Annotated in this window: 32 protein-coding genes and 2 pseudogenes; 19 read left to right on the plus strand and 15 right to left on the minus strand. The window is 41.5% G+C overall.

The window, feature by feature from the left end; all coding sequences use genetic code 11:
• Positions 1-165 precede the first annotated feature (165 nt).
• From AC5JM2_RS10050 to AC5JM2_RS10065, 4 genes are all read right to left on the minus strand, one after another.
• Positions 166-537 carry a hypothetical protein gene (locus tag AC5JM2_RS10050; protein ID WP_495834748.1) on the minus strand — a complete coding sequence of 124 codons (372 nt, stop codon included), beginning with the start codon at positions 535-537 and terminating at the stop codon, positions 166-168.
• 64 nt (positions 538-601) lie between these two features.
• Positions 602-970, minus strand: a complete 369-nt coding sequence (locus AC5JM2_RS10055; RefSeq protein ID WP_495834749.1) for a pentapeptide repeat-containing protein — start codon at positions 968-970, stop codon at positions 602-604.
• Complete coding sequence (locus AC5JM2_RS10060; protein WP_495834750.1) at positions 952-1278, minus strand: hypothetical protein; 327 nt, start codon at positions 1276-1278, stop codon at positions 952-954. Before AC5JM2_RS10060 ends, AC5JM2_RS10055 begins: the two co-directional genes overlap by 19 nt.
• Positions 1279-1479: 201 nt before the next feature.
• The gene (locus tag AC5JM2_RS10065) at positions 1480-1677 is read right to left on the minus strand and encodes a hypothetical protein (protein WP_169263872.1); all 198 of its coding nucleotides are present in this window, start codon (positions 1675-1677) and stop codon (positions 1480-1482) included.
• Between the two features lie 867 nt (positions 1678-2544).
• Between AC5JM2_RS10065 and AC5JM2_RS10070 the strand changes: the two genes are divergently transcribed.
• From AC5JM2_RS10070 to AC5JM2_RS10130, 13 genes are all read left to right on the plus strand, one after another.
• A complete protein-coding gene (locus AC5JM2_RS10070) occupies positions 2545-3780 on the plus strand; it encodes a sedoheptulose 7-phosphate cyclase (RefSeq protein ID WP_495834751.1) in 1236 nt (411 codons plus the stop codon).
• Positions 3780-4610, plus strand: coding sequence for an O-methyltransferase (locus tag AC5JM2_RS10075; protein WP_495834752.1), 831 nt, complete (start codon positions 3780-3782; stop codon positions 4608-4610). Before AC5JM2_RS10070 ends, AC5JM2_RS10075 begins: the two co-directional genes overlap by 1 nt.
• A gap of 489 nt (positions 4611-5099) precedes the next feature.
• The gene (locus tag AC5JM2_RS10080) at positions 5100-6440 is read left to right on the plus strand and encodes an ATP-grasp domain-containing protein (RefSeq protein ID WP_495834753.1); all 1341 of its coding nucleotides are present in this window, start codon (positions 5100-5102) and stop codon (positions 6438-6440) included.
• Between the two features lie 510 nt (positions 6441-6950).
• Complete coding sequence (locus AC5JM2_RS10085; RefSeq protein WP_495834754.1) at positions 6951-7991, plus strand: methyltransferase; 1041 nt, start codon at positions 6951-6953, stop codon at positions 7989-7991.
• 301 nt (positions 7992-8292) lie between these two features.
• Complete coding sequence (locus AC5JM2_RS10090) at positions 8293-9264, plus strand: DMT family transporter (RefSeq protein ID WP_495834755.1); 972 nt, start codon at positions 8293-8295, stop codon at positions 9262-9264.
• A 109-nt stretch (positions 9265-9373) separates the two neighbouring features.
• Complete coding sequence (locus AC5JM2_RS10095; protein WP_495834756.1) at positions 9374-10486, plus strand: TauD/TfdA family dioxygenase; 1113 nt, start codon at positions 9374-9376, stop codon at positions 10484-10486.
• Positions 10487-10547: 61 nt separating this feature from the next.
• A complete protein-coding gene (locus AC5JM2_RS10100) occupies positions 10548-14552 on the plus strand; it encodes an amino acid adenylation domain-containing protein (RefSeq protein ID WP_495834757.1) in 4005 nt (1334 codons plus the stop codon).
• Positions 14553-15096: 544 nt separating this feature from the next.
• On the plus strand, positions 15097-16011 hold the full coding sequence (locus AC5JM2_RS10105) for a beta-1,6-N-acetylglucosaminyltransferase (protein ID WP_495834758.1): 915 nt from the start codon (positions 15097-15099) through the stop codon (positions 16009-16011).
• A 245-nt stretch (positions 16012-16256) separates the two neighbouring features.
• Positions 16257-17165, plus strand: coding sequence for a beta-1,6-N-acetylglucosaminyltransferase (locus AC5JM2_RS10110; RefSeq protein ID WP_495834759.1), 909 nt, complete (start codon positions 16257-16259; stop codon positions 17163-17165).
• Between the two features lie 184 nt (positions 17166-17349).
• Positions 17350-18264: a beta-1,6-N-acetylglucosaminyltransferase gene (locus AC5JM2_RS10115; RefSeq protein ID WP_495834760.1), complete on the plus strand. Its 915-nt coding sequence runs from the start codon at positions 17350-17352 to the stop codon at positions 18262-18264.
• Between the two features lie 196 nt (positions 18265-18460).
• On the plus strand, positions 18461-19543 hold the full coding sequence (locus AC5JM2_RS10120) for a class I fructose-bisphosphate aldolase (protein WP_495834761.1): 1083 nt from the start codon (positions 18461-18463) through the stop codon (positions 19541-19543).
• 520 nt (positions 19544-20063) lie between these two features.
• Positions 20064-21230 (plus strand): pyridoxal phosphate-dependent aminotransferase, encoded by a 1167-nt coding sequence (locus tag AC5JM2_RS10125; protein WP_495834762.1) that lies wholly within the window; start codon positions 20064-20066, stop codon positions 21228-21230.
• 424 nt (positions 21231-21654) lie between these two features.
• Entirely contained in the window at positions 21655-22368 is a 714-nt protein-coding gene (locus tag AC5JM2_RS10130; RefSeq protein ID WP_495834763.1) for a patatin-like phospholipase family protein, read from the plus strand.
• A gap of 186 nt (positions 22369-22554) precedes the next feature.
• Here AC5JM2_RS10130 and AC5JM2_RS10135 read toward each other — a convergent pair whose 3' ends face one another.
• Complete coding sequence (locus AC5JM2_RS10135) at positions 22555-23730, minus strand: glycosyltransferase (RefSeq protein WP_495834778.1); 1176 nt, start codon at positions 23728-23730, stop codon at positions 22555-22557.
• A 513-nt stretch (positions 23731-24243) separates the two neighbouring features.
• Here AC5JM2_RS10135 and AC5JM2_RS10140 point away from each other — a divergent pair.
• Positions 24244-25050 carry an SDR family NAD(P)-dependent oxidoreductase gene (locus tag AC5JM2_RS10140; protein WP_495834764.1) on the plus strand — a complete coding sequence of 269 codons (807 nt, stop codon included), beginning with the start codon at positions 24244-24246 and terminating at the stop codon, positions 25048-25050.
• A 388-nt stretch (positions 25051-25438) separates the two neighbouring features.
• Positions 25439-26677: a damage-control phosphatase ARMT1 family protein gene (locus AC5JM2_RS10145; RefSeq protein ID WP_495834765.1), complete on the plus strand. Its 1239-nt coding sequence runs from the start codon at positions 25439-25441 to the stop codon at positions 26675-26677.
• A gap of 235 nt (positions 26678-26912) precedes the next feature.
• Here the strand turns inward: AC5JM2_RS10145 and AC5JM2_RS10150 are convergent, their stop codons facing one another.
• From AC5JM2_RS10150 to AC5JM2_RS10175, 6 genes and pseudogenes are all read right to left on the minus strand, one after another.
• Entirely contained in the window at positions 26913-27299 is a 387-nt protein-coding gene (locus tag AC5JM2_RS10150) for a PIN domain-containing protein (protein WP_495834766.1), read from the minus strand.
• The gene (locus AC5JM2_RS10155) at positions 27296-27562 is read right to left on the minus strand and encodes a UPF0175 family protein (protein ID WP_495834767.1); all 267 of its coding nucleotides are present in this window, start codon (positions 27560-27562) and stop codon (positions 27296-27298) included. The genes AC5JM2_RS10150 and AC5JM2_RS10155 overlap by 4 nt, the downstream gene beginning before the upstream one ends.
• Before the next feature lie 85 nt (positions 27563-27647).
• A complete protein-coding gene (locus tag AC5JM2_RS10160) occupies positions 27648-29390 on the minus strand; it encodes a purple acid phosphatase family protein (RefSeq protein WP_495834768.1) in 1743 nt (580 codons plus the stop codon).
• 109 nt (positions 29391-29499) lie between these two features.
• Positions 29500-29874: pseudogene (locus AC5JM2_RS10165) on the minus strand (RNA-guided endonuclease InsQ/TnpB family protein); the annotation flags it as partial.
• A gap of 13 nt (positions 29875-29887) precedes the next feature.
• Complete coding sequence (locus AC5JM2_RS10170) at positions 29888-30412, minus strand: hypothetical protein (protein WP_495834769.1); 525 nt, start codon at positions 30410-30412, stop codon at positions 29888-29890.
• Positions 30413-30907: 495 nt separating this feature from the next.
• Positions 30908-31786 (minus strand): aspartoacylase, encoded by an 879-nt coding sequence (locus tag AC5JM2_RS10175; protein ID WP_495834770.1) that lies wholly within the window; start codon positions 31784-31786, stop codon positions 30908-30910.
• A 662-nt stretch (positions 31787-32448) separates the two neighbouring features.
• Between AC5JM2_RS10175 and AC5JM2_RS10180 the strand changes: the two genes are divergently transcribed.
• On the plus strand, positions 32449-33810 hold the full coding sequence (locus tag AC5JM2_RS10180) for an NAD(P)/FAD-dependent oxidoreductase (RefSeq protein ID WP_495834771.1): 1362 nt from the start codon (positions 32449-32451) through the stop codon (positions 33808-33810).
• Between the two features lie 387 nt (positions 33811-34197).
• On the opposite strand, the gene AC5JM2_RS10185 is transcribed toward AC5JM2_RS10180, so the two are convergent.
• The 4 genes and pseudogenes from AC5JM2_RS10185 to AC5JM2_RS10200 all read right to left on the minus strand — a co-directional run.
• A complete protein-coding gene (locus tag AC5JM2_RS10185) occupies positions 34198-34773 on the minus strand; it encodes a hypothetical protein (protein ID WP_495834772.1) in 576 nt (191 codons plus the stop codon).
• A 297-nt stretch (positions 34774-35070) separates the two neighbouring features.
• Positions 35071-35484, minus strand: coding sequence for a GlcG/HbpS family heme-binding protein (locus AC5JM2_RS10190; RefSeq protein WP_495834773.1), 414 nt, complete (start codon positions 35482-35484; stop codon positions 35071-35073).
• Positions 35485-35578: 94 nt separating this feature from the next.
• Positions 35579-36886 (minus strand): FAD-dependent oxidoreductase, encoded by a 1308-nt coding sequence (locus tag AC5JM2_RS10195; RefSeq protein ID WP_495834774.1) that lies wholly within the window; start codon positions 36884-36886, stop codon positions 35579-35581.
• A 21-nt stretch (positions 36887-36907) separates the two neighbouring features.
• A pseudogene (locus AC5JM2_RS10200) lies at positions 36908-37012 on the minus strand (pentapeptide repeat-containing protein); the annotation flags it as partial.
• Between the two features lie 206 nt (positions 37013-37218).
• Here AC5JM2_RS10200 and AC5JM2_RS10205 point away from each other — a divergent pair.
• The 3 genes from AC5JM2_RS10205 to AC5JM2_RS10215 all read left to right on the plus strand — a co-directional run bounded on the left by AC5JM2_RS10205 (position 37219) and on the right by AC5JM2_RS10215 (position 42856).
• Positions 37219-38511, plus strand: a complete 1293-nt coding sequence (locus tag AC5JM2_RS10205) for an FAD-binding oxidoreductase (RefSeq protein WP_495834775.1) — start codon at positions 37219-37221, stop codon at positions 38509-38511.
• Between the two features lie 79 nt (positions 38512-38590).
• Positions 38591-39946: a (Fe-S)-binding protein gene (locus AC5JM2_RS10210; RefSeq protein WP_495834776.1), complete on the plus strand. Its 1356-nt coding sequence runs from the start codon at positions 38591-38593 to the stop codon at positions 39944-39946.
• 2094 nt (positions 39947-42040) lie between these two features.
• Positions 42041-42856 carry a hypothetical protein gene (locus AC5JM2_RS10215; RefSeq protein ID WP_495834777.1) on the plus strand — a complete coding sequence of 272 codons (816 nt, stop codon included), beginning with the start codon at positions 42041-42043 and terminating at the stop codon, positions 42854-42856.
• Positions 42857-43786: the final 930 nt, after the last annotated feature.

The following is a 43786-nucleotide window of genomic DNA, read 5'->3' on the forward strand; positions in this document are numbered from 1 at the left end:
CGCTACGCGCTTGCTGTATTGGCTCCCCAATTTCAAATCTAAAATTTCAAATCTATAGCAGTGGACAGAAATCTTAGGACATATGGGAAAAGCTATCGCAAAGGATAAGCCAACAACCTTCGTCCTAATCAACTTGGCTACTGCTATAAAATAGTTTCGGTCAGGTTATACACCCGTTAAGGAAACCTTTTTTTGTATACGAGTTTGTAAATCTGCCAAAAGTGTTTCTCCACTGCGTCGGGCTTCCCAAGGACCAGAGTCCCAAAGTTTAAAACTCCACTGTCCTTGCATATAATCTTCATTTTCTGAGATTGTGCCAACGTAGGTAATTGGATCAGGTGCAGTTGTGAAGTAGCGCTTGATAAAGCTGATACGACGCCCAACTACCTCACCGGCAAGCTGGGCTTCTCCCAAATTGCTGTCATCCAAAATCCTACCAGTCAATGTGTTACCACTTTGAATCAATGTCACTTCAAAACGGGTAGGAATTCCTTGTTGCCAGTAAGTTCCAAGCCAAGTGCCATTTACATCAGCCATAGCGGGTATTTCGCAACTTAAATCTTGATTTATGCTAAAACTACAGGCAATGAATATATGTTGGTCAAAGTTTTCGCATATTTCTACTGACAGGGTCAAAACCTCTAGAAAAACGGGTACTATCGTCATACCAAGCCCCACTCAAATTTGCTCCATAGAGCTTGGCAAAGTTTAGCTTCGCTCCCCTGAGATTAGCTTCATGCAAGTTGGCACCGCTTAGGTTAGCTCGTGTCAAATTAGCTTGGGCTAAGTTAGCAGCTCCAAGGTTTGCTCCCCACAGTTTAGCTTTAGCTAGGTTTGCTCCGCTTAAATCCGCTGCAAATAAGTTGACTCCAGCGAGCATTGCTCGAATTAACTTGGCTTTAACAAGCTTCAGTGCTGGAAAATTTCTCTCTCCTGCTACATAACGCTGCTTCAGTTCATTTGCATCCATGCTTGGTTCACCTTGCTCAGCAAACTGGAAGCTATCTGCTCCCATTCCTGGTCTAATTCTACTTTTGACTCTGACTGACCGCTACGTCTATACCAATAACGAGCATTGATCAAATCACCCTCTTTGCGGTGCAGGTAGGCGTGAACCCAAGCACTATCAGCATCGTTAGCGTCTTCTTGTACTATTTCGTGTGCAGTATCCCACTCACCTTTTTTATCATACCAAAGACCCTGCAACGCTTTTGGCAGTGACTCAAGACATTTTGGATTTTTTTCTATTAATTGCTTGAATGTTACCGCTGTCGTCATAAATCCACCTAGAAAGTATCAAGCCTCTATTTCTAGGATACAAATTCTAGGCTACAAATAAGTTCTGACTTGTGAAAGAATTTTCATCTGTAGCACAGTACCTATCTACCCTTTTAAGTAGATGTTCCCTAGCAAAGCTAGGGAACGAGACAACTAGCTTATGTGTGAGCAACGATATCTAGCTTGAGCACCACAACTCTATTAGACTTGAGTGACATTTTCCTGATTTAATTGCTGCTCAACACTACTGATAGCAGCGTTTAGACCAGCAAGTCTAGTGTCTAAATCATCTCGCATAGTTTTGAGGAATTTCAGCTTACGCTCTAAGCGAGTTTTGCGAGACACGGGTTCGCTACCGTAGCAGTTGTTGTCCCAAAAAGGAAAAGGAAACGGAAACATAGTTTGCTTTTATAGAAACGACCTTTCTTAAATTGTGGCTAAATCCTAGGCGAGATAACGGATAAGAGAGTGGGGGATAACCGACTATCGTGAGTGCGGGTTGGGCTTCCGGTAGAGTTGGGTTAGTCATGTGACCGCATATAATTAACAGTTTGTCTACTGTTAATTATATGCAATTTTTGTTAATCTAAATACCATATAAAGCTCTTATAGCACTTATTTTTCTTGCTTTACTAAGGTCAGCTATTTTATTTCATTCTTTAGATAGAAGCTTTACTAAACTGAGGCATTATAAAAAGTTATTGTACTTAGTCCAGTGAAAAGCTTATTGCTCTGTAGTGGCAAGGAAAAACTACCGAACTTAAAAGCGTAAATCAGTTGCTAGTAATCACAGCTTGTATTCTTTTATCAAAGACTTCGATTTGATTTAGGCAATGTGTTGTCGGTGTTCCAGACTCAAATTCTAAAAGGAAGAAGAAAATATAATAAAATAATAAAATTTCAATTTTTTTTACAAAATGTGATAATTTGAGAATATAGGTCAAAATACGGTGACCATTCGATAGCTATCAACACCGCCAGACGTTAGGATTTTTCTGCAACAAGTGGAACTTTAACCTGATGTCAGTAACCTTGGCTCAACAGTGAGCTAATCAAATTCAAATTCCTTACTAAAGTATGCTCAAAACCTTTATAGACGGGGGGATTATTTGTTTTTTTTAGTTTGTTTGCCTCCAGTCTTCTTGTCCATTGGGCATTTTGCTTATGGATAGTGGTGTAGTTCTTGGGTGTACTGAAGTAAATACTGTCTAGCGAATAGTCCCCCATTTTTTTTGGGGGATATTGTCAACTTGTAGGCCAAAAATAATGAGTACAATCCAAGCAAAGTTTTCAGCGACTGAAGATGCTTTTCATGTAGAAGCTTACGAAAAAATTGAGTACAGCCTCATTTATGTTGATGGGGTTTTTGCAATCGAAAATCCACAACTGGCAGAAGCCTATAAAAAATTTGGACGCTGCTTGGTTGTTGTAGATGCTAATCTCAATAAGCATTACGGCAGTCAAATCGAGCAGTACTTCAAATATTACGACATTGACCTGACGGTTTTTCCGATCACGATTACTGAGCCAAACAAGACTATTGAGTCTTTTGAGAAGATCATCGATGCTTTGGCCCAATTCAAGCTGGTTCGCAAGGAACCTGTGTTAGTGGTTGGTGGTGGACTGATTACAGATGTTGCAGGTTTTGCCTGTTCTGCTTACCAGCGCAGCAGCAACTACATTCGCATTCCTACCAGTCTCATTGGTTTGATTGATGCGAGTGTTGCTATCAAAGTAGCAGTGAACCACAAGAAGCTGAAAAATCGCCTTGGTGCTTATCACGCTTCGCAAAAGGTTTTCCTGGATTTCTCGTTCCTGGGTACTTTGCCAACAGCGCAAGTCCGCAATGGGATGTCAGAACTTGTGAAAATTGCAGTGGTTAACAACAAAGAGGTTTTTGATTTGTTGGATAAGTATGGGGAAGAACTGCTTTCCACACACTTTGGCAACATTAACGCAACACCAGAAATCAAAGAAGTGGCGCATCGGGTCACTTACGAGTCTATTAAAAGTATGCTGGAGTTGGAAGTTCCCAACTTACACGAGTTAGACCTAGACCGTGTTATTGCTTTTGGTCATACTTGGAGTCCGACTCTAGAACTTGCACCTCGTGTGCCTATTTTCCACGGTCATGCAGTCAACATCGACATGGCTTTTTCTGTCACCCTTGCAGCACGACGAGGCTATATTACCAAAGAAGAACGCGATCGCATTCTCAGTCTGATGAGCCGTCTCGGTCTTGCTCTCGACCATCCCCTCTTAGACGAAGAACTTGCATGGCGTGGAAGCGAATCCATCACCTGCACACGAGGCGGTCTGCTACGAGCCGCTATGCCCAGACCAATTGGCGATTGCTTCTTTGTCAATGATTTAACTCGCGAGGAACTGGCTGCAGCATTATCAGAACATAAGCATCTGTGCGAAAGCTACCCTCGTGGTGGCGATGGCGTAGAACTCTACCCAGATGCTTACAACCCAGAACTTGTTGGGAGTGAAGCCTAATGTCGCAAGTTGTCGAAAAGCCAACAGCTAGACCTGTTACACCATTGGGGATTTTAGCTAAGCAGCTAGAAACCATTTTGCAGACACTTGATAAGATGTCTGCTGATGAGCTACAAGCTAACCTCAATCAAGCATGGCTTTTGGCAGCAGGTTTAGACCCCTATCTAGAAGAATGTACCACCCGTGAATCACCAGCCTTAGCAGCGCTAGCTCAAAAAACGGCTCAAGAAGCTTGGAATCAAAGGTTCCACGAGGGAGCGACAGTACGAGAACTAGAACAGGAAATGCTTTCTGGACATGTGGAAGGGCAAACGCTCAAGATGTTTACCCACATGATGAAAGCTAAGAAAGTGTTGGAAGTTGGTATGTTCACTGGCTATTCTGCACTCGCGATCGCAGAAGCTTTACCGCCTGATGGAGAGCTGGTCGCTTGTGAAGTTGACCCTTACACCGCAGAGTTCGCGCAAGCTGCTTTCCGGGAGTCTCCCCACGGTGCAAAAATTCGTGTGGAAGTGGGTCCAGCACTCTCAACTTTGCAGAAACTGGCAGATGCAAGGCAGTCATTTGATTTTGTGTTTATTGACGCAGATAAACGGGAGTATGTCAAGTACTTTCAAACCTTGTTGGAGAGAGATTTGCTCGTTCCTGGAGGGTTTATCTGTGTAGACAACACTCTACTTCAAGGACAAGTCTATCTTCCAGAAAAAAATCGCACTCCCAACGGTGAGGCTATTGCTCAGTTTAACCACGTTGTCGCCGCCGATTCGCGTGTGGAACAGGTATTGTTGCCACTGCGAGATGGCTTGACCATTATCCGACGGTTACCGTAGTTGTCATCCATTGAGCCTGCACTCTTGTTGTGCATACAGAACTCAGAATTCACAAATCACGAAAACCGCACTTATCCTGTTCCCTTTTTCTTAGTTCTTAGCTGTTGTGAGTTCTGAGTTCCTCAATGACTGTTGTCTATCATGGCACTAAGTAGGTCAACATTGAAAAACATAAAATAGAGTCTTTGCGATTGCGGCAGATTGCGGGAAGCCTCCTTGGGGGTCTACGGTTCACCCTAGTGGGAACGCCCGTCGCGCCTGATCGCACCGAAACAAGGACTGCGCCGTGCTGGTCTCACTGCGTTTCATTCGCTGCGGACATTTTACGTTTAATTAGGTTGAGCTACTTACTAGACAATTCCAGATAGTTGAATTCGTAGTTTCACAGTTTTTCTCAATTGCGAAACTACGAATCACAAATCACGAGTTATTATGGCACGATCTCTTCCCCTATAATCTAATACAGAAGCAACATCACCAAGTTCTTTTGTGCCACAAGTAAAAGCTTTATTCCAGAACCTTGCGACCTTGACAATACTTTTTTTAGTGTTGCCTATTAATGCTGCTATAGTTCTGGGATCTCTATTTTGGAATCGCTTAAGCCGTCTTGTTCGTCCTCAGACAGTTGTCGCTGCAAACCGCAAAAATATCTTGATTAGCGGTGCCAAAATGACGAAGGCGCTACAGCTTGCCCGTTCTTTTCACGCTGCGGGACATAGAGTTGTTTTAATAGAAACCCACAAATACTGGTTATCGGGACATCGGTTTTCTGGTGCGGTTTCTCGCTTTTATACAACTCCTATCCCACAGTATGACCCAGAAGCTTATATCCAAGCTTTACTAGACATTGTTAAGAAAGAAAACATTGATGTCTATGTTCCTGTCACGAGTCCAGTTGCGAGTTACTATGAGTCTTTAGCAAAGCCTGCGCTCTCACCCTACTGCGAAGTTTTCCATTTCGACGCTGATATCACCCAAATGCAGGATGATAAGTTTGCTTTCAGTGAAAAAGCAAGAGCGTTTGGCTTATCGGTTCCCAAGTCCTTCAAAATCACCAACCCTGAACAAGTTCTGAATTTTGATTTTTCTGGGGAAACTCGCAAATATATTCTCAAAAGCATTCCTTACGACTCAGTATGGCGCTTAGATTTAACTAAGCTACCTTGCGATACCCCTGAGGAAACAGCAGCATTTGTCAGGAGTTTGCCAATCAGTCCAGAAAAACCCTGGATTATGCAAGAGTTTATTCCTGGCAAGGAATTTTGCACTCATAGCACAGTCAAAAATGGAGAGTTACGGCTGCACTGCTGTGCAGAATCTTCAGCTTTTCAAGTCAATTACGAAAATGTAGAAAACCCCAAAATTCTAGAATGGGTAAGGGATTTTGTTGGAAAACTGGGAATTACTGGACAAGTTTCTTTTGATTTCATTCAAGCTGAAGATGGGACAGTTTACGCCATTGAATGTAATCCCCGAGCGCATTCGGCAATTACAATGTTTTACAACCATCCACAAGTGGCAGATGCTTATTTGAGCGAAGAATCTTTTACAAAACCTCTCAAACCACTGCCAAACAGCAAGCCGACATACTGGACATATCACGAAGTCTGGCGGTTAACTGGTATTCGTTCCTTTCCTCAACTGCAAACTTGGATACGCAATTTTTTCCGAGGTACTGATGCCGTTTACAAACTGGATGATCCACTGCCGTTTCTGATGCTACACCACTGGCAAATTCCCTTGCTTTTGCTCAACAATCTACGGCAATTCAAAGGTTGGACAAAGATTGATTTTAATATTGGTAAACTTGTGGAATCAGGTGGCGATTGAATGAAGGGGAGAAAGTTAATGTAAGCGAAGGTAACTTAAATACAAGGGTGTTTTAACAAAAACTTTGTTCATATAGTTCATATAATTGACCAACGCAACACATCAAAAACTTGTCACTATTGTCGTCAGAGGCAAGATATGTTACTTGAAAAATATGCTTGTTTCTGTAGTGTGTGCACTGTTATCGACCGAGATGCTAATAATATCTAGTCGTAATACCGTTTCACTTTAAGGTTGATACAAATGGGGGGGCTCTTACCAGGGGGAAAGAACTAGAAACCAATCATTTGTATCAGGGATTTTGTGAATGGTATAATATATTACTGTAGTTCCTTGCGCAGCTCGTGCCACACAAACTAGTTTCAGTTTGCAGTGTGCTTGGAGTTGTCCAAGAAATCGACACGTTTATACACGTTTAGAAAAGCAGGTGAGTGACATAATTTTAGCTTGGTAATTTTGGACTGGACTAGATAAAAAGTAATTAGCGTCTACTATTTCGAGAAATAGAATATGTTGGGAACGACTTCGGCATCCAAAAAGCTTGCTCAGATGATCTATGGCTACTGGCAAAGCCAATGCCTTTATATAGCAACAAACTTAGGTATACCTAACCTTTTACAGTCGGAACCAATGACTGTAGAAGCAATAGCAAAAGCAACTTCTACGAAAGTAGAAACTCTCTATGTTCTTCTGCGTGCTTTAGCTCATTTAGGTGTGTTCGTAGAAAAGCCCGGACGTGTATTTGCAGCAACAGAACTCTCCCAACTGCTGATTACAAATGCGGGGCCTTCTGTTGGACATTTCCTGATGCACATTACAGAACCCTGTATGTGGGATGCTTGGAGGGAACTAGGGGATTCCTTGAAAACAGGGGAAGTAGCTTTTGAGAGGGCACATGGCAAGAAATTCTACGAATTTTTCATGACGGAAAACGCCGATAGTAGAAATCTGTTCAACAATGCCATGAGCTTTTTAACGAATCAAGCAATTGATTCGTTGTTTGAAGTGTATGATTTCGGTCAATTTGATACAGTTATGGACGTTGGAGGCAATCAAGGGGCACTGATTGCCTATATTGTCAAAAAATTCGGCTGTAAAGGTGTATTGTTTGACTTACCGCATGAGGTGGAAACAGCTCCTGCTTTCCTAGCAAAGCAAGGACTTGATGAAAATGCAGTGCAAGTCATTGGTGGTAATGCCTTGGAGGAGATACCAAAGGGTGCAGATGCGATCGTGATGAAGTATTTCCTTTCCGTATTCAGTTCGCAAGACACGATCAAGGTACTAAGTGGGTGTAAAAAAGCTCTCCCAAAACAAGGTAAGGTTGTACTTCTACAGACACTAGTTCCACCTCGTGGTGCACCAGTAGAATATCCAGATGGCACAATCCCAGCTCTTGCCGCAGTTCAGATGATGGTGACAAATCCTGGGGGTTACTGGCGCACGGAACAAGAGTATAAAGAGTTGTTTGAAAAGAGTGGCTTTGAACTGGAAAAAGTCATTTACACTGGAACTAGCCTGACGGTGATGGAATTTAGCACAGTGTTTTGAGCCTCGCACAAATACGAACAAAGTTTTACATCCACCGCCTAAATTATGGATATGTCTTTCGGCTTGTTACAAGACATATCCCAGCATAATTTGGATTTGCGCATCTTTTATAGTAGCAATTTTATCCAAATAATTGTATACCCAATTAAGTATTTATATTGATGTTTTTTCAGTTTAGTATTTTGACATAACAGCTAGATGTGCTCATACTTAGTATATATGTATTATTTGGCTTGAACAAAAAAGGCAACAAAGTAGCCAGAAAGATAAGTACACTTATTAACATTACTGGAAAACATTGATGCTTAAAGCTAAACTGAAACTCCCACACGAGCACTTATTCGCAACACCAACTACTACAGCAGTTGCTTCATTGGTAGTCAGCTTAGTAGCCTTATCTTTCTCACCAATTCTGATCCGCTTGAGTGAAGGCGAACTCGGTCCAAATGCTACAATCTTTAATCGCTTTTGGATCTCTACTGTCGCCTTTGTGCTGTGGAATGGATTCGCAGCAGCGCGGCGGCGACTATCTGATAGCCAACCTGAAAAACTACAGCTTTACCAAATCCGGATATTTTTGCTCTTACTCGCAGGAGGTTTTGTAATATTTGCTACTCTTGGTTTGTGGGCTTTGTCACTAACTCAGACCAACGTCGCTAACGCTACGCTCATGCACTATTTGGCTCCACTGTTCACCGTCTTAGGAGGATGGCTGATTTTTGGGAAGCGCTTTGATGGTAAATTCCTTATCGGTATGTTTGTAGCTATTGTTGGTGCTGGTATTATAGTATATGATGACATTTCCTTGACAAGTGACAAACTCCAAGGAGATCTCATGGCATTACTATCAGCTGTGTTTCTTGGTTTCTATCCACTCATCGTCGAACAACTACGAAGTAAATTGAGTCCGACAATAATCATGACGTGGTGTTCTGCGATCGGCTCGGTGTTACTTTTGCCTATTGCTCTACTCACTGAAGATAGGCTTTTCCCCTATTCGTTGGGTGGGTGGCTTTACGCGATTTTGCTAGCCCTGATATGCCAAATACTAGGCTTGGGACTTTATGCCTATAGCCTCAACAAGTTATCTTCAGGATTTGTCTCCTTATGCGATCTGTTTGTTCCTGTCTTTAGCTCCCTGGAAGCTTGGGTTATCTTTTCGGAAAGCCTCAACTGGTCTACATTGATAAGTTTTGTTGTGATTATTTTAGGGGTATATCTAACTTCATCTAGTGAATTTGCTATCAAGGAAGAGGTAGAATCAGCTATGTAGAGAGATTGGAGACTGGGGGAAGAAGAAGGTTATTGGTCGATTGTTAAGTATATCATTTTTTCACTCTATGAATACTATCCATAATCTCCCAATTTCAATTTCTTCAGATATGAGATTACGGTTTTTGCAGGATGATGAGAAAACTGTTGCCAGTACTGAAAAAGAACTACCTCTAGTTATTGAGCCAGTCAAAGAAAAATCTTTTGCAGTTCTCAAAGCATTGCTGAAGGAAAGTGGCGACTGGTTCAATAAACAACTAGATACATACGGAGCGATTTTGTTTCGGGGATTTGAGGTTGAGGGTGCAGAGCAATTTCAAAAAGCCCTAGAGCTATTGAATATCCAACTGGAGTCAGTTTATCATTTTGGCAGCGCTCATCGTGTACAAATAACTGAGAAAGTCTTCACCTCTTCTGAAGCTCCACCAGATGTGATTATAGCTCCTCACAATGAACTCAATATGGTGCCGGTGCGACCGAGTGTACTTGCTTTCTTTTGTCAAGTTCAGCCCGAGTTGTATGGGGAGACTCCCATCATCAATACAGAAAAGCTATTTTATGACTTATCTCCCAGCTTACAGCACAAAATTGTAAACTATCCTCAGCAGTTTGTGCGATATGTTCCCAACCATCTATTAGAAATGGTCTTCGAGGATCTCTCGCCAGACGAGATTACCAAACTTCTCCAGGAACAAGGATTTGATTTTAACTGGGAAGAGGATGGCTCTATTTCTTTTGAATGTTCTTATATTCCCTTATTCAGTCACCCAAGAACGAGTAAACTCTGCTTTTGCCTTAGTATTGTTGATTGTTTAGTTAGTAGAGAATGGTATCGAAATATTGGGCAACGGTATTCATTTAAACAAAGGCTCTATTACAACTTGCTGCCAGCCAAATTGTACAAAAATATTCAACAAAGAGCAACAACAGCAGCAACTGTTGTTGATGGTTCGCAAAAACGAACTAGTACTTTGAACGCATATTTTTTGAACAAAGATGGTCAAAGCACCAATATGACGGAAGCAGAAGCGAAAGAGTTGGGGCAAGCTGAATGGAAAAATGCAGTCATATTTCAGTGGAAGCAAGGCGATATTCTCGTAATCGATAACCTACAAGTTGCTCATAGTAGACTCAATACTAAACTGAAGCGAAAAATACTGACTGCTTTTGGGAATATGTGCAACATTCGCGATATGAAACCAGCTTTATTAACAACTTTTTGAAATATATAAACATAATAAAGAATCGTTTGATTTGCAGCTAGCCATGAATCAATCATTGAATATGAAAGCGTCATTTCCTCTCTCGGAAGTTCAGCATAAAATTTGGTTGAGCCATCATTTCATGCCAGAAGGGCTAAACGATAAAGTTTGTTTTGCTTTCAAAATTAATTCACCTGTCAGTATTTCTGCTCTAAAAAAAACATTTCAAGCAATAATTGATCGTCACGATATCTTGCGCACGACTTATCATGAGTCGGAAAAGAAAAATTTTCAAGAAATACATGATAACGTTGAAGCTAATTTAGAAGAGATAAACGCTTCAAGTTGGGATTTTAATGAGTTAACTAAGTATTTACTACAGTCCGCTAAACATCCATTCAATTTAGAAAAAGCTCCGATGATTCGGCTAAGCTTGTTTAGTCGTTCTGCTACGGAGCATATTCTTTTGCTAACCGTTCATAGTTTGGTAAGTGATTGGGGTTCTTTATTACTACTGGTGGATGAGTTTTTGCAACTCTATTTATCAAAAAATAATTTTTTAGATTCAAACAAGAATATTAAGACTTTAGAGTTTTCACAATATTTATATAAAGAATATGTAAAAAAAGAAGTTAATCTACTAGAAAGTTCTGAAGGGGAAAGACTTAAAGATTATTGGGAAAAACAGTTGTCGGGAGAATTACCTTTACTAGAGTTACCGACTAGATTACCTCAATCTCCTCTCAAAACTGACAATGGCTTATCTTATGCTTTTGTCATCAACAATAGACTAACTGGATTACTAAAAAAACTGGCAAATGATGAAAATGTCAGCCTAGCTAACCTTCTTTTAGCAGCATTTAAAATTCTGCTTTACCGTTATACAAGTGAAAAAGATATTCTTGTTGGTTTGGTAGTAAATCAGCAAGATAGACCAGAATTTGAAAGAGTTGTTGGCAACTTTGCTAACGTAGTTATTTCACGGGATTTGATTTGGGAAAGTATTTCATTTAAAAAGTTTATCCATCAAGTTAGTAATAATTGTTTAGAAATAAGGGAGTATCAAGATTATCCGTTTGCTTTATTGGTAAGACAATTACAGTCAAAGTCTAATTCAAGTCATTCACCTATTTGTCAAGCTTCCTTTAGTTACCAGAATGTCAATCAACTGGAAAATATATCAAAGTTATTCGAGGCTACAGCTAAGAAACAGCCGACAAATTGTGGCGATCTAGAACTAGAATACTGGGAACTACCCCAGCAAAAAGTAGAATTTGATTTAAGCTTGGAAGTGATCCAGCTTTCGGAATCTAGCTTAGGTTACTTTAAGTACAACAGCAATCTGTTAGATGAAGCGGCGATCGCTCATCTAAGCGAACATTTCCAGAATTTATTAGAAAGTATTGTATCAAATCCAGAACAGCCAGTAGCTCAGTTACCATTGCTGAGTCAGAAGGAACAAGAGAAAATACTGGTTGAGTGGAATGCGACTGGGACTGATTATGATTTGAGTGTATGTCTCCACCAATTAATAGAAGCACAGGTAAAGCGAAACAGTAATACTATTGCAGTCTCTTTTCTAGAAGAACAGCTTACCTATGGTGAACTCAATCAGCGTGCAAATCAACTCGCGCACTACTTACAAACACTGGGAGTTAAACCAGAGGTTTTAGTAGGTATCTGCGTTGAGCGTTCTTTAGATATGCTGGTGGGACTTTTGGGTATCTTGAAAGCTGGCGCAGCTTACTTACCTTTAGATCCAGGTTTTCCACAAGAACGCTTGGAATTAATCTTATCTGATTCTCAGGTGCCAGTGTTATTAACTGATAATCAAAAATTATTTGCTGATGATGAACATAGGAAAGTCATCTGTTTACGTACAGATAAGGAAAAGATTGCCAGTCATAGTAAAGATAATCCTGCACCATGTGCAACTGCTAAAAATCTGGCTTATGTTATCTATACCTCCGGTTCAACTGGTAAGCCTAAGGGAGTAGAAATTCCTCACGCTGCTGTGGTCAATTTCTTAAAATCTATGCAGCATGAACCCGGAATTGCAGAGTCAGATGTCCTTTTGGCAGTTACTACAATATCATTTGATATTGCTGCCCTAGAGCTGTATCTGCCTTTAATTACGGGTGCTAGGTTAATATTAGCAAGTCGAGAAGTCGCTAGCGATGGCAGGCAACTCAGAGAACTAATTCATTCTTCTGGTGCTACGATTATGCAAGCCACCCCAGCTAGTTGGCGGATGTTGCTTGCGGCTGGATGGACTAGTTCTCCTCAATTGAAAATTCTCTGCGGTGGCGAAGGCTTAAATAGTGACTTGGCAAAGCATTTATTAGAAAAAGGTGATACTGTATGGAATTTGTATGGACCGACTGAAACGACTATTTGGTCAACTGTTTGTCAAGTAGAAGCTGCGAAACTATCTCATGCTTTAGTCCCCATCGGTTGTCCTATCGCTAACACACAAACTTACATATTGGATTCCAATCTCCAACCAGTTCCTATCGGAGTTTTGGGCGAATTGTATATAGGTGGTGCTGGGGTTGCACGCGGTTATTTCAATCGTCCTGAACTCACTGCTGAACGGTTTATTGCTAATCCTTTCTCGCAAGGTTCCTGTTTTTACAGAACAGGAGATTTAGCTCGTTACCTGGATAATGGCAATATTGAATACGTTAGTCGAATAGATAATCAAGTAAAAATTCGAGGTTTTAGGATCGAACTTGGGGATATAGAAAACGCTTTATCTGCTCATCCACAAGTACGAGAAGCGGTTGTCATTACCCGTAGTGATCAACCAGGAGAAAAACAAATAGTAGCTTATATCACTACTAAACAGGAAGAACCAACTCCTGACACCCTGCGCGATTTCCTCAAACAGAAGCTACCAGATTACATGGTGCCAATAGCTTTTGTAATCTTAGAAGCATTACCCTTAACTCCTAGTGGAAAAGTCAACCGTCGCGCTTTGCCAAAGCCAACACTTTCTAGCTTCAGCCAACACAATGAATTTGTCGCACCGCGCAATGATACCGAAGGGAAACTGGCAAAAATCTGGTCAGAAATATTAAACATTCAGCCAATAGGTGTTAAAGATAACTTCTTTGAAATTGGCGGAAATTCTCTTTCAGCAATCTACTTAATAGCTTCAATTGGGCAGCACTTTGGTAAGGAATTACCCTTATCAGCAGTCCTCACCAATCCCACCATTGAAAAGTTTGCAAATCTTCTTAATACCAGTTCCAATACTTTTGAAAACTCCCTCCTAGTTCCCATCCAGCCAAAAGGTAACAAGCCACCATTTTTCTGCGTACATCCTGCAGGAGGTCATGTTTTGTGTTACTTCAAATTGGCGCATTCTCTCAGTGACGATCAACCGTTTTATGGCTTGCAAGCGCAAGGGTTTCATGGGGAAGAAGAACCACTCACACGAGTCGAGGATATGGCAAGCTTGTATATCCAAGCAATTAGGAAGTTTCAGCCCAATGGTCCTTACTCTATTGGTGGTTGGTCATTTGGGGGAGTTGTGGCGTATGAAATGGCACAACAATTACACAAACAGGGACAGGAAGTCTCTTTAGTAATACTTGATTCTTATGTTCCAATTCTCTTGGATAAAAACAAGAAAATTGACGCCCCCTATTTGGTTGGTGTTCTTTCCAGATATTTTGGCGGAATAGCAGGGCAAGATAATCTGGTAACACCTGATGAAATTAAGCACTTGAGTATTAACGAACAAATTAACTACATCCTTGACAAGGCAATAGAAGTCAAGATATTACCGCCATCAAATCAAAGCCAACAAAACCGACGCATTCTTGATGTGTTAGTTGGAACGCTAAAAGCAACTTATTCTTATCTGCCACAGCCATATCCAGGAAAAGTCACTGTCTTGAGAGCCAAAGAAAAGCATATCATGGCTTCCGACCCAACTCTTGTGTGGGTGGAATTATTCTCTATCATGGATGCGGAAGATATAAAAATCATTGATGTTTCTGGTAATCACTACACATGCATTTTGGAACCTCATTTACAAGTCTTAGCAGAACGCTTGAAATCATCTCTGGCGGAATTTTAGCCAGAAGGTCACTTTAGGGATTTCCAAAAAAATAATTTCCCAAAAACAATTCGATAAAACGAATCATATTGAGCCAATCTTAAAAAAGCAAATAAATTTTTAATTTTGGTCGTAGAACCGTTATTTCTTTTATATAGCAATCCTAAATCATTTATAAACAATTCCTGTTAAGCGTTCCCTGTTCCCTGTTAAGAGCCCTCATTAGACAATTTACAACTAAAATAGGACTGCTATAGTACCTTAAAAGGGCTGGTTCTAATGCTTACCCTAACCTCTAAACCCGCTTGTCAATAGCGTTTGAGACGCGATCAGAAAAATTGTTGATAACTTGTGAACGGTTTGCCCAAGACAGCGCCACAACAGAAAGAAATAGGAGACAGTAATGATAAATGCGGCCAGATGCACCACACTCTATTTCCATTCTTGAGAACAACGCTTATTTTACCTGACTTAGGGGCTTAACTGAACCGTATTGAGATATAGTTAGCAGTACAACGCCAGTTGTAGAGGATGAAAAGTTGATTTACCTAATCAGGCAGTTTTGATGAGAATAGCATATATAATTTTGGCACATAAATATCCGGAACAATTAGTACGCCTGATTTCTAAACTAAACACAGATGATGTTTCCTTTTTTCTACATATAGATAAAAAGTCTGATGATAAAATTTATCATCAGATAGTGACTCAACTCAAGGATTTTCCAAATGTTTGTTTCATCAAGAGATACCATTTAGCATGGGGAAGTTTTGATATTGTCAGAGCCAGTCTTGAAGGAATAAAATCAATAGTTGAAACGGGTAAGTACTTCGATTATGTTATACACTTATCGGGTCAAGACTATTTGACCAAGTCAAATGAACAGATTAAGAACTTTCTCCAAGAGAATAAAGGTAGAGAATTTCTAGAGCATTTGCCACTACCTTGTAGTAAATGGGGATGGAAAAATGGCGGCTTAACAAGAGTAGAAGATTGGCACATCACTTGGAAAGGGGAGTATTTCTGTATTCCCGCTTTTCGGGAATTTAAATCTCCTATTAACTCTTTATTATATTCATTATTTATTTTCCTTTTACCGAAAAGACGTAAATTTCCGCAAGGCTTTGCTCTTTATGGAGGCTCGCAATTTTGGTGCTTAACAGGAGAATGCATAAAATGGATAAATGATTTTGTCAAGCAAAACCCGAAGTTTATTAATCGGTTTAATTACACTTACTGTACAGATGAATTGTTTTACCAGACCCTGATTGTCAATTCACCTTTTAAGGAAAAAATTATTAATGCTTGCTTGACATATGTAGAGTGGTCTAATGTTAACGCCTTTCACCCCAACATTTTATCAAAAAATGATTTTGATAAAATTAGTGAATCCGAAAAATTATTTGCCAGGAAGTTTGATATGACGAGAGATTCGGATATATTAGATATGATTGATAAAATGATATTAAGCAAATCTTAAAAATGCATTTTTTTTGACTTCAAGGCTTAACTGAACCGTATTGAAATATATTTAGCAGTACAACGCCAGTTGTAAAGGATGAAAAGTTGATTTGCCTAGTAAAGCAATTTTTTAGGAAGCATCCCAAGTTTACACAAAAGATGGTAGTGAGAGCATCTTGCTCCCTACTTTATTACTGAAGCGGACTGTCCGATTTGCACTACAAAATAAAATACATTTACACATTTGGGATACTCCCGTTTTTTATGAGAATAGCATATATAATTTTGGCGCATAAATATCCTGAACAATTAGTACGTCTTATTTCTAAACTAAACACAGATGATGTTTCATTTTTTATACATATAGATAAAAAAACAGAGCAGAAAATTTATCATCAGATAGTGACTCAACTCAAGAATTTTCCACATGTCTCTTTTATAAAGAGATACAATTTAGCATGGGGAAGTTGTGATATTGTCAGAGCTAGTCTTGAGGGAATAAAATCAATCGTTGAAACGGGTAAGTACTTCGATTATGTTATATACTTCTCAGGTCAAGACTATTTGATCAAGTCAAATGAACAGATTAAGAAGTTTTTGCAAGAGAATAATGGTAAAGAATTTATAGAGTATTTTCCATTACCTTGTAATAAATGGTACAAGGGAGGCTTAACAAGATTAGAATCTTGGTATATTCGTTGGAAAGATAAGGAATTTTTTATTCCGCAAAAGCGTGAGTTTAAATCTCCTATTAACTCTTTGTTATATTCATTGTTGATTTTGCTTTTACCGAAAAGACCTAAATTGCCTGAAGGATTTGCTCTTTATGGAGGTTCAGCATTTTGGTGCTTAACAGGAGAATCTACAAAATGGATAAATAATTTTGTTAAGCAAAACCCCAAGTTTGTTAATAGTTTTAATTACACTTATTGTCCAGATGAATTGTTTTACCAGATTTTAATTGCAAATTCCCCTTTTAAGGAAAAAATTATTAACACTCGCTTGACCTATCTAGAGTGGCCTAAGGATGATTCCCTTCACCCCAAAATTTTATCAAAAAATGATTTTGATAAAATTAGGGAATCAGAGAAGTTATTTGCTAGGAAGTTTGACATGAGTATAGATGCGGATATATTAGATATGATTGATAAAATGATATTGACCAAATCTTAAAAAGCAAATATATTTTGAATTTTGGTTCTAGAACCGTTATTTCTTTCATAGTACCTTGAAAGGGCTGGTACTAATGCTTACCCTAACCTCTAAACCCCCTTGGCAATAGCGTTTGAGACGTGCTTACCCGTACAACGCCAGTTGTAGAGGATGAAAAGTTGATTTACCTAATCAGGCAGTTTTGATGAGAATAGCATATATAATTTTGGCACATAAATATCCGGAACAACTAGTACGTCTGATTTCTAAACTAAACACAGATGATGTTTCATTTTTTATACATATAGATAAAAAAACAGATAAAAAAATTTATCATCAGGTACTGACTCAGCTTAAGGATTTTCCAAATGTCTCTTTCATAAAGAGATACAATTCAGAATGGGGAAGTTTTGATATTGTCAGAGCTAGTCTTGAAGGGATAAAGTCAATAGTTGAAACAGGTACTTACTTCGATTATGTTATACACTTATCGGGTCAAGACTATTTGATAAAATCAAATGAACAGATTAAGAAGTTTTTCCAAGAAAATAAAGGTAGAGAATGGATAGAGTATTTTCCACTACCTTGTAGTAAATGGGAAGACGAAGATGGCGGCTTAGCAAGAGTTGAAAATTGGTACATTCCTTGGTGGAAAGAGGAGTATTTCTTGATTCCCAAAAAGCGTGACTTTGAATCTCCTATTAACTCTTTATTAAATTCATTGTTGATTTTGCTTTTACCGAAAAGGCCTAAATTGCCTGAAGGCTTTGATCTTTATGGAGGTTCGCAATTTTGGTGCTTAACAGGAGAATCCATAAAATGGATAAATGATTTTATCAAGCAAAACCCTAAGTTTGTTAATCGGTTTAATTACACTTATTGTACAGATGAATTGTTTTACCAAACCCTCCTTTTAAATTCACCTTTTCAGGGAAAAATTATTAACGCTAGCTTGACATATCTAGAGTGGCCCATAAACGCCTGGCACCCCAAAATTTTCTCAAAAAATGATTTTGAGAAAATTAGGGAATCAGAAAAGTTATTTGCCAGGAAGTTTGATATGACGAAAGACCCGGATATACTAGACATGATTGATAAAATGATATTGAGCGAATCTTAAAAAAGCAAATAAATTTATAATTATGGTCGCATCAGGAGAAATGATTAATGTTCCCGACCAGCATGACACATTTGTTCTAGAAGCCCCATATCCAAATTTTGGGAAAAGAGCTTTCATGCTTTTAGAAGCGGGTGAAAAATAGTGCGAATGCTATATTAAAGGCAAAGCTATGTGCTGACGTTTTGAGGAAAAGGCAATGACGACAACACTATCTGCGCCTCATTCTATTGAGTCCTTGCTAGGCAAAGAAGCAGAAGACTTGCTCACCTATAAGGCAAAAGTTTCTAAGGATTTACTACATTTGCCAGGACCAGATTTTGTGGATCGAGTTTGGTTGAACAGCGATCGCAACCCCCAAGTTTTGCGTAATCTTCAAACACTATACTCTACCGGACGGCTGGCAAATACTGGCTACCTCTCTATTCTGCCAGTAGACCAGGGGATTGAACACTCAGCCGGTGCGTCATTTGCACCCAATCCCATGTACTTTGATCCAGAAAATATTGTTAAGCTGGCAATAGCAGCAGATTGCAACGCTGTCGCGACAACTTTGGGAGTTTTAGGCTCAATTTCACGCAAATACGCTCACAAAATTCCCTTTATAGTCAAACTCAACCACAACGAACTGCTAACTTTCCCCAATCAGTCTGACCAAGTTTTGTTTGCTTCAGTCGAACAAGCTTGGAATTTGGGTGCAGTTGCTGTGGGTGCGACTATTTATTTTGGTTCGGAAAACTCCACCCGCCAAATTCAGGAAATCAGCCAAGCCTTCAAACGCGCTCATGATTTGGGGATGGTGACGATTCTTTGGTGCTATTTGCGGAACAACGCTTTCAAAGAAGACAAAGATTATCACCTCGCGGCTGATCTGACAGGACAAGCGAATCATCTGGGTGTGACAATCGAAGCTGACATTATTAAACAAAAATTGCCAGAAAATAACAACGGTTACGGAGCAGTAGCCAAGGCGACTGGTAAGAGTTACGGTAAAACCAATGAGCGGGTTTACACAGATTTGACAACCGACCACCCAATCGATTTAACTCGTTACCAGGTACTTAACTGCTATTGTGGACGTGCAGGACTGATTAACTCTGGTGGCGCGTCTGGAAAAAATGACTTTGCAGAAGCTGTTCGGACTGCGGTGATTAACAAACGCGCTGGTGGAACAGGATTAATTTCTGGGCGCAAAACATTTCAACGTCCGTTTGAGGAAGGAGTGAAGTTGTTTCACACTATTCAGGATGTTTATTTGTCTGATGCGGTGGCGATTGCCTAGGGCAGAGTTACGCTTAACGCCTAGGGCAGATCTACGCTTAACGCCTAAACGACTCCGCCTTGTTTTCAACTGAGGGCGCTTCCTCGGTGTGATATCACCCACAAAACTAGATTTATAACGCTTCACACGCGGGCGATGGCGCAGAGCGCCCGCTGAGTCCTCCGGACACGCGTTCGCGAACGCGATCGCACAGACGAACCGTGTCCAACCGCCTGCGATTCAAATCGCAGGCTAATAGCCAAAGTCCTCTCAAGAGGACTAAATGAGGAGAAAATTACGTAGATAAAAAATCACAAAAAAACACATTTACTCTCTGTATCCACTATCCACAGTTCATCCCAGAGATAACAAACAGCCGATCTGCCGAACGCTCATGCTGAGCGCTTTGCGCTTAGGCAGCAGCGCCTTGCTATCGCCCCATCAATTTTATTCTTCCAACAAAGGAATTGTTAAGAGACAAATATCAATCTTATTTTCTGAGATATTGTAAAGTAAGTCAGAAGTTTGCTAAACGAGTGACATGAAGCTGGCGCAACGAGTAAGTCAAGTAGCACCTTCTATAACTTTAGCTATTGCAGCCAAGGCTAAGGCAATGAAGGCAGAAGGAATTGATGTTTGTAGTTTTAGCGCTGGAGAACCGGACTTTGATAGTCCAGCGCACGTCAAAGCTGCTGCACAGAAAGCTTTGGACGAAGGTAAAACCAAGTATGGACCTGCATCTGGGGAACCAAAGTTAAGAGAAGCCATTGCTCGCAAGTTAAAAACTGACAATGGTCTTGATTACAAAGCAGAAAATGTTATCGTTACCAACGGTGGGAAACATTCTCTGTTTAACTTAATACTGGCGCTGATTGAACCAGGAGATGAAGTCATCATCCCCGCGCCCTACTGGTTAAGTTATCCGGAAATGGTGACGCTTGCTGGTGGAGTGTCTGTGATTGTCCCCACAGATGTTTCGACAGGTTACAAAATTACACCAGAACAGTTGCGTAAGTCGATTACGCCCAAGACAAAGCTTTTTATCCTCAACTCGCCATCTAACCCGACTGGTATGGTTTACACACCAGAGGAAATTCAGGCGATCGCCCAAATTATCGTTGAGACTGACATTCTTGTCGTTTCCGACGAAATTTATGAGAAGATTCTCTACGATGGTGCCAAACAGGTCAGCATTGGTTCGCTAGGACCAGAGATTTTTGAGCGAACTATTATCAGCAATGGGTTTGCCAAAGCTTACTCCATGACAGGATGGCGCATCGGATATTTGGCAGGACCACTTGATTTGATTAAAGCAACAATTACTATCCAAAGCCATAGTGTGTCGAATGTTTGTACCTTTGCTCAATATGGGGCGATCGCAGCTTTGGAAGGTTCGCAAGATTGTGTCGAAGAAATGCTACAAGCTTTCGCCAAACGACGAGAAGTCATGTATGAAAGACTTAACGCTATTCCTGGGCTGACTTGTCCAAAACCAGACGGCGCTTTCTACCTATTTCCCGACATTAGCAAAACAGGACTAAAATCTCTGGATTTTTCTAACAAGTTGCTAGAAAAAGAGCAAGTAGCAGTTATTCCTGGAATCGCCTTTGCTGGTGATGACAATATTCGCCTTTCCTACGCCACCGATATGGCAACAATTGAAAAGGGAATGGATAGATTTGAAAAATTTGTCAAATCACTTATTTAGTCATTAGTCATTCAATACGGTTCGGTAATGTTCGGTTATCTCAAAGCAGATCCCCCCAACCCACGCCAGGTGCTTCAAGTCGGGAAACCCGCCCAACGCACTGGCTCCCCTTAAAAAGGGGGGCTTATAACCCTCTTTTACCCCCTTTTTAAGGCAGGGCTGTTTCATTCGTTAAGGAGGGAGGTTTTGTCAATATGTAGCGCGATGATTTTTGGGACAGAAGTTATAGAAAACCTATATTTTGACCCAGAAAATTCAATTTTTCTCCAAAAAAATACAGCGATCGCGCTTCACAAACCCTTGACATTATGAGCCTTTGAGGGAATGAAACAGCCCTGCTTTTTAAGGGGGTCGCCGTAGGCGGGGGGATCTTATCCGAACCATATTGATTAGTTATTATTTAAAAATAAAGGTTATTTATAATATGACAGAAGCTCAAACAGATCACTTTCATATTCTTTCTCTAGATGGTGGAGGCTCTTTAGGAGTATACACTTTAGGAGTTTTAGAAAAAGTTGAAGAATTACTAGGAGAACCTCTATACAAAAAATTTCAACTTATTTATGGAACTAGCACAGGTTCAATTATTGGCTCTCTGCTAGCTCGCGGTGAAAGTGTCAGTGAGATTTCTAAAAAGTATTTTCAGTACATCCCAGACATCATGAGTCACAGAAGTAGTTCAAAAAGAAGCCAAGCCTTAAAGAAATGTGCTAACGAAGTGTTTCAGGATTATGAGTTTAACGATGAAAATTTTAAAACTCTAATTGGAGTTGTAGCTACTAACTACGAATACCGTAGACCGATGATTTTTAAGAGTTCCCGTTCACTATTCCAAGGAGGGAATGGAGAACCTGGTTTTGGTTGTAAAATAGCAGATGTTGTTGTAGCTTCATGCTCAGCTTCTCCATTCTTTGATATTCATAAGATTTCAACAACAATTGCTGGAAAACCGGAAATGCCGGAAATGATTGATGGTGGATTTGTTGCCAATAATCCTACCTTATTTGCAATTACAGATGCAATTAAAGCATTAAAAACTCCGGAAACTAAAATCAAAGTTTTGAGCCTTGGTGTAGGTAGCTATCCTCGTTCAGATACTAATCTTAAAGAGACTATATTGAGAAAATTCAATTCGTAAAAATTTATTCCAGCCTCTTTTTCCACAATAGAATCAGCATTCTACAAATCGGATACCTGGCACTGACGGTTGATGATATGTCATTGCGAGTGAAACGAAGCAATCTCAAGCACTTGCGATTGCTTCACTACGCGCTTCGCTTCGTTCGCAATGACAGGTGCTACATTTGATTGCAACTTGGTATGACTAACGCAGTAACCCCATTTCTTTCAAACCTTGGCGCAGTCGTTTCGCCTCTTCAGGATTTTGCTGTTCTTCGTGAAGGGCGATCGCTTTTTGAAAACTCACAAGACTATCTTTTACATAGCCAAGTTTCAGCAGCAATACCCCCAAGTTTTGGTACGCATCAGCATATTTAGGACTTAACTCAATTGCTTTTTGATAAGCTAAGATAGCATCTTTGAATAAACTCATTTCCTTTAGCGTCATCCCGAGATTGTAATATCCTGGGACGAAACTGGAGTCAATCTTGATTGTTGCTTCGTAAGCAGTTTTAGCACCATTGAAATCTCCAGTTGCTTTGAGTAAATTGCCGAGATTGTTGTATGCTCCTAATTTAAGAATTGGGTAGATAGGCAATTTCACTGCAGCATCATAGTGGGCGATCGCATTTTTAGAATTTTGCAACCGAGAGTAGGCAATACCAAGATGATAGTAGAGTTCGTATAAAGTCTCGTACTCCTCCTCACAATTGCTCACTCCCTGCGCCAACAACTTGATACCTTCTACTATTTTCCCGATTTTTACATAAAGCGCCCCCAACTTACTACAAACATAAGGATCATTAGGATGAGAAGCAAGAAAACCTTCCATCGCTGCTTGTGCTTTGGTAAATTTATCTTGTTGAGCTATGGCACTTTTTTGATATCCTGTGTGTGAAATAGCAACCCCTTCCAAATAGCCCACTTGCAAACCTGGTTCCTGAGTTAAAATTTCAGACACGCTATCATCCACTAACGCATGGTAAGGGCGAGAAAAGCGGATATCTGGATGATTGCGGAACAGGCGCGAAACCAGCGAGTAAGGAGATTGTTCTGCTTCTACCTCATGGCGCAGAAGGTTGATCAGGAGGTATTCTTCCCTTCGTATCGCCTGTTTCAACTGCGGTACAATTTTCTGGGTGAGAGTTTCATCTGCATCTAATACAAGAATCCAATCACCTGTGACGTATTTTAAAGCTTCATTGCGAGCAGCACTAAAGTCATTACACCATTCAAAATGATGCACTTTCGCACCAAATTTTTCAGCAATTTTTGGAGTGCTGTCTGTAGAACCTGTATCTAATACTACCATTTCATCGACGACATTTTTCACACTGCCAAGACATTTAGACAGCGTAGCTTCTTCGTTTTTGACAATCATGCACAGGGTTAGTTTCATAAGTAACTCGTGTACTTTTTTAAATATTGTGTAAATATGAGTAACTTTAATTGTGTGTCGAAAGCTTGATCAAATGTGATAAGAACTTCTTCAACACATGGTGACTTTAATGATAGGTCAAACACTAGGTAGACGCTATAGCCGAATGGCATTAAGACCGTTTCACTTTAAAATTGATACGAAGCGTGGGATGAATGCCCGATTGAGCTAAATGAGGGTTAGAACGCCGGTACATTAATCCCAAAAACCCGGTTTCTTCGAGTTGAGCATAGGAGATATCAAGTTTTCCGACAGAGAGAAACCGGGTTTTTTGCGTGCTTTTTGACTACTGTACCGGCGCTTTAGAAGTATAAACGGAACTCTAGAAAAGTAATCTTAAAGACACAAAGAGCAATACTTCCTTGGAAAGACGTAATCACACTACTGCCTTTTTAGGATTGTAAAGGTTAAAAGCTCACAGTCCACGCAAACCATCTGGTATCGAAAGACTTGCAAATGAACAACAGTTCCTTGATTCGACCTCTGGCTGTCGTAACGGGTGCCTCTAACGGTATCGGCTACGAACTTGCTAAACAGTTTGCCCAAAACGGCTTTGATTTGATCATCACAGCTACTGCCTCAAGCATTGACGAAGCTGCTCAAGCTTTGGTTGGACTAGGTGTCAAAGTCGAGACGGTGCAGTCCGATCTTGCCACCTATGACGGAGTTGAGACGCTCTACAACAAGATTAAGGCAGCGAACCGACCAGTGGATGCGATCGCTATCAACGCAGGTCTTGGTGTTGGCGGTGACTTTGCCCGCGAAACCGACCTACAGGACGAACTCAATCTCATCAATCTGAACGTCGTATCGACTGTCCATCTCGCTAAGCGGGTGGTGAAGGACATGGTTAGTCGCGGTAAGGGTCGCATCCTCTTTACTTCCTCGATCGCCGCTTTGATGCCTGGACCGTTCGAGGCAGTCTACGCAGCCTCCAAGGCGTTTGTCCACTCCTTTTCCCAGGGACTGCGCAGCGAGCTAAAGGACACGGGCGTCACCGTCACCGCCCTCATGCCCGGACCGACGGATACCAACTTCTTCCAGCGCGCGGATATGGACGATACCAAGGCGGGCGCGAGTCAAAAGGACGACGCAGCCGAAGTCGCCAAGCAGGGTTTTGAAGCTTTGATCGCGGGCAAGGATAAGATCATCGCAGGCTCACTCCAAACCAAGATTCTGGGCACCGTAAGCAAAATCTTACCTGATACCGTCACTGCCGAACTGCACCGCACGCTTACTGAGCCGGGGTCAGCTAATAAGTAAGTAGTCAGACAGAATTAATTACACAATGTCATTGCGAATGGAGCGAAGCGGAATGTAGACGCGTTTGCGCAGCGCCCCCTTAGGGGCTAGCGGCTTCCCGCAGGGTAGCAATCGCAAGGGCTGGGATTGCTTCGCTTCGTATGCCCTCCGGGCACGCTACGCTAACGCAATGACTGTAAATATTTTTGTCCGACTACTTAATACCGATTCAAAAAGCGATAGCTTCCACGCGGACACCATATCCAAAAGTTTTGCTTCTTTAAGAAAGTTGCAGTCAAGTTAACGACTGCATTAATGATACATTTCTAAACTGAATCTTAAATCTGTAAGGTTTGTTAACAAAGCACTGCAATATTTGAAAGTGGTGCTTTATAACAAACAAAAACTAGTGGAACAGAAATCCAATACCCCTAGATTACCCCTACCACAACCACTTGTGGGTGCAGAAGCTGGTACTTTTACTGAGTTTACAGTTACTCAACGGATGCCTAATATTGCTCGTAGAGTCATCGCTGAAAATAAGTTTCCAGCCAATATTAATGCCAGCTTAGAGAAACTAGCCAGTGAACTGCCATCGGGATATTTGCCAACTCTTGTAGATGATACTGGTTCAGATTTTGCAGATTGGTGTAAATATTTAGAATCATACAAAGAACAGCGTTGGATAGATATTCCGTGGTTTTTTACTGAAACTTATTTTTATAGATATCTTTTGCAAATTACCAACTACTTTCGTGCTGGTGAATCGCAAGGTATAGATCCATTTGAGTTGCAAAAACGTCAAGGTTTAGAAACATCCCTTGACTCAATTGTTGCTTTATGCACTCAAGTGAATGGATGGTTGAATGTATCAGAGCAAGAAAATCAATCAAGGCAAACAGCTTTGATAACATTATTATATTTTGGTTTGTGGGGAAATCGAGTTGATCTCAGTTTGTGGTCAGCATTTGAAAGCGATCGCAGTCGTTTTGATATTCAAAGCCAACAATCTCACATATTAGTAGATGATGGACTCAAAGTCACAGAATTGTTAGTGAATCGCAATTCCGGACGTGTTGACTTTGTTGTAGATAATGCTGGCTTTGAACTTGTCTGTGATTTGTGTTTGGTAGATTATCTTTTAGGTAGTGGTGTCGCGAGCGTTGTTAGACTACATTTAAAGTCTCACCCAACATTTGTCTCTGATGCCATGATTAAAGATGTGCATCAAACAACAGAATTTTTATTAGCTTCAAGCAATCCAGAAGTGAAATCCTTTGCTCAAAGACTACAAGAATATATTGCATCAGAGCAGTTAGTTTTGTGTTACGATTATTTTTGGACGTCACCTTTAGCTTTTTGGGAAATACCTGAGTCTCTAAAAAATGAGTTATCTCATTCCAATTTGATAGTTATTAAAGGAGATGCAAATTATCGAAGATTGTTAGGAGATAGACATTGGGATTTTACGACTAACATTTCAGATATAGTGTGTTACTTGCCCGTCCCAATGGTAGCCCTACGTACTTTGAAATCGGAAGTTGCAGCAGGTATTAAACCGGAAGTTTTGGAGGAAGTGGAAAAGTCAGACTCTGCTTGGTTAACGAATGGACAATGGGGAGTTGTTCAGTTGGTGGATAATAATTAATTACTCCTCTTCTAGAAGCTGTTCAAGTAAACTTGGTGCAACCCAAAAGCCAACTTCTCGCAAACAGTCAAAAACTGTCCTCAAATCCAGTAAATCAGATTTATACCAATTCTGTATGAAGATGCGCCTAATTATATGAGGAACGAACCGCGTAGACGCGCAGCGGCTTCCCGCAGGGTAGAGCGCAAAGTACACAAAGTAAAGAAAGAAGAAGTCAAGAAAATTTGGCGCAGCCTCACAAAAAAATGGTATTAGCAGCGTCTTTGAGAATACTTAAGAGTCCAATAATTGTCAAACCACGCTCCAGAGCTACGCGTCTTGCAGCTTTGTCATCCAAGATCACCAAGTCAGCTTTTAGTTTCTCTGCTAATAAAATTGCGTCTCGTTCACCAGGATCGAGTTTTTCCAGCTCTACGTTTTGGAGGGTTTCAACAGGTTGAATTTGCAGCCAGTCAGGAGGTTTCGCTATCCAATCTCTGATGACAGATGGTGACTCAGGAGCGTTTAATTCATCAGCCACAGTTTGAGGAATTATCATAACGTCATAGAGTTCTTGCAATACTCTGATATAGTCGATCAACAGCAAGTAACAAATGGGTGAAGTATCAGATACAACAATCATTGTGCTCTGAACTTCTTAAGGGTTTGAAGATCCTGTTGTAATTCAGCTTCGTCGTAATTCAGGTAAACACCCATCCGTTTCAAAAAAGCATGGGTTTCTAGACGTGATGGTAATTGAAGTATCTGCCCTACTTCAGCAGTGCTAATCTCACCAGAACGATAAGCATCAGCGACAACCGTTTCTAGGAGGCGACGAGAAAGGCTTCCCCATGCTTGGTTTAGTCGCTGAGCAATTTCATCGGGAATTTCAACTGTAATTTGCATGGCGCATTCAGGCTAGAGCTATAAGCTTAGTTCTATAGTAAGCGATGATCGTCTACCCTTAGTCCGTACCGCTTAAATCATCGCCCTATCGCAACTGAAATTCATCAAACTTCACAACTTTTGAATCTGGCTGACTTGTATTGAAACGATAACTGCTGACTGTACCGTTACCCGTATCAAAAATGCTGAAAGCTGTAATATCATTACTGGCAATATACGGTATGGGTTTGCCATCTTTACCGGGTAATGGAGCGATCGTTGGTAAAACTGGTTCCAACGCATTGGGATCGCCAAGTGCAGTATAATCCTTTTTGTCCCCTGGTGGTACTTTTCGCTGATCGCCACTCAAGAAAGCACCGTAAGTATTGCCAACATTCGATGTTTCTAGAAAGTGCATTCCCGACTGACTACGAAAACGGTTCCAGATGTGCGAATGCCCATAGAATACCATCTGTACTTTAGCTGCTTCAAGTAAGGGAATCACATCGCGAATCAGGTAATCTGATTTTTTGGGGTATTTGTAACGTACCGTTTTAACATTGCGATTCGCATCACGTTCAATAATCTGCACGGGATGAGTATAAGCAGGAACAATATTGTCGCCCAAAGAATGAGGCGGATGATGAAACATCACGACTTTATATTTTGCTTGTTTAAACTCAGGACTGTTGAGTTCTTGTTCTAACCAGTTGTACTGCTTGCTTCCTTTGACAATTGGTTCAAAAATAACTTGTCCGTAACCCCAATTTTTTGGATTTTGTAAATCTTTATCTCTTTCCCGATACTTCCCCCTCGCTTCTGCATCCATATTGGGAGTCCGCCAGATATTCGTCGCGTACAGAACTACCAAACGCACATCACCAAAACTAACTGCATAATAAGTTTCTCCACCTTCTTTACTCTCAGGTAAAGTGAAAATTTCTTCGTAGGTATCAGTATTATAAGAATTATCTTTTAGTGATTTTTCTCCATATAACTTCATCGCAACTGCACGCGGAAACGCATCATTAAATTCATCGCCTAAACTCCTAGCCTTGCCAAAGCGTCCCATCACTTCATGATTACCAATACTGGTAAACATTGGGGCATGTTGAATAATTTCTCCTCCAAGAAAAGATGTCTTTATTCCATTAACATCTGTTTCAAACTTGGCTCGACCTTGCAAACAAGGGAAGAAAGCACCACCTCCATTATCATCAAACCATTCTGAAGCACGGTCTGCAATATTCACTGTATCTCCTGCTAACCAAACTGCATCGACTTTACCAACAGTTTCCACAACCTTTTGCAGATTTGCTGCTACCATTGGTTTCAATTGATGATCAGAAGTTAGGAGAATTTTTAATGGTGTTTCAGCAGTTGGGGTAGGTGCAAGCGTAAAAGTATTGCTGCTAATACTCTTGCCATCTTCTCGTACACTCGTGACGCGATAAGAAACTCGTTTTCCAGGAGTTAAGCCAACCACTTGAGCCTCATGTCGCCAAATGTCACGTTGGGCTGCTTGCTTGTAAACTTGTCCATTTTGCTTTTGGTTTCCTACTCTTGATTCGTGATCTTCTCGTGTACGGCTGAGTTTGCTCGTATTCGCTACGGCTGTTTGCTGGAGATTGTCCCCATACGCAACATTATGTTTGGAACCAGCAAACTCAGTAAACCACACAACTCGCACTGAAGATTGCGTGGGGAGTTGTAGAAATGGATCTGTGAGCAATTGGGGTGCTGATGAAAAGGCTTTTTGCCCAGAAAAGCAACCGTATACTACGGTAAGGCAGATAACTAGTATAAATAAGGCAGCTAGTATTTTGCGATTTGTGAGATATCTGAGCATTACAAGTGTTCCAGAACGTCAGTGCATCTCAGTTGTATCTAAAAAAACACAAAGAGCTACAAATTGACACTCCCGGGATCTAAAGACGCGGGGATTCTTGGTTCCCTGACTAGCCGTTAGACAGCAGGCTTGCGCCAACCGCCCAAGAGGGCAAATCTCCACGCCAGACGCTTCAAGTCGGCGGAGCCGCCCAACGCGCTGGCTCCCAAGCGTAAGTTCCCGTGGGGCACACGGTACTGAGTCCTAACTTCAAAATGTTGATAGCTGCATTCATATCCCTATCTGCCACATATCCACAATGCGGACAAACGTGAGTTCTTGTGGCTAGAGACTTCTTTACCTTTTCGCCACAATTAGAACAATTCTGGCTTGTGTTATGGGGAGGAACGGCGATCGTTATCTTCCCATATTTATGACCTAGATATTCCAACCATGACCGGAAAGTTGACCAGCCAGCATCACTGATTGACTTAGCCAGATGTCGATAAGGCAACTTCTTACTGCCTTGGAGGTGAAGTTGGGGAGACGGGTGAAGTTGGGGAGACGGGTGAAGTTGGGGAGACGGGTGAAGTTGGGGAGATGGATTGAGTTCCCTGTTGTGGTTCTCGTACCACCCACTGACACAGTTTTTGATTAGGTTGGTTGTAATTAATTGCCATTGTGAAAGTGCGCTCTTGGGCGCGGTTGTCGCGGAAATTTACAACAGCCTGAGTATAGTTTCCTCCTGCAAGTGCAGTCCATTGCAATGCATTACGCGCGTAAGGCTGATCAGGAGCGAAGCGCACTTCATAGCTGACTTGCTCTGGCGAGTCACCAGAGCGGACAAACTGCAAATCCTGAACAATGTCCACCGTCCGTTCCAGAAGATCGGTGGAGATAAAGCTACAACTGTTAGGAGTGTCTCCTTTAACTAACGCCAAATAGGGACGATCAGAGGAAGACTCTACTCGTTGGGCTTGCGTTCTCTGGTTGGGGAAGAGGATCAAGGCAATAGGCAGTATCAGGACAATAGCTTTTCTCATAGTTAAAAATCCAACTTATCAGCCAGGTAGTGAGTAGCAACACTTGGTTTTAAGTCATTTCTCTTCATTCAGTTACAAATGAAGAAATTCATACATCAAATATTGTGGTAATTCTTCTAGGCGATGCTATTGTAAATAGCATAAATGCTGCCGTTTTACTAAACGTCTACCATAGGAACAAACTCACTTCCTCTAGAGATAGAGTTTTAAATTAACGAAATCTATGAGCTTCAATACATTTTGTTATGACTTATACATTGACATATTAGAGAAAACGCTCATTCATTCTCTAGTCAGGCGATACTTAGCTCTGGGAGCCTAACTATTGGCGGTCGCTAAGCAGTAAGGATATTGAAAGACGGAGAATACTTACGTGTCAGGGGAAACAGGTTCGGATCTACACGTCCTTCCTTTTTTTTACATTACACATAATAAAATCCTCTGCCTTAAAACCTTTGTAATATAATTCTTTCACCAGAAATTCGTGCCATTGCTCTAAACAGTAACCTGTCGCTTTTCAGTTAAACCCATAGCAATTCCTTTCTCGTAGTAAGCAGCTTCATTGATGAATATTGGATACACAGTTGATTCTCCTTCATAAACAATCTCTTTACCATCAAAGGTTAAAAACATTGGCTCGCCAGGATTAAGAGGTTCATAATCCCGAAACTGAAGTTGTGGGTGAATCATTGCCTGAATCTCTCCCAAATCATTTCTGGGATAGTCGATATCCTTCACATATTCATAAAGTGTGAGCGTGCTATTTGTGTGTGAAATTGAACCTTGATTATATGCTTCTAAATAGTCCCAAATTGTCTCAACAAGTTTTTCTGTTTTCTGAAATAACTCTGCATTCAAGACTGCCTGAGCTACAGGACCAACTTCAATAGCAAAACCGAATTCACTGATTGATTGGAGGCAGCGACTTTCAATTACTGGTGCCCAACAAACCTTCACTTCTGGATGATTTACACTGAGATAGGCAGCTAATTGTAGATTGAAGGGATGGAGGTGGTTGCCTAGCAAGATGCTTAGTCCCATATTTGAAGTTGTAGAGTGCAAATCCAAAATGATATCTACCTGAGATTTGCCTTTAGGTCCCAGTTTTTGGTTGATGTCTTTTGCTCTGATTTCTTCGTAACTGGAAAGCGTCGGATTTTCCAGATCTTGAATTTGGAAGCAACGATTCAAGTCCTTATCAATATAACGCCTTCCTACCTCAAAAGCTTTGGGGTTGCCAAAAAAGGTTAAAGTTTCAAAGCTGTCTCTCTGAATGAGATGGGGATATTGCTCAAACTTTTTAATTAAGTATGCGCCTGTGAATTCATTCCCGTGGGTACCACCAACCAGTACCACCTTATTTATTCGATTCATAATATTGCTCCTTCTAGATCAGGGATATCTTTTTTCAGACTAAACTATAGCAATCCGATTTGATGAGTGTGAATCACTTGTGGAGATAGGGAACAGGGAAGAAGGAATAAACATGTACCTAGCTTCGTCAAAAATCAAATAGGAGTCCTATATATGTCAAAGATATAGTAGTTCCAGTCATGATAGAACTCCGACATCTACGGTACTTTATCGCCGTTGCTGAATAATTGAACTTTAGCCATGCTGCTAGACGCTAGCCCATACACCCAGAGTTTGCATCTACCACAACCATATAAAAAAGAAAAAGTTAGGACTTACGCACTTTACAAATAGGCGCTTTGTGTGTGAAAGCCATCTGCTGGCATTTTTCCCATATAATCCCCTAAGTGCATAATTTGATGAATCTGACCGCTATAAAAAGAAGATACGAAGGTAAGCTCTTAATCGCAAACTTCCGTTCAGTAAACAGGTATAACTCAACGCACATAATCAGACTTTAGTCAATGCGTAAGTCGTTAAAGTAATAAATCTTACGTTGTAAATGTATGTTATGCTCGATTTACATTTCTTAATATGTCACCCATGAGCAGAACTACTTTGACAGAAATGCTTAAGATTTGTTAATAAAAATAACAGTAAAGAAATAAAAGGAAATAAATCTTATGGTGAACACAGTAGAAAATCAGCCACCCCATCACGTAGTCATTGTCGGTGGTGGATTCGGAGGATTATATGCAGCCAAAGCACTCTCGCGTGCTGATGTCCATGTGACTCTCATTGATAAACGTAATTTTCACTTATTTCAACCGCTTTTATACCAAGTCGCTACTGGTGCGATATCTCCTGCTGATATTTCCTCTCCCCTGCGTTCTGTACTGAATAAGAGCAAAAATACGAAAGTGCTGTTGGGAGAAGTGAATAATATCGATCCCCAAGGACAAAAAGTCTTTATGGGTGAGGAAGCAATACATTATGATTCTTTAATCCTGGCGACAGGTGCAAAGCATTCCTATTTTGGCAAGGACCAGTGGGAAGAATTTGCTCCCGGTTTAAAAACTGTGGAAGATGCGATAGAAATGCGTCACCGCATCTTCATGGCGTTTGAAGCCGCAGAAAAGGAAACTGATCCCGAAAAACGTCGTGCTTGGTTAATTTTTGTGATTGTTGGTGGTGGTCCTACTGGTGTGGAATTAGCAGGTGCGATCGCAGAACTAGCTTATCACACGATGAAAGAGGACTTCCGCAATATCGACACTTCCGAAGCGCAAGTTTTACTCCTGGAAGGTTTGGATCGGGTTCTCCCACCGTTTGCACCAGAGTTATCAAAACAAGCAGAAACATCGCTAACCCGCTTGGGTGTTACCGTACAGCCAAAAACAATGGTTACGAATATAGAAGGTGATGTTATCAGCCTCAAACAAGGTGATGAGGTGACGCAGATTCATGCCAAGACAGTATTATGGGCAGCAGGTGTGAAAGCTTCGCCTCTAGGGAAGTTGCTAGCAGAAAGTACAGGTGTTGAGTGCGATCGCGCTGGACGAGTTATTGTTGAACCTGATTTGAGTCTTAAAGAACACTCCAATATATTTGTCATTGGAGACTTAGCACATTTTGCTCATCAAAACGGCAAACCCCTACCTGGTGTTGCACCTGTAGCGATGCAAGAAGGACAGTACGTTGCCTCACTGATCAAACAACGGCTCAAAGGTAAAACCTTACCACAATTTCGTTATTTTGATTGGGGTAGTTTAGCGGTTATTGGACAAAACTCTGCCGTTGTAGACTTAGGGTTTTTCAAATTTACAGGCTTCTTAGCGTGGCTATTTTGGCTGTTTATTCACATCTACTTCTTAATTGAGTTTGACAACAAGCTGGTAGTCATGATTCAGTGGGGCTGGAACTATTTCACCCGCAAGCGTGGCGCAAGATTGATTACAGGTAAGGAAGTTTTGGAAAACGCGAAAGCTGGAGGTAGCAACGGTTATTACACGCCTGAGAATGCTAGACAAGCGGTTAATCTATAAAAGTTTTTATACTCCTAAGAAACACAGAGGTGTAGGGGTGTAGGAGTGTAAGGGTGTAGGGGAAAAAGGTGTTTCTTTCATATTTTGCTGACGACTTCGCCGTCAGTCGGACGCTCAGATCTTGCAGCAGTATCAACAACGAGGCAGAGCCTCGACATCTCGTTCCCAGGCTGAGCCTGGGAGCGAGGGTTGGGAGGATCCGCCTCCTGATTATTGAGAATGGTGCAAGATATCAGTAAAAACGGACTCATATTATGTCCGCCTAACTACTTACGATATGTCATTGCGAGTGGAAAGACTTACCCAGTCCGTTTTAACGGACTTGAACTTTGAGCCAAGAAATTTATTTCTTGGCGGACAAGAATTATGGTGCAAGATCTGAGCCTCTCACGGGCGCGGCGATTGCGCAAAGCGCAGACGCCAGAGGCGTATCGCTTCCCCAGCCAACAAGTGATAGGCTAAGTTTTGCCAGATATAGCCATCATTTTCTAAACTATGCCACCCTTCGCGGTATTTTTCGCCGTAAGCATTTAAGAGGCGATTGTGTAAAAACTTTATCCCTTCACTTTCCTTTGCTAAAACGGTGTGCTGCTTTCTGACATAATCCAACTGCAAGTCATGCAACCGCAAATTTCCCGCTTCATCCCGCGAAGCCAGAGATTTCTTCACCAATTCATCAATCACATCTTGGCTATCAAACTCATCTAATTCCAACGGTTCCCAAAAAGTTTGCAAAACTGCTTCTGGTATGGGTGTATCTTCAGGAAAGACGGCAAAATCTAAATATCGCTGTTGGCAATTCTCATCCAAAGCTGCCAGACTTACCTGAATTGCCTTGAGTAAATCGGGATAAGGATAATCGGGAAACTGTTGTTTGATTTTCTCTAAATCAGCACTACGTAGTTTTTCTAAAATATAGCGCTTCTCAGTTGCGTGCAATACACAGCTGTAGAGACGTAGCATTTACGTGCTCTACATTATTCGTGGTGGTGTATGTGATTCAAATGAGAACCGCTATATTCTGCCAGCGATTTGGCGGTTTCCCCCGCATCATCGCCCCCACCATCGCCAATGCTAAGGGCAAACATCCACATTCCCTCGCTACCAGCTTAGCGACATGATTTTGCTCTGTGGGGTTATAGAAAAACCCCCACTTTTTTGAGTGAGAGCAGAAAACTATTTATGAACGGTTTTCATCTTGTTAGTCCCATTGCCAAATGGGCGCTGCTTTTATTTTGGAGACGTTTAGTGTTAATGGTATTAAAAAGCTGCCACAGCTGCCTCAGCTACAGCTTGATCCTGTTCACCGCTACCACCACTTACTCCGATTGCACCAACTATCTGCCCATCGCGTTGAAGTGGTATACCCCCGGCAAAGATCATGATTCGTCCTCCGTTTGAGACGTGAATACCATAATACTGTTCTCCTGGTTGAGCACTTTCGGCAAGGGATTTGGTAGAGAGATTAAACGCACGAGCAGTAAATGCTTTGTTGATCGAGATATCGATACTTCCGATCCACGCACCATCCATACGAATGTGAGCAACAAGATTCCCGCCAGCATCAACGACTGCAAGATTCATTGGTTGTCCGATTGCATTCGCCTTCGCTTCTCCAGCCGCTAGTATTCGTCGTGCATCATCTAAAGATACAGAATGTTTGTCATTCGTCATGGTAATTCTTTGAATCGTAGAAATGTATGCGATTAAAGAATATCATCATGCATGAGCAGATTGGGAAAACCCAATTTCAACGTACCTGTTGCGGTCATGATTGTCTTTCTAAGAACTTTTCATTTGCCTGTTTTACTCTGGAAATCCAACCTTTGTGGAAATTCAAAATTTCTGAGTAGGGAATGGTTGTTTCAGATAGAAGTTGTGACAATGACGGGGAAAAGTATCTGGGAAAGAGTTGATGCATAAATTGAGCAGTTCGCAGTCTGATAAATAACTCTAAAAACAGCAATTTACTGGATAATGGAAAGGTGTAATCACTTAGCTCAACTAGTGCATGAGCATCTGGTTTTCGACGTAGGGTAAATTGCTTGAGTGCCTCTGCAATATCATTAGGATATTCATCTAATAACTGATCAAAGAAAGCAACATCTTCAAGGGAAGCATTACAGCCTTGACCCAAAGAAGGAGAGGTAGCATGAGCCGCATCGCCAATCAGTAAAACGCTATCACCATCATGGTAGCGATTACAACGAATCGTCAAAATGGTTGAGATGGGACGATAGAGAAAAGCTTCGACTTCCGATTCTGGTAAAAGCTCAGCAATTTCTGGTAAGTATTCACGAAAGAATTGCCATACTTGTTCTTTTGTAGAAAAATTCAAGATGGGGTTGTTCTCGCGAGGAAAGTTAACAATCCCACTTATCAAGCCATCTATATCATGCACCAAGGTAGCAAAAATTCCATCGGTTCCTCTCCAAGTATGGAGATAACCTGCTTTCAAGGATGTTGCACTCTCAGCAGGTAGAAAAATGGGTTTGTAAGCAGAGGGAAAGTATTTTTTTTCTAACTCGAATTGATTGGTTGAGAGAAACTGCTCTCTAACTCGCGATCGCGCTCCATCTGCACCAATTAATAAGTCATAATCAACAGTAACTTCTCCTGTAGGATTGACTGCCGTATTTTCAAAGGTGACTGTTTTTGCTTCAAAATCAACTTGCTTACATTGATGGTCAAAATGAATTTTGAGGCGATCGCTATTATACTGTTGAGTCAACATTTTCAACAGTGTGACCACCAATCGCATGCGATCCAGAATCAGAATGGGTTTTTTCCTTGGAAGGAACTGCGTTTTGCCTTTTTTTTGGTGAATGAGTGAGCCAGTACTTTCTAAGCTTACTGCCTTAACCGCTGCGAGAATCCCTTCAACTTTGCTCAGTGCCGTCATTCCCCGTTGATTGAGGGAAAGAGGAATGGTTCTAGCGGAGGAAAATGGAACTGTTTGTGGGTCACTGCGACGCTCATAGATCTCAACATTATACTGCTCATTGCGGCGTAGCAAATAGTGAGCTAGAAGAACTCCACTCGGACCCGCACCCACAATCACAATTCGTTTGACCATTTTAACCTCCTAGTCTAAGTTCAGATTCGCACCCCTAAAATCCGTCCCTCGAATATCTACATAACTAAAATTTGCCCCTACAAGGTTTTGACCTTTAAAAGAACGACCATCTGATTTTGACAGCAGTTGTCTTGGGACATCCCTAAGCTGTAGACTGAAGATTTATGATTGTTTACCACTGTAGCGCAATATGCTGTAATAGCGAGAACAATCTCAATAAGTAGCACTGACTCAATTAAATCACAATGCGCTATACAGCAAGGCTTTCACCAAAGCTAATAAGAATGTGCTTCTTTCACAAACCGTATTGATATATAAAGAGTCTAAAACAGATGAAAGCGCTAGCCTCTTGTTTTGCATCTATTGTCGGCACAGAAAATACTGTCTGTTGGGAAGATGTACCAATTAGTCAGCGAAAATCTATATTACAGGCTATTGCTTCCCCAACTGCTCCCGGTTGTATCGTCTATCCTCACACAACAGAACAGCTAGCGCAAGTCATCACACAAGCACATCGTAACAAGTGGCGCGTTTTGCCATGCGGTAGTGGCAGTAAACTGAACTGGGGTGGATTAGTCAAAGATGTTGACGTTGTAGTCAGCACAGAACGCCTTAATCAACTAATTGAACACGCCGTTGGTGATTTAACGGTGACAGTCGAAGCGGGAATGAAATTTTCTCATCTCCAAGAAATGTTGGCAAACTCTGGGCAATTTCTTGCTCTTGACCCCATCACACAAGATACAGCAACCATTGGCGGTATTGTTGCTACCGCTGATACAGGTTCCCTCCGGCAACGCTATGGTACTGTACGAGACCAACTCTTGGGAATTACCTTTGTACGTGCTGATGGACAAATCGCCAAAGCTGGCGGGAGAGTGGTGAAAAATGTTGCTGGATACGACTTGATGAAGTTGTTTACTGGGTCTTTTGGCACATTAGGGGTCATTAGTCAAGTGACGTTTCGTGTTTATCCTATGCACGAGATATCCCAGACGCTGGTGCTGACTGGTGATCCAAAGGCTATATCTCAAAGTGCTGGCGTCCTCAGAGGTTCTGCGTTGACACCAACCCAAGCTGATTTGCTATCAACAAAACTGGTGTCTGGCTTGGGATTAGGTGAAGGATTGGGATTAGTTGTTCGCTTTCAAAGTATAGCTGAGAGTGTCAAGGAACAGTCAAACCGACTTTTGGAAGTCGGGGAACAACTTGGGTTAAAAGGAACGATATATTCAGCGGCGGATGAAGCTGATTTATGGCGCATATTGCGAGAACAAATAGATTCTTCTGTTAATGAGTCGGCAATAACTTGCAAAATAGGAGTGTTACCTACTTCTGCTGTTGAAGTTTTGACTCAAGCAGATGTGGGTTGGATTCACATCGCTAGTGGTTTGGGGGTGTTGCGGTTTGAGAGTAACAACGGGATTGATCAGGTGTTGGGGATACGAAATCTTTGTCAAACCAATCGCGGTTTTCTCACTATTTTGTCAGCACCTGTGAAGGTTAAGCAACAGTTGGATGTATGGGGCTACACTGGTAATGCTGAGCAGTTGATGCGTCGGATAAAAGAGCAGTTTGATAAGGAATATATTTTAAGTCCAGGTCGTTTTGTGGGTGGGATTTAAGAAACGAACTGCCTTAGCAAAGCGTGTCCACAGGACATAGAGGCTAAGGACGCAAACAGAGGGGGGAGGAAAAGATAATATGCAAGTTTCTGAAGATTCTGAGAAGAAAAAGGCTAGTTTGGAGAATTTGACTGGATTTGATCCAAATCATCCACCTAACCCAAAGTTGATTGATACTTGTGTTCATTGTGGGTTTTGTCTCTCGACTTGTCCTAGCTATCGGGTGATTGGCAAAGAGATGGATTCTCCACGAGGACGCATCTATCTTATGGATGGGATCAATCAGGGTGAGATTCCTCTGAATAAGGCAACAGTAGAACATTTTGATAGTTGTTTGGGGTGTCTTGCTTGTGTGACGACTTGTCCTTCTGGTGTGCAATATGACAAGTTAATTTCTGCAACTCGTCACCAAGTTGAACGGAATTACCCGCGTAGTTTGCCAGATAAATTGTTACGTCAACTGATATTTTCTCTATTTCCTAATCCTGATGTTTTAAGGGTTTTGCTGGTTCCATTGTTTTTTTATCAAAAGTTGGGTTTGCACAAATTGGTGCGTGGAACTCAGTTGTTGAAGCTTGTGTCTCCTCGCTTAGCAGCGATGGAATCAATTCTGCCAGAAGTTACTTTGAAATCTTTTCAAGATAATTTGCCAGATATTATTCCAGCACAGGGTAAGAAACGTTATCGAGTTGGGGTGATTTTGGGATGTGTGCAAAGGTTATTTTTCTCGCCAGTCAATGAAGCGACTGTGCGGGTTTTAACGGCGAATGGCTGTGAAGTTGTGATTCCCAAAACTCAAGGATGTTGTGCGGCGCTTCCCGAACATCAAGGACAAACAGAACAAGCCAAAGCTTTAGCAAGGCAGATGATTGATAGTTTTGCAAATACTGGTGTAGATTTTGTGATTATCAATGCTGCTGGTTGCGGTCATACACTAAAAGAATATGGTCATATTTTAGAAGATGATCCACAATATCGGGAAAAAGCGAAAGCATTCGCGGCGAAGGTTAGAGATGCGCAAGAGTTTTTGGTGAGTGTTGGTTTAACAGCAAAATTATCACCGCTTGCAAATCAACCCTTGAGTTTGGTTTATCAAGATGCATGTCATTTGTTGCACGGACAAAAGATTAGCTTGCAACCGCGTCAGTTATTGCGGGAAATTCCAGGCGTGAAGTTGCGCGAACCAGTTGATGCAGCTATATGTTGTGGTAGTGCGGGAATTTACAATCTACTCCAACCAGAGGTGGCTGAGGAGTTGGGTAGACAAAAAGTTCAGAATTTGCTAAATACTGGTGCTGATTTAATTACTTCTGCCAATCCGGGTTGTACTTTGCAAATTCGCAAGCATTTGCAGTTGGAGGGTAAACTGATTTCTATCATGCACCCGATGGAGTTGTTAGATTATTCAATCAGGGGTGTGAAGTTGAAAGTTTAAAAAAAAGGCGTTGCTGAATTTGAGTATGAAATACAGTTTTGTCATGCTGAACGAAGCGAAGCGTAGTGAAGCGTAGTGAAGCATCTCGTTTAATTTTCAACGCTTTCCGGAGATTCTTCGCTCCACTTCGTTATACCAATTTGAAAAAAGAATGCGACACATGGAATGCTACAAGCAATTACCAGTAAGTCTTTTACAATCACGCCAGTTCGCTCAAGTCGGGAGACCCCTAGTGGGAACGGCCACGCCTTACGGTGAGTCCAGCGCTGCGGGAGGGTCTCCCTCGTGCCGGCTCTGGCGTTAGCGTTTGCGCAGCGCCCCCTTAGGGGCTAGCGGAACCGTTCGGCACGGGGCCGTGCCCGTTAGGCGCAGCCGTGGCCGTTCCCACTAGGGCTCAGGTTCTCCCCGGAGGGCTATCGGGGAAGACCTCCGGTCTCGCTGCGCTTTAGACCTCTGGGCGTGCGCAAAGCGCATACGCCAGATGCCTGGCTGTCGGGAAAACGCGCTTGTGCTCTATTTGGGGAGACCCCAAGACCGCACTGGCTCCCCTACCAAGAGCACTGGTCTCACCGCCCACACGACTGGCTCCAAAATCTAAAATCCAAAATCCAAAATGGTATTACGCACCCTGCGGGAAGCCGCAAAGCGTCTACAGAATGACAATTCATACCTTTGTTCAGCAACGCCAAAAAAAAGCTACAGGTTAGAAGCCTGTAGCTTTATGCAAAGAGCTATACCTGCACAGGCTAAAGCCCGTGAAAGGCACCCTGTCATCTAGTTATAGGTTGCAGTTCAGCAAGCATATGCAGTAAGTTACTAGATAAGCAGACCTCTGCGGTCTAATTATACCAACCTTACTGAAGTGAGGCTCTGGTGGAAATACGTCTTGGCATATACTTCGTAACCTAACCCTCTTCGACGATGATACTTTGTGCAATCATCCGGATTTTCTATGACTTGGAAGAACAAGCAGATAAAAAAGACCAGGAATCCTGACATTAGAAACGATAGAACAAAGAAATAGAGGCATCCAGATGAGTTTTGGTCTCACCAAGTTTTCATGAATTCTATAAGCTGTTTGTAAAGAAAGCTTAAATTTTTGGGATGCTTTAGTGCTACTCCATAACGTCATGTCAGATTGTGCCTTTGAATACTTAATTTTCACCTTATAATTTACCTATTGTTCATAATTTGTTAATTATATGAGCGCACAATAATATCATAAAACTTACTCAACTTATGTTGTCTGATTTTAAATTTGTATAGCTACAGAAAACTCTTACAACAATAAACAAATAACAGTACTTTGATGATTGACTTTTGTAACTAGCGATCGCACAATATAACAATTCTGGCTTTTTTAAAATAAAAATCAACGGTGCATCATTGTCGGTAGAAATTATTTTGTTTGTGTTCCTAGTTAATCACATCACAGGAAATTGGGGGGCTGAAGCGCCGCATTCACACAAGGATACGGCTTAAATTCAAAATTCATTATTGATAATTTAAAATTGATTTTTAAATTCGAATTATGAATTCTAGTTGCGAACCATTTTCCCCTACACCCACAAGGGGATATGTCTCCTCGCCGCTGATCGTGGAAGCCTTCAATAGCTAGCATTCGTGTGCAACAGTTAACTAATCAACATTTAACAACATTGGTGGCTGAAATTACTTAACTAGAGGTATGACTATACCCAAGCCAGTACCTTCCACATATCTTCATGAAGGATAGTATCTCCATGAATCCAGTAGTATATATTACTATGTCTCTTCGAAATTTAACTAGCTACACAACAAGAAGAAAGTATGTACTAAGTAAATTTTTGTCTAGTACGTACTTTCCTTGAAACAAAACTAACTGATTACCTTTCAAATAAGCTAGAACTTTGATTCAAATAGTGTAATTTTACTTACACTTAGATGAAGATTTGGCAGACATTGTGAGTTTCTGAAATACCCCCTTGATCAAAGTTTTGAGCTTAGCGTACATTAATATTCCACCACTGAAACTCCTTCACTATTGACCCATTGAATATGGGTATTTATTAACTTCGCTAATAGTATCCTTTGTTAATCACTCGCCAACACTTTATGAATATCATTGTTCGTTTGCTTGGCGCATTTGCTATTTTGCTTCCTACATATGCTGCTGTATCTTGCTTTGCAGTAGCGCAGGAGAGTCCTACTATTCTCCAACCGGGAACAATCCAGAAAGCTCCAACTTCTCCCCAGCCGGGAACAACCCCGAAAACTCCAACTTCTCCCCAACCGGGAACAATCCCGAAAACTCCAACTTCTCCCCAACCGGGAACAATCCAGAAAACTCCGACTACTCCCCAACCGGGAACAATCCAGAAAACTCCGACTACTCCCCAGTCGGGAACAACCCAGAAGGTTTGCTCTTTTGATGCAGTAGATAATTTGCTACCTCCACCAACAGGTGAGCAAAATCGTTCTCCGCTTTCCTACCTGGCACAACAAGGTTTTACACCTAAATTAGACGGTTCTTGGGTGTGCTACGTCAGAGATAACCAGAAACAGGATCTTTATTACACCCTTTTTAAAGTTCAACAAGTTAATGGAAAGCTAATAGCCAGTTCTTTCTTAAATAACAGCAATTTAATTGAGGGGCAAGACACTCGCACCGTGGACTTGTTTTTGCTCTTGATTGACAATCATACGAAGACAAATCAGGGGAACCGTCAGAGTATAAAGAGGTATTTTGAATCTTTCATTTCTTTGGTTAAGCAAAGGAAAATTCCACCCTCAGCGCGTGGGTATCTTTTTGACCAACCAAATCGAGGGTTTATCATATACAACAGCGTCACAGGAGGAGAGCTTAAGGGCACAGCAATCACGATTAACATCAACTCGCCTCAGAATTTAGGTTCCTCCCCAGCCTCTTAACTTTCAAGAAACACAAGGGTGTAAGGGTGTAGGGGTGTAGGGGAGCCACTGCCCTATGGCTAACGCCACGCCTTAAGGCTATCGGGGAGAACCTCCGGTTCCGCTGCGCGCTCCGCAGTCGCCGTGAGAGCGGGAGACCCTCCTGTAGCGCTGTCTCACCGTGCGCGGGTTAAGCGCGTTGAGGAGCCACTGCGTTGCGCAGAGCAGCGCCTTGCGGGGGTTCCCCCCGTTGTGGCGACTGCGGAGGGTTCCCCCCGTTGTAGCAAGTGGCGTGCATGTGGCGTGAGCCAGTACTTGATGAGGGTCTCCCGACCTAGGTATCTGGTGAGACCAGCGCTGGTCTCACCGTAAGGGGTGGCGTTAGCCATAGGGCGTGAAAAGAGTGTTTCTTTCATTCGTAGCGGGTGGTGCGCCCCCAGTCGGACGCTTTGAATAAACACAGGGGTGTAGGAATGTAAGGGGAAAAAGGTGTTTCTTTTATTCATAGTGGGTGCTGCGCCGCCCGTGTGGTGCTTTCAAGAAACACAAGGAACCCTTAACGCTTAACAGGGAAGAACAGAAGGAGGTGTTATTGCGGCTGTTGCTGACGGTTAAGGGCTCTAGTGGGAGGTTCACATCTTGCACAAGAAAAATTGATGGTGTTTAGTCAATCAATTTTGGATTTAGGATTTTAGATTTTGGATTAACTCCACCCTAAAAGTGCTCTGGTTGGAGCGGAGCGAAACGAAGCCTAGATTTTTTGAAATTTACGATTTTGGATTAATTCCGTCAAAGATGGACGGGGCTTGTACCGAAAATCAACGCCAGAACAAGCGTGTTAGCGTAGCGTCTCCGCTACTGAGAGGGAAACAAGGACTATGGCACAAAGTGCCACCCTACGCGCTTGCTGTATTGGCTCCCCAATTTCAAATCTAAAATTTCAAATCTAAA

The organism is Brasilonema angustatum (assembly GCF_059505445.1).

What these genes read in the sequence shown, in the direction of transcription:
- AC5JM2_RS10050 (WP_495834748.1), bottom strand. Translation starts at nt 537, where the DNA reads ATGGCTGATGTAAATGGCACTTGGCTTGGAACTTACTGGCAACAAGGA.
- AC5JM2_RS10055 (WP_495834749.1), bottom strand. Translation starts at nt 970, where the DNA reads ATGGATGCAAATGAACTGAAGCAGCGTTATGTAGCAGGAGAGAGAAAT.
- AC5JM2_RS10060 (WP_495834750.1), bottom strand. Translation starts at nt 1,278, where the DNA reads ATGACGACAGCGGTAACATTCAAGCAATTAATAGAAAAAAATCCAAAA.
- AC5JM2_RS10065 (WP_169263872.1), bottom strand. Translation starts at nt 1,677, where the DNA reads ATGTTTCCGTTTCCTTTTCCTTTTTGGGACAACAACTGCTACGGTAGC.
- AC5JM2_RS10070 (WP_495834751.1), top strand. Translation starts at nt 2,545, where the DNA reads ATGAGTACAATCCAAGCAAAGTTTTCAGCGACTGAAGATGCTTTTCAT.
- AC5JM2_RS10075 (WP_495834752.1), top strand. Translation starts at nt 3,780, where the DNA reads ATGTCGCAAGTTGTCGAAAAGCCAACAGCTAGACCTGTTACACCATTG.
- AC5JM2_RS10085 (WP_495834754.1), top strand. Translation starts at nt 6,951, where the DNA reads ATGTTGGGAACGACTTCGGCATCCAAAAAGCTTGCTCAGATGATCTAT.
- AC5JM2_RS10090 (WP_495834755.1), top strand. Translation starts at nt 8,293, where the DNA reads ATGCTTAAAGCTAAACTGAAACTCCCACACGAGCACTTATTCGCAACA.
- AC5JM2_RS10095 (WP_495834756.1), top strand. Translation starts at nt 9,374, where the DNA reads ATGAGATTACGGTTTTTGCAGGATGATGAGAAAACTGTTGCCAGTACT.
- AC5JM2_RS10100 (WP_495834757.1), top strand. Translation starts at nt 10,548, where the DNA reads ATGAAAGCGTCATTTCCTCTCTCGGAAGTTCAGCATAAAATTTGGTTG.
- AC5JM2_RS10105 (WP_495834758.1), top strand. Translation starts at nt 15,097, where the DNA reads ATGAGAATAGCATATATAATTTTGGCACATAAATATCCGGAACAATTA.
- AC5JM2_RS10110 (WP_495834759.1), top strand. Translation starts at nt 16,257, where the DNA reads ATGAGAATAGCATATATAATTTTGGCGCATAAATATCCTGAACAATTA.
- AC5JM2_RS10115 (WP_495834760.1), top strand. Translation starts at nt 17,350, where the DNA reads ATGAGAATAGCATATATAATTTTGGCACATAAATATCCGGAACAACTA.
- AC5JM2_RS10120 (WP_495834761.1), top strand. Translation starts at nt 18,461, where the DNA reads ATGACGACAACACTATCTGCGCCTCATTCTATTGAGTCCTTGCTAGGC.
- AC5JM2_RS10125 (WP_495834762.1), top strand. Translation starts at nt 20,064, where the DNA reads ATGAAGCTGGCGCAACGAGTAAGTCAAGTAGCACCTTCTATAACTTTA.
- AC5JM2_RS10130 (WP_495834763.1), top strand. Translation starts at nt 21,655, where the DNA reads ATGACAGAAGCTCAAACAGATCACTTTCATATTCTTTCTCTAGATGGT.
- AC5JM2_RS10135 (WP_495834778.1), bottom strand. Translation starts at nt 23,730, where the DNA reads ATGATTGTCAAAAACGAAGAAGCTACGCTGTCTAAATGTCTTGGCAGT.
- AC5JM2_RS10140 (WP_495834764.1), top strand. Translation starts at nt 24,244, where the DNA reads ATGAACAACAGTTCCTTGATTCGACCTCTGGCTGTCGTAACGGGTGCC.
- AC5JM2_RS10150 (WP_495834766.1), bottom strand. Translation starts at nt 27,299, where the DNA reads ATGATTGTTGTATCTGATACTTCACCCATTTGTTACTTGCTGTTGATC.
- AC5JM2_RS10155 (WP_495834767.1), bottom strand. Translation starts at nt 27,562, where the DNA reads ATGCAAATTACAGTTGAAATTCCCGATGAAATTGCTCAGCGACTAAAC.
- AC5JM2_RS10160 (WP_495834768.1), bottom strand. Translation starts at nt 29,390, where the DNA reads ATGCTCAGATATCTCACAAATCGCAAAATACTAGCTGCCTTATTTATA.
- AC5JM2_RS10170 (WP_495834769.1), bottom strand. Translation starts at nt 30,412, where the DNA reads ATGAGAAAAGCTATTGTCCTGATACTGCCTATTGCCTTGATCCTCTTC.
- AC5JM2_RS10175 (WP_495834770.1), bottom strand. Translation starts at nt 31,786, where the DNA reads ATGAATCGAATAAATAAGGTGGTACTGGTTGGTGGTACCCACGGGAAT.
- AC5JM2_RS10180 (WP_495834771.1), top strand. Translation starts at nt 32,449, where the DNA reads ATGGTGAACACAGTAGAAAATCAGCCACCCCATCACGTAGTCATTGTC.
- AC5JM2_RS10185 (WP_495834772.1), bottom strand. Translation starts at nt 34,773, where the DNA reads ATGCTACGTCTCTACAGCTGTGTATTGCACGCAACTGAGAAGCGCTAT.
- AC5JM2_RS10190 (WP_495834773.1), bottom strand. Translation starts at nt 35,484, where the DNA reads ATGACGAATGACAAACATTCTGTATCTTTAGATGATGCACGACGAATA.
- AC5JM2_RS10195 (WP_495834774.1), bottom strand. Translation starts at nt 36,886, where the DNA reads ATGGTCAAACGAATTGTGATTGTGGGTGCGGGTCCGAGTGGAGTTCTT.
- AC5JM2_RS10205 (WP_495834775.1), top strand. Translation starts at nt 37,219, where the DNA reads ATGAAAGCGCTAGCCTCTTGTTTTGCATCTATTGTCGGCACAGAAAAT.
- AC5JM2_RS10210 (WP_495834776.1), top strand. Translation starts at nt 38,591, where the DNA reads ATGCAAGTTTCTGAAGATTCTGAGAAGAAAAAGGCTAGTTTGGAGAAT.
- AC5JM2_RS10215 (WP_495834777.1), top strand. Translation starts at nt 42,041, where the DNA reads ATGAATATCATTGTTCGTTTGCTTGGCGCATTTGCTATTTTGCTTCCT.